Source organism: Sphingobacterium alkalisoli, assembly GCF_005049105.1.
Classification (GTDB): Bacteria; Bacteroidota; Bacteroidia; order Sphingobacteriales; family Sphingobacteriaceae; genus Sphingobacterium; species Sphingobacterium alkalisoli.
This window is the reverse complement of the sequence record NZ_SUKA01000013.1, coordinates 1-43,679: the sequence shown is the minus strand read 5'-3', so window position 1 is coordinate 43,679 and position 43,679 is coordinate 1. Positions and strand designations below refer to the sequence as shown.

Genomic DNA, 43,679 nt, shown 5'->3' with positions numbered 1-43,679 from the left:
ATGCACAGGCAGGGGAGCATGCACAGGCGAAGCTGGTACGTGTAATGGAGGGAACGGTTATTGACGTTGCGGTCGATGCGCGGCCCGGTTCGGAAACCTTTGGCCAGCATGTGGCGGTAGAACTATCTGCCGAAAACAACCTGCAGCTGTTCGTGCCCAGAGGTTTCCTGCACGGCTTTGTCGTTTTAAGCGACACGGCTACGTTTTTCTATAAATGCGACAATTTCTACAACAGGGAATCCGAGTGTGGCGTAAAATTCGACGATCCGGCTTTAGAGATAGATTGGGGTATTCCGGCAGCGGAACTGATCATCTCGGATAAGGACCAGATACTGCCCACATTTAAGGAAGTATTCGGTTAATCAGAATAGGTTCACTAAAAATAAATAATTATCGTCATTGCGAACCTGAAGAATGAAGGTGAAGCAATCTTAGCATCTAAGAGAAAATCAAATGAAAATATTAGTAACAGGCGCATTTGGACAGCTGGGTTCAGAACTAAGGGAGCTCAGTATAAACTATCCCAATGATAACTTCACTTTTGTGGACCGGGAGGAGATGCCACTGGACGATGTCAATAAGGTATTGGATGTACTGGAAGAGGTGCAGCCCGATGTTATCGTTAGCGGTGGTGCATATACAGCGGTGGATAAAGCTGAAGCGGAGCCTGAACTGGTGGATGTGATCAATCACCAGGCTGTTGCTGTAATGGCAAAATGGGCCAGATCGAACGATAGGAAGCTGATCCACATCTCGACAGACTACGTCTTTCAGGGAAACAGCAGTACCCCGTTGAAAGAGGACGAGCCTACCGATCCGATCAATGTCTACGGCTTAAGTAAACAAAAAGGAGAAGAAGCCATTGCACAATCTGGAGCAGACGCGGTCATTATCCGTACCGCCTGGGTGTACTCATCTCACGGTGCTAATTTTGTCAAGACAATGATCCGGCTGATGACGGAGCGGGACGAAATATCGGTCATTGCCGATCAGATCGGGTCACCTACCTACGCCAGAGATCTGGCGAAGGCAATCCTCGATATTATCCAGTCGGATAAGTGGAAAAAAGGTATCTATCACTTTAGTAACGAAGGGGAGATTTCCTGGTATGATTTCGCGGTAGCGATCCGGGAACTAAAAGGGCTGGACTGTAAGATCAATGCAATTCCTACCGAACAATACCCCACACCCGCTAAACGTCCCAAATATTCGTTATTGGACAAAACCAAGATCAGGACGCAATTTGGTGTAGTGGTACCCAACTGGAAGGACAGTTTGGAAGAGATGTTAATAAAAGTTTAAATAAGAAATCGAGTCACTAGTCACATATTACAAGTCACCAAAATGAAAGGAATTATATTAGCCGGAGGATCCGGTACACGTTTACATCCATTGACGCTAGCAGTTTCCAAACAATTGATGCCGGTGTATGACAAGCCAATGATCTATTATCCACTATCCACATTGATGTTAGCTGGAATTAATGAAATCCTGATTATTTCTACCCCTCAGGATCTGCCAAACTTTGAAAAGCTGCTTGGTGATGGATCACAGATAGGCTGTAAGTTTACATATAAAGTACAACCTTCTCCAGACGGTCTAGCACAGGCTTTTATATTGGGTGAGGAATTTATTGGTAATGACAAAGTCGCACTGATCTTGGGGGATAATATTTTCCATGGCTCGGGTATGTCGAAGCTTCTGCAATCCTGTGCGGATCCCGATGGCGGTTATGTATTCGCCTACCAGGTACAGGATCCGGAACGCTACGGTGTTGTGGAATTCGACAGTGACAATAAAGTGGTGTCCATTGAAGAAAAACCTAAGGAACCGAAATCAAATTATGCGGTACCGGGTCTTTACTTTTATGACAATGATGTCGTTGAGATCGCAAAGAATATCCAGCCATCGCACCGGGGAGAACTGGAAATTACGGATGTCAATAAAGTATATCTTGAACGCGGTAAATTGAAAGTTGGCGTATTTGATCGGGGAACAGCGTGGCTTGATACAGGAACTATCCAGTCCTTAATGCAGGCCGGCCAATTTGTACAGGTTATTGAGGAGCGGCAGGGTATGAAAATTGGATCTATCGAAGAGGTGGCCTATCGTATGGGCTATATCAATAAAGCGGAATTACATGCTATTGCTGAGCCATTACGAAAGAGTGGGTATGGAGAATATCTGTTGCACTTGTAGTATAATTAATATGAACTTATTTTATTGAACATCTAGGTATAAAAATTCGTTTTTAACATGAAAAACATGTCTGAAATCATTGTACAGAAAGAAAGAAAAGAATTTCCTAAAATAGGGATTACCTTTTCAGCCTTTGATCTGCTACACGCTGGTCATATTAAAATGCTCGAAGAAGCGAAAACGCAGTGTGATTATTTAATTTGCGGTTTGCAAACGGATCCCACCTTGGATCGACCGGAGAAAAACAAACCGGTGCAGACTGTTGTCGAGCGTTATATACAGCTTAAAGGCTGTAAATACGTAGATGAAATCGTGCCCTATGCCACAGAGCAGGATCTAGAAGATATTCTCCGCTCTTACAAATTGGATGTACGTATCGTAGGGGATGAATATATGACTAAGAATTTTACAGGACGCCAGTATTGTGAAGACAAGGGAATAGAATTGTATTTTAATGGCCGCGATCACCGTTTCTCCAGCTCTGGGCTTCGAAAATCTGTAGCTGAAAAGGAAAACGGAAAATAGCAATAAGCATGAAAATAGGTATAACTTTTGGTATATTTGACCTGCTACATGCAGGTCACATTATGATGTTGGAGGAGGCCAAGCGTTATTGCGATTATTTGATTGTAGGTCTGAATACCGATCCTTCCGCTGTGGCCCCAGCGAAAAGAAAGCCAATACAGTCTATAGTAGAACGCTATATACAGTTGGATGGATGCCGTTACGTGGACGAGATCATTCCTTATGAGACAGAGCAGGACCTGGTCGATATGATTAGGTCGTTGCCGATTGACCTGCGTATCATCGGCGAGGAGTACTGGGATGAGGATTTTTCCGATCGTAGATACTGTATGGAGGAGGGGATAGAGATTTATTTCAATAAACGAAGCCACCGCTTTTCAAGCCACGGTTTACGTAAAACGGTGGCAGAAAAAGAACGGGGAAGTAAATAACTCGAGGTGCAGTTCAGCATTGAGTTTATGATCAAGGAGCGTAGGGTATGGGGTTGTTTAATTTTGAAAAGGTAGAGCTTTGGAAGTTAGCCATAGAGTTAGCTAAAGAAATTGCGTATATTACTGCCAATTTTCCGGTAGAAGTACGATATGGCTTGACGGGAGATATTATGCGCGCCGTTTTAAGTATTACCGCTAATATAAAACGGGCAATGAACAGCGAAGAAAAAGCAGATAAACTGAGTTTTATCAACCTTGCCTATCAGGAAGTAAACCAGCTTACGGGTTTACTAAATACCGCTGTTGAAGCAGGTTTTTTAGAAGTAGATACCTGTCAGGATCTTAAAGCTAAAAGTGCGGAGATATCGATTCAACTAACCAGTCTCCATATTACAATCAAAGAAAATTAGCTTTTTTGCACTAGAATGTCTTTCGTAGTTGCAGGGCTAATCCCAGGCTATTATCCAACAATTTTCCTTGATCTAATCCTAATGTACCCCCTATATAGAGCCTTCGGGATAAGAGACGCTCACCTTGTACAATTGCAGAAAATTGTGAGACAGGAGTGAATATACCGTAGGCAGGAGGATTCCGTATTTGACCTAAAGACCCACCATACTCGCTCGTGCTGAACGTTCCGTAATGCTTGGCATAAGTCAGCTTGGTTAGCAAGTTCCATTTATGGATATGTCCCGAAAAACCAATATGTCCCGCGACCACTCGGTTGCTTATGAAGTATTCTTTAGGATAGCTTATCTGACCCTCACTAGCCGTATGGGCTGTGATAATTAATGGGCTTCCCATTCCTTTATTCAAATAGGACCACCCTTCGGTATAGAAAAAATTATTATAATAATCTTCATCGCCAGATTTAGTAGGCTTAGACCAAGGGTATCCCGCCTGATCTTTAGAATAAAATAATTCCACTAATACCTTATCCCAGTCCCATAAACGATCACTTTGCTTATACTGGTTATTTGTTAATGTGATCCCATTTAAACCATCTTTAATATTGGCTAACTTGGAAAGAGCACCTACATCGTAGAAATTTTGGCGATAAGCCATAATACTAATAGCTCCAAAATTATAGGAAGCTCCTAGATCAAGAGATCCCTGGTGATTGCCAACTTTTGATCGTGGAACCCCGCTTCCACCTCCACCATAGGCTTTACCAACAGCTACATGAAATAGGGACTCAATAAAACTCAATTCGTATTTACTGCCATATACCTCCCGTTCGCTTCCCCATTGTGCCTGGTGGTTAAATCCTCCATAAAGTTCCAGTTTCCAATGTGGTTTTGCCAAACGTCCATATAGCGATTTTTGGTGGAGAAAGGTTGGTTGCTGCGTATCTGAGTTTTGATCTGCAAATAGCGCTTTATCTATCTCCATCTTCCCCATGTATCCATTCGCAAAATTACCTTTAAAGGAGAATAAACCTCCGAACCAAGGTAAGCGATAGTATTCCGGGATGCTGATGTCAATCTTTGGTACACCCAGTGCATTGCCCGATACGGAAAAGTTTCCAGAAGTAAGCAGCGTATCTCCATTTAGCCCCATCACATCTTTACTGCGGCCGGCCTTCACTTCAAACATTGCAAAACGAACCTTGGCGTGTGCATCGATCAATTGCAGATTGATCTCGCGCCCTACGTTGGTGCGTGCTTCCAGTCCATATCCCCAATCCCATAACGATATGCTATCCGTTTTTCTGCCCTGCCATTCGCCTGGCTGCCGGTAGGTTTTGTTCGCCCGTACCACGAAGCTTCCTGATCCTCCATCCAATGGAACGGATCCATACTGGTTGGAGCGCATCCAAAATGGAACAACACCATTACTGGTATAGCCCCCATGTAATTCGAGCTCTAGATTTGTGTTTTTTTTGTCTTGTGCATGGCTAAATTGGATCGTCGATGCAAATAGTAGCACAAATAAGGTTAGGTAGGAAGATATTTTCATTGGGCGGTATTTTTCACTGTTTAAAGATACATTTTTTTGTAGTAATATGAGGCGAATTGAAGGAAATTTTAAAGGAACTGTGAAGCTTTTTTTGGTAAGAAGAGGCCCTCCGGTAATATCCTTAGCGCTGGATGATGTTTCCTTGGCCTTCAAGAATACTTTCTTAGCACTGGATGATGGGTGAAACTAAATTAATAAACAAATTTCAGATCCGTTTAAACTGTTGCTTCGTGTCCGTTAAAATAAGTTGCGTAACTTATTGCTTACTTCTTTCGAACCAGTTTTCAATTTTTAGGTCTTTTATGTATCTGAAATCTTTGACGTTGTCTGTAACCAACGTTAATTGATTAGCAAGCGCAGTTACCCCGATTATCAAATCGAATTCATCATGCATCGGAGTACCGTTTTTTCTAAGGAATACCTTAGTCTGGGCATATTGCTTTACAGAACCAAAAATTGGAATGATAGATAAACCTTTCACAAATCTATCTACAGCCTCATGCGATTTTTTCGAGTTATCGCTGTTTTCCGCTCCATATCGAAGTTCGAATACGGTAAGCTCAGAAATAAAGCAATTTTCAACTCCCTTTTCTCTTATAATTTCATCGAGATTGAGTTTCCCACGTAGAAAAAATATGCAAATATTTGTATCAAGTAAATATTGCATGGAGCTATAACTTTAAGTCTTTATCTCTAAACCTTCTACTTTCCTTAATCTCTTTCGCGATTTCTTCTGCCGACTTATCAGATGCAAAAGCCCCAAACGATTTGAAGAACTCTTTTTCTTTGGTTTTGTTATCTTTCCTGATGGATTTTGCGAGTTTTTCAAGCAATTCAAGCTTACTAATCGAACTCAAGCTTTCGAAAAGTCCCGAATATGTTTCAATAATATGTCTTTCAGCGTGTGTCATCTTAATCTCTTTAATTACGAATTTACGAAATAATCTTCAATTGTTTATTGGACAACACGATATATGGAAGGATTAATTGTTTCTGATTTAAAGAACTTCCTGCAATGTTCCCCAGCTAGCGCTGGAATGTTTCCGGTGCTTGATGTTTCTTCCCTCATTTCCAGCTGCCTCTTACTTTTAATTATCGTGCGTTTTTATTACTTTAGGTAAATGTCCAGAAAATACAAGTTTCATAATCCGGAAGGTATGTACTTTACGAGTTTTGCTACAGTACATTGGATAGATGTATTTGTGCGAGAGATCTACTGTGATGAGTTGGTAAACTCTTTGCGATACTGTATAAAGGAGAAAGGGATGTTGTTGTATGCATGGTACGTAGCTATTTTTAATAAATATATAGAAATTATTTTAGAACTAGCGGGCTGTGACCTATACTATGCAGGGGTTTTCATTTAGGGGAATATCTGGCTATCGAAACAGGTGTTCGATTTGAACGGATAACCTTAGTCGATTTATTGGCTCAACATACAGACAAAACTAGGGAAGTAAATTTAACCACGAATCTTTTCAAATACGGGGAAGAAATCAGTCTGTTGCAAAAGCCATCGAAAATTTATCTCGAAAACACGAATCTTATTTATTTGCTGGCAAAGGAAAATGCGAATCGCAGAAATCTTCGTGAAACGTTTTTTGCTAACCAAGTTGGGTATGCGCACGACCTCAGCTATGCCGAACAGGGAGATTTTACGGTGGACAATCAATATACCTTTGAAATTGGTGGTAAAGATAAAACAGAGAAACAGATTAAAGGAGTTGATAAGGCATATTTTGCTTCAGACGACATTACGCACGGTTTTCATCATAAGATCCCGTTATGGCTCTTTGGTTTTTTGTACTAATAGAGCTGAGGTGATCTTTCTTGGGAAAAAATTTACAAAGGGATTCCAAAAGATACAATTTCCTTTTTTATTATTAACGCTGATACACTGGCGAAGTATCCTCATGAAGTTGTAAACGAGCGGAATATGATTCTTAAACGTTATGATCTGAGTCTCTTTGACCTGCAAAAGCTCGATTACACATTGCGCTATCCGTCAACTGAAGCGATGCGTAACATGAAAATGCCAAAGTATGTCGAATAGTTAGCCTTCCTTGATCCCATGTTATTGTATTACTAATAAACAAATCATCGAAAGTAAACTGGATGATGTACCTTCCTAAAACCCTACCGTACCCTCAAACTCACAACATCGCTCCAGTCTCCGGTTCCGTAGCTGTTTATAGCACGTACCTTAATGAAAACTGTTGATCGGGACGGTATACCTTTAAGCACGTTATTCCGAGATCGGGTAGTAAATAGTGAATGCTCCCACTGAAGTTCTGGCGAATGGGGTTCAACTTCATTATATGACGTCCATACCGCATACTTGCACTCATAGGTCAGATCTCTGCCCAACGGATTGAAATCGAAACGGACTTCGTCGAATAGTTGCCCATCAGAAAGCCGACCGCCGGTAGGTACGCCGGGGACAGTTCCCTTCTTCCGTCCTGTAAATACGGGGAACCCCGATGTATATAGGATAGACAATTTCCCTTTGGCCACAAAATTGACATGAGCCGCCAGCTCGCCTAATAAAGTGGCTAAGCGTGCCTTACTCTCTCGTTTGAGCTCCCTGTCGACGCGTCCGTGCGTCCAGTTAACTTGTGCCAAGTTCCTCAAATATTCATTATAGGCACTTTCCACTTCTGAAAGCGATGGAGTGGGAGCGTGGAAGTGAATGACACTCATTTCGAGGAAATATGATGTAATTGTATACTAATATGCCGTTAATATTTTTTGAAGTTACGATATTATGAAATATAGGTACGTTGTAATTTTTTATATAAACGTTAATACAAATTAAAGTAACTTAAAAATAACTCCACTTAACGTAATTTTTGAATAAAATAACGGTATAACGTTTTGGAATATCGGTAATCTAGTAGATTACAACGTTAAATTAAACTATAATTACGTATATCTTATTTAAAGTACCGTTATTTTGCTATCTTCTTAGCACTGGAGACCATGCCACCATGTACTCGGGGGTGAGGAAGAGTTTTCTTTCGGCGATTTACCAACGTTGGCAGACCACACGGTGCGGTGCATCTTGACTTTTTTTGTACAGGCCGAAAATGCTCGCCTATTGGGCCGAAGAAAGGTAGAACAAAACCGGAAGAAGCTCAGTGTGTAGTGGTCAAAAACTTTCCATTAACAAAAACTCCCGTAGAGATAGCTGACGAATCCCCTTATACGTGTTTTGCGGTTTGATGGGATCCATCAATACAAATACAACTTTTCTTCTGTTATGATTGAATGTTTTGTAAAAACATTGGCTTTCTTCAATTATAATATAGGAAATTGCAACTGGCGTTGACCGGCGACTATCCGGATTATGCGCTGAATTATTCCAAAGTATGGATCAGTGATGGTTTTTTTCTGGCAGGTGGAGCACCGGCCGCACTGGTCGACGCGGGCAACCTGGAGGCGACCTGGGATCCGACACTGAGTTCAATGTATGATACATGACCACGCCCGAGCCACCGTTGCGTGGTGATGGCTCGGTGCTGCGGCACATGTTTGGATCTTTTGCAGACCTCTCTTTCCGTTGTTTCATTCTGTTGCTGTTATGGTAAAACATAACATCTTTTGGGTCTAAAGGCACAATTCTATCATGGTGGTCAACTCCCTAACTGCAGCTTCATCCGGCCAGGTCAGTCCGCTTGACTTAAACCGGATTTTTCCATTGCCGTCAATGACAAATTTTGCAGGAATCCCGTTTACACCAAATGAAGATACCGCAGGGTTCTTTTTCGTATCAGGATCTTTGAGGTCCATGTACAAAGGTAAATCCAGGTCATGAGTTAGCAAGTAGTTCACTGCATCCGATTTAGGATCTTTTACAGTCTCCCAAGTATGTATAAACAGGAACTTTACATTAGGGTCCTTTTTGTACTTGTTGACCAGCATTTGCATCGCCGGAAGAGATTTCTTACAAGGTCCGCACCAGGTCGCCCAAAAATCAAGAACAACTATTTTGTCCTTAAAATCTGACAGTGACACTTCGTTGCCTTTGATGTCTGTGACTTTAAAATTTGGCGCTTGCTCGTCAATCATTTTGGCTGCTATCGCTGTCTTGTATTTTTCTTCAAACTGATTGGTCAATGCAGCCAGGTACGCATTTGAATCTTTTCCCGGATTAACTTTTGCGTAGGCACTTTTTAACTCTGCCTTATACTCATCATTGGCCAAACCTGCTAGTACTGCTTTTTCCAGCTCTGGAAGCGCTTCCTTGTATCCGCCTGTTTTGCTCATCAGGTAGTAATACTCTGCAGTCAGAACAGCAGTCTTTCGTATGGCATTTTCATAGCATTCTTTGATAGCAGCGAAGGCTTTTTTGTAGTCTCCTTGCTTAGCCATCACCTGACTATACAGATGCAACAAGAACTGCCGGTCTTCCGGCGCATTTGTTGAATTTGCCAGTTCCTGCTCAATTAAAGTTTCCGCAGCTTTCAAATCGAAGGCCATGATTCCTGTCGCCACTGATCCTACGTACATGATCCTTGCGGTTTCTGCGATCTTGTTAAAATGGAACAAAGCTTTTTCCGGGTTTTTCGCAACAACAAAATTATCTACAAGTGCAGCTCTGTATTGGTCAAAACTATCGTCAGGGTGTTCTTTCACCAATCGTTCAAGAATCGCTTCCTTTTTTAAAGGATCAATGAAGATCTTCAGAGAATCAAGACTTGCCTGATAAGCTGGTTGTGCCTGCTGACTGTAGCCTGAGTATCCTGTTGACAGGATAGCGATGAGTAGGAGTATTTTTTTCATGTAGATTGGATGTTATTAATCTTCTTTAAATCTAGTAAGGAGCCTATAGGTTTTTTCTCGCAGGAGCAATTTGTACAATTTCACCAAAGCCCGTAAATTTCTTATCGTAAGTACTGTTGCTGAATTCTCCCTGACCATTGATGCTGAAATAATATACTTCACCCGCCGCACCATTATTCACACCGATTACCAATTGTTTGCTGGTGCTACGCAACATCTCGATATCCTTGATTACGTATCCAGCCGGGAAAGTGTAAATCAGGCGTGCTGATTTTGCAAGCATGTCGTACAAATACACCCTATTGCCAACAGTATAATAAAGTTGTTTTAAGATGGAGGAAGTCGCAAAATTAGTTGCGCTACCAATTTCAGGACTATTTACCATTTCTTGATTAACCCCAGGCTGGGTATTGCCAAAGGGATCATATGTCAAGGACATTAAGTAACGGCCATTATTATCTTCCATGATGAAATACCACTCAATTTCTTCTTCAAATAGCGTTGACATGCCACGATCGTACGCAATCATTTTTCTTCCCACATTTGCTATGTCAAACGAGCCTGTTGTATTAGGTGCATCTTCCAGAATTCTTGAAAAAATACCCATTCGCATAAAGCGCATGTTGGCATTATTATAAAAATAGGTTAGGTTATACGTGTTAGGAAACACACCCGGGAATAGGTCATAATCGCCAGGAATGCGTTGGCTGAAAGGGCTGATATCTTCTGAAGTCGAGCCTGAAATCCCGGCATATAAGCCACCATCCGCAACAATGAACTGGTCAAACCTTGAGGCGTTCAAGATAAATACCGGTGTACTTTTAAACGGAAGCGGTGTAGCCAAATTCGGAAGTATAGAACTTTTATCACCAAGCTCCAGCCAGTCGTTCATGTTAAACCGATATACATTCTCATCGGTGAAATAATAAAAGAAACCACCTTTTCCAAAATTATACAAGGCCAATGGCTTTCCTGGATAGGTCTTATTATTGGCCACTTCCATCGGATTGTCAAAAATCACATCATCGGTACGGATCAACGAAACCCTGCCTGTTCCATCTTTACTATTGACCACGTACCAGCCATTTGGATAGACTCCGTTTACCACGACGGTATAACGCTGTAGCGCATAAATGCCATTTTTATTACTGGTTACCTTATAAGTTATCAAATACGTACCTGGACTTAAGGTCACTTTTATGCGCAAATTTTTGGAATCAGCGATTACTTCGGAATCCATTGTCCAACTGTAGGTAAATGAATCACCTGCAGGCATTGTTTCTGTTAATGTTGGCGTAATGATCAGCGAATCCAGTTGAGGTATCGTAAAACTTGTTGTTGCATCGGTAATCTTAATGTCGTTAATTGGCTCGTATTTAGATAGATTATTATCTTTACTACAGGCAAATGTTAGCATGATTGCTGCAATCATGCTAAGCTTAAAAATATGTTTTAAATGCATAATATCTAAATTAAGGGAAAGAAATCTCGTTACCGTTCTCATCCAACAGTGGACCATTTGCAGCTTCATAATCGGCTAGTGCATTTCTCAGCGTCACGGGGAAGTTTAGATAACCGTCAAACCCGATATTTTCGTAAGAGAAATCAGTTATACCCAGTACTTTAACCATGAATTTGTATTTTTCGGCGCTAAATTCTCCGAAATCCGCATCTAGAATATCCCAATAAGCAGGCCTGGTGTACATACTGGATACCTCTATCGTCAGATATCTAAAGTTTTCCTCCGTACCCTGATTAACGCTATTGGCAGGTGTCTGGCCTAAAGTACCTAGCGTAAAGTCCTTGGTTTCTGCCGGCTCCAACACGATTTTATAAACATTGCTTGCCATTCCAACAGAGTTGATCAGCACAAGAGGATAATTAAACATGGAGACACCAGGCGGAATGGCCACTTCTTTTAGCTCAAAATCCATGCCCGCAGTTGCCGTTGTTCCTTCAGCTGTTTTTAGCAATACGGTACGGGGCTGATCAGACAACTTTCCGGTAAGCCTCAAAGGTATATACATGGTATCCCTTGTTTTTACAGTTTTTTGAAAAGCAAAAGAGTAACTTCTCGTCGCGGTGGTATGTAATTGTTGATAGGTGTAAGCAAAAAAGCTAACACCATCTTTTCCTTGATAAGTTTCTACCGCTTCTTTCTTACAAGAAAAAAGGGAGAAGACCATCGTCGCATATAATATGTATTTCATAATACGAGTGTGATTAATTTCCATAATTCGGATTAAATTGAAGTTCAGCATCTGGGATTGGGAGCACATACTGCTCTGGGGCCATACTTGGACCAAACTGCATTCTTGTAGAATTGATACGTTTATAATAAAAGAACAACTGCCCTTCCGCATAAAATTCCTTCTGGTACTCCTTGGTGATGGCTGCTGTAAGTGCGGTAGCCGTAATGTCTGTTGCCAGATTAGAAAGCCCCCTGTTTTGGCGCACCGTATTTAAATATTCAACACCCATGGCTGGAGTTGAAGCTGCTTCGGCCAGGATGTAATACATTTCGGCAAGGCGGATACCAGGTACATACTGATCCAGTAAGTTATCGGTAATCGGCGTTGTAGCAGTAGAGGCCTGCCAGAATTTAGAGGGAAACAAGTTTCCTCCATCCTGCTCAAGGCGGAAAAGGAACCTGATGTCTGTACCGCCCCCCGATGTGGTTTCATACAGCGCAGCAAAGTTAGCAGAAGTACGTGTAAGGGTTTGTCCTAAGGCACCCCTAAATCTAAAATATCGTTGTACGGTCGGCAATATATCCCTAACCCTGATCATAAACACCTGCTCGTTGAAATATAAACGGTCACGTACTACCAATCCGGTGCTGACCGCTCCGGCCGCTTCCGGAGTAACAAATGTATATTTGGTAGAATTAACCACTACATTTGCGGCAGCAGCAGCTCCGTCCATATCGCCACTGTACAATTTGATTCTTGCTTCAAGTGCTTTTACGCCATAGTAATTCAGCTTGTTCCTCCTGCTTCGTAAGTCACTGCTGACAATCGGATCAGCCTGCAACAGCAATTCTTCTGCCTGTTTCAGGTCTGCTAAAGCAAATTGGATTACATCTGCAGTTGTAGATGGGATTTCGGCATTTTCATTGACTTCCTTTTTGTAAGGGATGGCTTTTAAATTAGCACCCGCCGTATATTCAGGACCGAACATGCGCAATAGATCAAAATGTATAAATGCCCTTAAGGCCAAAGCCTCGCCGCGCAGCAGTGCATATGCATTATCGGTTAGCACAGACCGACTTGTTTCTGTATTTGCGATTATTTTATTTGCTGCGGCAATTGCACCGTAACTGGCAGACCAAATGGCATTGGTATACCCTGCGACTTCTGCTGAAGCATAGTTCAGGACTTGTGTTTGTTGCAGTGCAACGTCGGCGTTGCTATTAAGTGTCGAATAATTTTGTGCCAGCGCAGAAACGAAACCCATAGAAAGGTTGTCGCCGTATAGGTTGTTACTGGCCAGCTGGCCATATACGCCTGATAAAGCTTGCTGAAAACCAACTTCTGACGTAAACAGCTGTTCTTCAGATAAATTTGTTTTGGGCTCTACATCCAAAAATTTCTTACAACTGGAAAACACCACAACTATTGACAGAATTCCTATTATTAATATTGTTCTTTTCATTGGGATATGAATTTGTCTTTTGAATTTAAAATCTTGCACTCAGACCAAATGTATATTCTCTGGCAAAGGGATTGTCTGTACCACGTTCAATTTCAATGGTGCTGAAGTTGGCCAGGTTATTCGTTGTTGCGCTAACGGTCAGATTCTGCAAGCCCAATCTTTTAGTAAATGGGGTTTTGAACTGATAGCTTAAATTAACGGAGCTGAGCTGAATGTTGTTATCACGCTGAACAAACCTAGAGGTAAGTTGTGTTGGTGTTGGTACACCACCAGTAATCCGCCGATACGGACTGACACTACCGGGTCCGGTCCAGCCCAGATCATAAGCTCTTCTATCTACATTGTTGCGCGCATCAACAGCTTCCACCCGGTTTAACAACGTACTGTTATACAGATCGGCACCATAGTTATAACTGATGCTAAAGTTTAAACCAAAACCTGCGTACAGGAAATTTGAATTTACAGCTCCTGTCCACTTGGGTCGGCTGTCACCAACATAGGTCTTATCATTAACGTCCCAGACAAACGTTGGGGTACCATCTAATTTCAGATAAACTTCCTGACCGGTAACCGGATCAATACCCAATGACCTCACTGCATAAATAGCCGTTGTTGACCTGCCCTCAATAAACTGTGCATTTTCAACAGTCTGATCGGCATTATTGGCATTCAATGCAGCATTGAAAGCCTTAAGTTTCTCCGAAATTTGTTTTAACACAGATTTATTAGTTGCTGCGTTCACCGCAACATTCCATTTTAAGCCTTTACGAGGTTGAGATAGGATGGTATAACCCAGGTCGAACTGCAATCCCCTGTTCTGGATTTTACCCAAATTTTCAGTATACGAAGGAAAGCCAGTACTAGGTGCCAGAGAAACTGTGGTTAGGGCATTCTGGGTCACTTCATTATAAAACTCCGCATTGAAAGTCAAACGGCTGTTAAAAAATGCCGAAGCGATACCAACATTCGACTTCAAGACCTGCTGCCAGCTCAAATTTGGGTTTCCTAGTCCACCCGGGAAAGCACCCACTTCGCCAAAATAGCCTGTACTCGTGCCCAAATTATATCTGAATTGTGCTGCATAAGGATCCTGTACAGATGTGCCGGTAGAACCGTAGCTGCCACGAAGCCTCAACAGGTTGATAGTTTCGCTATCCCTCAGGAACTGTTCATTGTGGATGTTCCATCCTAAACCTGCAGACCAGAAATTACCAAATTTATTGTTTTCTCCATAAGCTGAAGAGCCATCTCTAGTATAGGTGAAATCTGTAAAATACCGGTTATCATAAGAGTAGTTGGCACTTCCGGTATAAGAAAGATTGTTAAGTGTACTTTCGGTTCCTGTAGGCCTGCTGTTTAAATATTGCGCGGCAAACAGGATGTTATCTAAACGATCAAAAGGAAAACCCTGTGTAGAGACGGCATAGGAATTAAACTGTGTACTTGCGAGCCTGAATCCTGCGTAGACTGTAACACCGTGCATCCCGAAATTTTTGTTGTAATTTACCGATCCTGTTCCGTCCATGGTAAAGGAGGTACTGTTGTCGATGGAATAGGTACCCCGTGCGCTTAAATCTGCGACCCCATTAAATCTGCTATCGAGAGCTGAATGGAAGTTGTCTATCGTCCCGTTCACTTTTGTGATGCCCAGGCTGCCATTAAACCACAATGATTTATCGACATCGTAACGTACAGTAGTGTTGTTCCTTAAATTAAAATTCTTATTTCTATTGTCAATGGTATTGTAAGTAATGTCCATCAATGGATTTAATACAACAGAGCTTACTCCTGTTGCGCCGAAGCCTGTATTGATATTTTCCAGGTATTTGTTTATATTCCCATTTTCATCGTAAGGTTTCCAGTAGGGATTCAAATCCAGGTACTGACTAAATGTGCCGTAAGGGGAATCGTTGGAATTAACCTGTGTTCCTATGGTATTATTTTGGAATGTCAGTTTATTCGTTCTGTAACTCAGCGTAAAACTTCCGGCATAATTTTTCCTGTCCTGTCCCTTCATCACGCCCTGTAACATATTTCCGCTAAAGCTTAGGTTAAAGGTCAGCGACTCGTCACCACCCCGTAAAGACAGGTTGGTTCTGTTGTTGATCCCTGTTTGGACTGGAATGGATTTCCAGTCGGTATTTACACCGCTTACCACCGCTTTATACCTTTCCGCATTGATGAAATCACCTCTATAGCTATCCGTGAATCCTACACGTCGCTCAAAATCCAATTTTTCTGTTGCATTAAGCATGTTATAAACAGACAGGTCAGGAGATGATAAAGTAAAATTGTTGCTTATCGACACCTCTACTTTTCCTCTTGGTGGCAGGATCGTTGTAACAACCATCACACCATTACCCCCACGGGAACCGTACATCGCCGTAGCCGAAGCATCCTTTAACAAAGTGACGGAGGCAATTTGATTCATGTCTAAGTCTACAATAGCCTGTAGTGTAACCTGAAATCCGTCTAGAATAAACAAAGGCATATTGGGATTGCCAGCGAGTTCTGCCCCAAGGGTGGGATAGGATGTTTGTCCACGCATGGTGACCTCTGGAAGCGCATTGATGTTCCCTCCGATTTTGTTGTCGGGAATAATTCTGAAGGATGGATCAAGGGCGGCAATACCGGCAAATACATTCACCGGATTTACAGCCTTAAGCTCAGCAGCAGTCATGGTTTTTGCTGCTCCTGTATAGGTACTAACCTTCTTGTCGACCATGCCGGTAATTACCATCTCATTCAGCGCTACCTGCTCCTTCGTCATATAAATGGTATAGTTAGAGTTGGCTGAGATGGGTACTTCCACGGTCTTATAACCTAAAAATTTGAATTCCAAAGATTCACCATCTGTAGAGATACTGATGGTGAATTTTCCGTTTCTATCAGTCTGGACAGCAGACTCCGTGCCTTTAATGGACACCGTAACTCCTGGAATTGGTTTACGGTCCTTGGCATCTCCCACAAAGCCAGAAATGATTTCCTGATTAACCAGGGGATTTGCTTGGCTGACCGGCGCGCCTGCTTTTATGACCACCGTATTGTTGCGAATGACGAAATCCAGGTTCTGCCTGTCAAAAATCTGCGTAAGGACAACGGATAAATCAGCGTCTTTAACGTTGATAGTTACTGGAGAGGAATTTTTCAATAAATTGTCCGTATAAAAAAAGTTGTAACCTGTTTGTTGGTTCAGCTCCTTAAATACAGTTTTAAGTAAAGCATTCGATTTGGTTAAGGTCACCTTTTGGGCGAAGCTCGACGCATTTACCTGCATAAAGCATACTATTGTTAGTACGGTAGTTAAGCGCATAGTAAGAAATAGTTTTAGGTACGGCCTTTTAGGCATACCAAATATCCTTGATTTTTGATACATTAGTTGTCAGTTTGGTTAAGCAGCCTCTTTTGCGTTGGACCGTAAGGAGGACTGCAGTTTAACGTTGATTTTTAATTGAATGTTCCAAACTTCTGCCAGGTCCTGATGGCAAGTCGGGGCCTGGTTTCGTTTCATTGCTCTTCAGCTAGTGTAGTTTTCTTTTCATCTGGTTGAATTTAAGGTTAGTATTCAGTTAATTCATATTTTAGTTTATTTTGATACATATACGGTTCGTCCTTTGATATCAAAATGTGCCTCACCTGTTGATTCTACGATTTCAAGCACTTTTGACAGATTATCAAACCTTGATACCTTGCCGCTGAATCGTTCCTTGGTTTTTTCGCCGATGTAGATGACCTCAACATTATACCAACGTTCGATCATTTTCATGATGGCTTCAATGTGCTCACTTTCAACGACAAACTCGTTGTTCTTCCAGGCAACTGCCAGATCAGCATCCGTTTCAACAATCGCTATTTTACCACCAGACAGCTTGGCCTGTTGCCCAGGTTTTAATAGTTTGGAATTACCCAATGCAGATAATTTCACACTTCCTTCTAATAGGGTAGTTTTTTCTACTTCATCATCTGTATAACTGCTGATGTTAAAATGTGTGCCCAATACTTCTATTTCCTGCTTATTTGTTTTTACAATAAATGGGTGTCGTTTATCCTTTGCTACTTCAAAATATCCCTCGCCAATCAGTTTAACCACACGTTTTCCGTTTTGAAGCAGGGAGGCTGAATAGGTGAGGCTTGAAGCGGCATTAAGATAAACACGAGAACCATCAGGCAAAGTCACCTGGTATGTTTCTCCACGAGCCGTCGACAAAGTGTTAATGGCATTTGGATCAGATAACTTTTCATCAATTTGGTACATCAGTCTACCATCATCTGTTTTTGTAATGACGATTCCCGATTCTCTGGCTATTTCTCCTTTGGATACACTGGCTAAGCTAATCTTCTTGCCATTTGCCATGGTAAGTGTAGCGCCAAAGTCGCCTGGATTAATTTCCTGTTCTTCAACCTTGACAATAGCCGAAGGAGTTACTGATCTGTGATTGAAAAAATAAATCCCTATAGATATTAAGACCAACGATGCAGCAACAGTGGCAATTTTAAACCAGAGTTTAAGTGTTTTATTTTTACGGTCCGGTATGGTTGACGGTGTTTCTTGAATCTGAATGAACAAATCCCGGTCAACCTTTGCTAATACTTCGGCAATGGCAGGATTGGTTTCATAGCGCTCGTCCTGAATTTCTAGAACGTCGATGATGAGGTCTTTTAACCGATCCTTATCTTCGTCTTGTTCAAAATAATCCATCAAACGCTGTGTTTCTTCAAGACTACACAAGTTTTGGAGGTATTTATTAAATAGAATACGAAGTTGATCAGATGATTCCACGGCTCAATTTTTACAGCTAATACGGAGCTAAGTAAAAAAATCCTTAGTCTGTTAATAAAAAATTAACAATTAATTTTTATTAACAACAGTCAAAATCATAGGCCTTTGAATAAAACACCTAGAACTACAGAAATGGTGAGAGCAGAAGAATCTCTAAAATAGGTCCTTAGAAATCTGTTTGCTTGCAGCATATGACTGCTAATGGTTTTAACATTGATCCCCATAATCTCCTCCACCTCTTTGTAAGATTTCCCTTCTAATTTACAAAGGGTAAAGACCATTTTGCGCTGAGGGGGCATCAGGTTTATGGCCTCATGCAATTTTTGAGCATCTTCTTTAGTCAGCATATCCTCCTCAATATGAAGATAGAGCTCTGAGCTCGAAGCGACTATTTTATTCAATAGACGTTTGTCTTTTGCTACTTTTCGAAAATAATCATGTACCAGGTTCTCCGCTATACGGAATAGATAAGATTTAAAAGATTTTTCGGGATCAATCTGTGTTCGCACTTCCCATATTTTGACAAAGAGTTCCTGCAGTATTTCTTTAACCAGATCGTCAGATTTCAGTAATTTAAACAAATTTCCTGCAATCCGAACTTTATAGTTATTGTATAGGATTTCAAATGCACGCTCATCACTGTTTTTCAATCGAAGCAGTAAAAACTTTTCATCAGTGTGATTATTGTTGACCATCCGTCTTACAAATATACAGTACAAACTTATGGTTTAAAAGCACGAAGGCAAGATATTTTGGCATCGCAAAAATGCATACCCACAAAAAACGCGTCATTGTAAGGAAGGATGACGACCTCGAGGCAGCTCCGAAGGAAGCCAATCTGTGTTTACCACCGTAGTACAATGGGCACCACGGTGGTATAATCCATACACCTAGGCAGGCGTACATTTTATTTTTGCTTACTTCATATAAGACGCAATCATCTTATTGACATTTTCGCCTCTAAGATCTTTGGCAATAATGACGCCTTCGGGATTGATCAGAAAATTCTGTGGGATAGCGGTAATACCGTATTTAACAGCGATATCAGTTTTAAACCCTTTAAGGTCGCTAACCTGTATCCATGGCATACCGTCCTGCTCTACAGCCTTAAGCCATGCAGCCTTACTTTCGTCAAGCGATACGCCCACAATTTCAAAATTCTTATCTTTCAACTCGTTGTAAGTCTTTAGTAAATGTGGGTTCTCGGCACGACAGGGCGCACACCAGCTTGCCCAGAAATCTACCAATACATATTTGCCCTTTAAAGAAGACAGTTTAAAGGTGTTGCCTTCAATATCGGGCTGTTCAAAGTCTACCGCTTTTCCGATAGCGATATTCTTCGCCTTATCATACTTCTGCGTTAGTTTCTGACCATTGAAGCTGGCCAATACCCGCTCACTGAGTAGATCGTAATATTTGCCAAATGTGGCAGGGTCTATTACAGCCGTTTTATTGTCAAGGATCAGGTCCAGTGTAACGTACGAATCGGGATGGCTGAAAATAAAAGAGTCTAAAACTGCCTCAATTCGTGCATGTACCGGGCGGGCTTCCGCCTGGATTGCCTTTATAGCGACCGTATCTTTTACTTTGGCATAATAAACTTTTGAGAACCGATCCGAAATATCCTTGAACTGTGCCAACAGATCCGCAGTGCGTAAATTATATGCATTGAAATCGGACTGTGCCTGTGTACCGGTGATACGTGCTTTCGTCAGACTATCAGTAGCCACCACCTTATACTTTCCTTTTTCAAGGTAAAATTGCTGATAGTCTGGCATAGTTCTTTTTTGCGTACTGTCTCGCTCTAGCGGCACTAATGCGAGCTGGGCTTTATTACCAAAAGCAGTGGTGCCTTTAAACATAAACTGACCATTTTTTAACAACGAACTATCCCTTGCACTTTTTCCTTGGCCGTCTACATACGTGAGAATTACTTTGCCCGCATTCTTCACCCCGGAAAGACGACCTTTTATTTCAAACTTGTCTTGCGCCATGCTGCTGGCGGCTATGAGCATCAATAATGCTGTAATGATATTTTTAATAGCGATCATTCTCTTTTATTTAATAAGTTCCTTCAATTTTTGCGATAGCGCCTCTCCTCTAAGGTTCTTGGCTATGATCATCCCGTTAGGATCGATTAATAGGTTCTGAGGTACCGAGTTGATGCCGTACATCACAGCGACTTCGTTTTTCCATCCCTTCAGGTCGCTCACGTGAATCCATGGCAGGCCGTCGTTTTCGATTGCCCCTTGCCATGCCGCTTCGCTGCCCGGATAGTCAAGCGATACGCCCACAATTTCGAAGTTCTTACCTTCTAGCTCATTGTATGCCTTCACAAGGAATGGATTTTCAGCCCGGCAGGGGGCACACCAGCTGGCCCAAAAGTCAACCAATACATACTTACCTCGTAACGAAGAAAGTGTAAAAGGCTTGCCATTTACGTCATTTTGAGTAAAGTCTGTTGCTTTCATGCCTGTCTGGCGTCGCTTGCCGACTTCTATTTTCTCTACGGTACGTAAGCCTAATGGCGAAGACTTCAGCTCATCCGAAAACCGATGGAATAACGGTTCCACGACCGCTGGGTCAAACTTGCTATCCAGTACAGACAGGTAGAATGTATGTAGCCCCATAAAGGAATCTAAATGACTTTCTGCAAAGGTCCAGTTGATCTCTTTGTTTTTTGCGACTAGCTTTTGGATGCTATCTGCCGCCATCTTACGTTCTTCCAGCGGCTTAATATATTCGCCTGCTGCATCTTTGGCTCCATATACATCTTGTAATTTAACGATTTGTGCGGTGACCGGTTTCATCAACGCTTCGCGCTGCCGATTCTGGATGTCGCTGATCGAACCCTTTACTTCTGCGGTACGGATGGAGTCCGTCCCTACGACGGTAATCGCAGAATTTTCTATAAAAAAATCTTTTGAATCGCGATGACGACTAGATCCCGCGGTACTATGCCGCTTTAACGTCAAAATGGCATTTTGGGGCTCTTCGACTGTACCGCTGAACTGGAACTTACCCTTGTTAACCACGACAGAATCTACTTCTGTCCATGCTCCGTTTTTCAATAAAACAAGGTACACCTTAGCCGCCTCTTTTAGCGCAGGTAACTTTCCCTTGATCGTATAACTTCCTTGTGCTGCCGCCATAAATGGCAGGAGCAGCAAGGCTACAATTAGTTTAATATTCATGACTTTCAAATTAATAGTTTAATTTCTTAACATAATTCCACTCACTAGCACAACGCTAAAAGTCAGCGTACCTGATACGTAAGGGGCTGCATCCAAAACGGTGACCCGTACATACCTTGCTGTGGTCTGGGAAGGTAAATTCATCGTGTGCTTTCTAGCCGTGTTTCTAATATCTACGCTATAGGTACCCTGATCTATCCATGTGCTGTTGTCGACACTTGTTTCTACCTTTACAGAAGTTGGGTCTCCTCCTAACGTAGCGTAATTTATATTGACACTCGTAGGGTAGAATATATCAACTCCCGAAAAGCTCACTTCCCGCGCATAATCTATGTTGAGGGACTGCGGGAAGACGCCGGATGTGGCACTCGCCCAATAGGTAGTACCCGTATTTGGATCAATTGCTCTGCTTGCCGTATTTGCTCCGGCCGTGGAACTGGCAGTAGCTGTCACCGTAAGCCCGGCATGGTCTACATAAAGGGCATCTCCCGTATTAAAGACATAATACACGACCTTCCGCGTACCGGGATCCTGTATGATTCCGTCCACAGCTGTTATCGCTAAAGGAAGCACATAGGTACTTTGCGGTCTCAACAGATTTTGGAAGCTAAGGTTTAATACGGCGGATTCTGACACGTTGCTACCCGCATTGATCGCTACCGTCGATTTGTAAAACAGATAATTCAACGATGGAAGTAGCAGCGCTGCGCTACCATACTTTTCCCTATAGGCAGCAATTTTAGTGGTATCCGGCGCGAAAGTAACGTAATGCGGATCTGCAGATGTGCCCCCTAATAGGGCTGCTTTCATTTCCATACTAAGCAAAGACACTTCTTTGATATCTAGGTTTTGCTGTACGACATCCGAAGATGTAGGCAGATCAAAAGTTATACGCCCTTCTGTAAGCATCTCGCGTCTGGACTCGTCTTTTTTACAAGCTGCAAGCAATAGTACAAAAAAACCTATTGCCAATATATTAAATGTGAGTTTCTTCATTTTTTTAAGGATTTTGTACGATGTCAGGATTATAAACGGTCACTTGTACAGGTATCTGCAACGTATATTTACTACTTTTTGGTTCCAATGTAGCAATCACCTCATTCTGTGCATTTGTACGCGTTACGGTAGGCATTCTGTCTTCCATATCCAGACGCCGCATATCAAACCAACGTAAGCCATGAAAAGGGAATTCACGTCGCCTCTCATTCAATACCTCATTCAAAACCACCTCCTGATCGGTTGAATCAAATGTGCGGCTATTACCGGTATACCGATTGGTACGTACGATGTTTAAATGCGAAAGGGCTTCTGTCAGATCGTTTGCTCTAACCGCGCCTTCGGCTGCAATTAGATGCATCTCCTGGACTGTCGTACCCGAATTGGTTAATTGGAATACCGGTGTTATGGCAGCTGCATAAAACAAGGTTCCTCCTCTGGCAGGACTGGCAAAATTATAATAGAATACCGTTCGTCTCGCATCGTTGCCCGCAAAGATGTCTTTTAGATCCTGCGATAACGCCAGGCCTAAAGCGATAGATGATCTTCCATAAATAACGTCGGGATGTGATACGACATTGGTGGTTGTTGGGAATGTAGCGGAGTTGGTGAAATCAATCATGTTTGCCTGCGTATTGTCTAGCGCCAACTCGGCATAACGGCGCGCTTCGTCGTACTCCCTTCGGTATAAATAAACTCTCGCCAATACACTATAGGCAGCAGCTTTAGAACCGCGGAAACGTGCATTACTGTTGTCCGTTGGTAGATCAGGAATGGCCGTAGTAATATCATCAATGATGTGCTGATAGATTTCGGCCACACTTGACCTAGGCGGTACCGTCTGGCTCACATCATCAGATGTAATGTAAGGTACAGCAGGATCGGATGATGCTGTTGCCGGGTTGAACGGCTTACCATACTCATTGACCAAATAGAAATAGGAGTGCGCACGCCCCAATAAAGCTTCTGCTCTTAGATTTCTTTTCTGTGTTGGAGTTCCGCCTTCTGCACCATCAATACCTAACAACACGGTATTAAAAAGATTGATACGTTGATAGTGCTCACCCCATAGGTATGTATTCTCATTCAAATCCGTTGTAAACTGCGGGGCCCAGGTGTAGATCAATTCTGCAAGTGTAGTCGGCGGATTACCAATATTAGGCAAATCGATGTTATCCGTCATAAAGTTCAGGATATTATCTGCTGGTGTTTCTGCAGTCAGTGTTTGGCTGTTCAACCACTGATCGAAATCATCGGTTGTTTTGAGTAATTGTCTACCCTTGGGTTCAATATCCAGGTATCTGTCGCAGCTGCTCAGAACCACAAAACAGAGTAACAGTACGGTAGCTATATATTTAAATTTCTTCATTAGGACAATTTTAAAAATTAGTGAACAAACCAAGAGTATAGGTAGGCGTGACATAAGACTTCGCATAACTTTTTGTCGCCATACTAAAATTATAGCGGTTGAAACCTACTGTATATAGGTTGGAAGCCTGCGCTTTGATTTCAAAGTTTCTAAAGCCTGCCTTTTTAATAAAATTAAGGTCATTTAGGCGATAGGAAACCGTAATGTCACCAATGGTCAGGTAATCACCGTTTACGACATAATTGCTGTTATAGCGATACGCCCAACTTGGATTTGTCGCAATCAAATCCAGTAGGTTCGGGATGTCTGTTTTCAGCTCGTCGCCAGGAACCCTCCAGTAATTCCCCGCGCCCTCCAAAGGACGGTTATCGGATGGGGTGGGTCTTGGAACTCTTACTTTAAATCCACCGTAGTAGTTAATCATCGCGAAAAAATAGAAGTTGCCTACATCGATTCGGTTGCTCAATCCAGCATTGATACTTGGCAGCGTTGTTCCGGAATACTGTACAAGACCGGAAGCTTCATTCGACATGGCAGTGGTCAGCGGTTGGCCTGTAGAACTGGTATTCACCACATACTCTGTTCCTTCTAGATCGACGATGATGGGGTGGCCCTCATTATTTAATCCTGTCATATTGTAGGAGAACATAGCGCCAACGGGATACCCGTTAACATATCCGAGTGCATCGAGCGCTTGCGGATCGTATCGGCCTGTTCTGAAAACATCTAACACCTTACTGTCGTTTTTGGCAACTACGATTCCCGTATTCCAGTTAAAATTACTTTTGGAAATCCAATCGGCCTTTACACTTAGTTCCAGACCGTTGTTTCGGATGGTGGCAAAATTAACGAGGGCTAAACCTGCACCCAACGTTGGTGAACCTGCTCCCAGTGTTGGATCAACCCGCGAGGACCCCATGACATCACTCGTTTTCTTGGTGTAATATTCAAAGCTACCGCTAACGTTCTTAAAAACAGTAAAATCAAGTCCCAGATTAAAATTCTCAGTCGTTTCCCAGCGCAGTCCACTATTGGCATTAGAAGATAACACCAACGAGGTTAGCGTAGGGGTATTTGAAAGGTTGTTCTGCGATGTAGCAATTACCTGAGGTAATGATAATTTGGCCACATTTCCGTTAAAGCCAAACGCTCCGCGCAATTTTAATTGGTTCAACCAATAAATATCATCCATAAAACTCTCTTTATGAATGTTCCATCCAGCGCCTAATGACCATAGCGGTTTGTATTTATATTTCGGATCTGTACCAAAGAGGTTAGACTGATCTATACGAATACTTCCGGATAAAGCATATTTATTTTTATACGAATAGACAAGATTTGAAAAGGCCGATAAATACCGGTCTTCGTTATACATCTGATCAAAGAAGCTGTTTAAAGAACCAAGCGTATTAGAGGTAACCAACGTACCCCTTACAGCAGAGGAACCCGTAAATATCGATGCATAATCCACCGGCTGTTGAAGTAAGCTTTGGTCATTATACCCAAAATAAGACGCTAAATTTCCTTTATCCAGAACGCTCCGTACCTCAAAACCTGCTATCCCGTTGAAAGAATGATTGCCAATCTGCTTGTCGTAGTTAAGCTGTGCACGTGCGGTATACCCCGTTGAACTGGCGTTTTGCTGGCGCAGAAAAGCTCCGTTTGGAAGATTTCTTTTAAATGTCCCCGCCGTAACGGTATAATTATTTACCCAGGCATTTACTTCTGCAGACCCCTCATTTGCGAGGTGTCTATACTCTGATCGGGAAGTTTCGTACACGCCACCAAATAGCAGATTAAAGCCCTTTCCAAGATTGTAGGTAAAATTGGCAATAGTCTTATAATTCAGTGTCTGCGTCTTATCACTCACAGAATTTGCCTCAGCCAGGGGATAATAATTTTGATCTAATAAGCCCCGTGACATAATATAACTATTATAGACCGGTGCAAAGCTTGCCGAGATGATGGCAGCAGGATTGCCGTTTTCATCTACATAACGCTCATAGCCAGCATATTCGGAAGGTCCTGGTATAGGGGCTGACTTGAAAGTTTGATTTTGGTATTCTGTGGTAAGCTCTAGGCTCAATTTTTTGGAGAGCCTAAGCGTAGTGCGACCAGTTAGTAATAATCTGCTATCGCCATTGTTAATTTCATTATTGCGATTACCGGTGTAGTTGGCCGTTATATAGTACAATGCACTAGGAGAGCCCCCCGATACGTTGAAGGTATGCGTTTGCGTAAGCGCTGTTCTTAAAAACAACCGATTATAGTCACTTAGGTTATCATAGGCGGCTAGTTCCGCAAATGAGTTTTCCGCTTGCTCTGGTGAAATAATACCTGCAGCAAGTTGTGCCTGTATATAGAAAGGAATAGAACGTCTGATATTACCTACACCAGGGTTAAATAAAGTTGCCCATGTGGAGGGAGCAATATTGAGATTCTGTCTTTCTCGTACATAATTTGCATTAAGCTCCGATGCATTCGGGGCCCAGCGATAGCGGCTATAATTTTCTTCCGGTCTCAATCCCCACGTCGTTCTAAAATTAAATCTCGGTGCGCCCACATCGGCTTGTTTTCTTTGAATAACCATGACGCCATTCGATGCCCGCACACCATATACGGTCGCCGCTGCAGCATCTTTTAATATGGTTACCGAAGCAATTTCATTCGGATCTATCATATCCAATGTGAGCTCAGTGGGGTAGCCATCAACTACAATAAGGGGGCTTTGGTTAGCCGACATGGTCGAAATCCCCCGGATATTGAATAACGGACGGCTCGACTGCCCCTGCCCAGGGACTGTACTGTTGAAGGTTACATCGTTATTGATCATCAGGCCGGGCATACGATTCACCAGTCCATCCAGAAAGTTGCTGCTTATTCTGGATTCAAACTCTTTGGTGGTAATCTGTGCAATAGCTCCCGTACTATGCTCAGGCTTTATTTTCTGATATCCTGTATTAACCGATACCATCACCTCTTCTAGATCGTCGACATCTATTTGCATCGTTATCATACCCAACGATTGGACAGCCTTTACCTCTTGTTTGGCATATCCTGTAAAAGTGATCACCAGTATAGCCCTTTCATCCACGTTCTGGATAACAAAGTCCCCTGTACTACTGGTCAATACCCTACGTTGCGTACCTTTGATCGTCACCGTCGCACCTAATAGCGGCGCTCCTTTGGAGTCTACTACACGACCCGAGACGGTAATATCCTGAGAAACTGGAACTACCATCGTGGGCACATCCTCGCGCAGCGCTACCTTCTTTCTGCTCACCACGACAAATTTATCTTCAACAACGTAATCAAGCTGCTGACCTTTAAAAATTGTCTTTAGCACATCATGGAGCTGCACGTTGTGCACTTCTATAGAAATGGGCTTAGTCGTTTTGAGCACGTCGGTAGAGACGATGAAATCTACACCAGCCTGTGCTTTGATTTTCTCAAAAATACGTGACAACGGTGCGTTTTTCTCTGATAAAGAAATATGCTGGGCCATGCTGGCAGCACTGACCTGCATCAATGATATTATAAATATTATGGTGGTGAGTCGCATAATTAGCAATAGTTTCCTATAAAATTTATACATTTAGTAGTTGGTTTGATTACACATAAAGCCATTGTTTCGAAGCTGAGGCTTTTTGTTGTTGTTTGTTGATTCAATTATTTAAATTAGGTTAAACTGACAGCCAATTCCCGCTTGCTAAAGGGAGTTGGCTTTTTTAGTATATGGTAGTTATTTTGTCACTATGATCTTCCTCCCTTCTATTTTAAAATGAACTTCCCCTGTTTTTTCCATCATGTTGAGTATTTGGCTTACATTCCTGCCCCTGGATATCGAGGCGTTAAGTTTTACGTCCGATACATCTCCCAGATAAACAATATCGACATCATACCATCTCGCTAACTGCTTCATAATATCCGGCACACTTTGGTCCACAAACCTAAAGTCACCTTCTTTCCACGCGATTACTTCGTTGATATTTGCCGTTCTTACGACTATCTCCTGTCCAGTTATTAGCGACTTTTGTCCCGGTTTTAATACTTTTTTAGCACCGTTAGCATTCGCTGTATGCAATGGTCTGACACGCACGGACCCTTCGATCAGTGTGGTCTGTGCGACAGTTTCGTCTGAATAATCGTTAACGTTGAAGTGTGTTCCCAAGACCTCGATCTCCTGTGTACCTGAAGCCACAATAAACGGATGCTCTTTGTCTTTAGCAACTTCAAGATATGCCTCTCCGGAAATTTCTATGCGCCGGTGCTTAGCGCCGGCAAAAGATGCCGGAAACTTTATGGATGAAGCGGCATTGAGCCAGACTTTAGTTCCATCAGACAGAATTACCTGATATTGTCCTCCTCGTGGAGTTGTGATCGTATGTAACGAAGTGCGCTCATAGGCTAGCGCATCCTTTGTGGTAGTGTTACTGATTTTTGTTCCATCGCCATAACTTAATGCCGAGGCATCGATAACTACGGCATCCTTTTTATCACTGAGCGAGACCACTTCACCATTGGGCAAGGTAAGGGTAGCGATATTTTTCCCTGGAGCTATGTCATGCACATAACTCATCGCTCGATCTGTTTTGTCAGGTAACGGCTCACCAAGGTTATGATAAATCCCTATACCTACTGCTGTCACAACAACTGCAGCTGCTGCCGCAATGGAGACACGGCGCCACAATCTTCTGGGGGTGTTATTAAAACCTACCCGATCCATCACCTTGGATCGCATGCGGGATTCCGCCTCCTCTAGCTGCACCTCGGTTAACAAGAGACGGTCCTCCATATTCCAACTGTCATACCAGGCGTCAAGCTGCCTCAATTCAGATTCTGAACAACGTCCCTCGCGATAACGTTGTAAAATTTCTTGTTCGTTCTTTCTATCCATAATATAAAGTCAATACGGACTTAATATTAACATAACAGTTCAGAGAAGTGAATCGGGGATATGAAATTAAAAAAAATTAAAAAGTAAGCGTGCAGGTGATAAGAATTCGGACACCGATCCTAAAGCGGAGTGTCTTCAGGGATTTCTTTATCTGGTCCGCTACCGTATGTTCAGATAGGCCCAGCCTAGCCGCGATTTCTTTATTACTGAGGTGTTTATACCGGCTTAACACAAATACCTCGCGCATACGTGGTGGTAGGGCATTGATTTCTGATTCGATAATAGCTGAGAGCTGTTTCTCCCGAATCAGTTCGTCTGTTTTAGGATAAGACGGCTGCTCATAGTTCTTGATAGTAGAGGCATAATCGGATACGATCTTACTATGGCTTAACATATTAAGGATACGATTGCGCGTCATGGTAAACAGATAGCCTGATAAGTTGATATTTTTAACAAGGCTACGCTTTTCCCATAAGACCACAAAGATATCCTGCACTAAATCCTCTGCCGCGTCCTCATCACGGATTTTATTTAATACATGACTATACAGCAACTTGTTATAGCGGTTGAATATCTCCGTAAATGCAGACCGGTCACCAGCTACAAGTAGCGCTATTAACTCACCATCATCCTTAAGGTCATAAGCCGCCATTGTCGTAAATTATTACGTTTCTATTAAATATCAAACAAATTTTGTTTAGTAGATGGCAAAAAAATTGCAAATAGTTAATAAAAAGTATTTTATTTTCGATTATACTTTAATACGTAACTAATATTCATTGTATTAGGTGATTGTTCATCGCGTAATGCCTTTAAAAAAGAACATTAGTCACAAGTATAAAGATACGGATCTATTCGCAGTATCCAAAGGGCATCTGGCAAAGATCTGTCTCATCGGACCATTTCCCAATAGGGTGGCACGTGAGCGAAGATTTTTTTACCATGGAGAGCTTATAGAGTAGCTGGATTACCAACACTAATACGCATTTCGAATTTTCCAGTACCACTACAGGATTTTAGACCGCTATGAAGTTCCCGTAGAGAGTATTGCTGTATTTACGGCAGTCATCGGCAGGGGCGTGCGTCGTTTGTTCCATACACGTATAGCTTCTGGTTGCCCGAGTACTTTCGTTATTTTCTCCTGTAAAACGGTAGTCTTCAAGTAAAGAAGGATAAGATAACTTTTACAGATTTTAGCCCATATCTTGTAACATTAATACAAAAACCCGAACAGCCATAACGGCACCTTTGTACCGAAGCCTGTCTCAATATCGTCGGCGGCTATGAGGTAAGTGTCTGTATTCCGTACCTGTTTTGAAGTCTTGTTTTTACCGCCCACTTCAACATGAATATCATTAACGAGAAAATCACCTGTCTCCGGTTCGGATACCTGCAATTCGGCATTGATTAGCTGATTCAGCATAAAAGTTTCCCGTATATTTCCTGGGTCAGGCTGTGTATGTATAGCGTAAGAGAGATTGGTGTTTTCGAGGAATATTTTATCCGGTTTCTGCAACCTCGATACACCTTTTCCTTGTACGGAAAGTACATTCAATAAACGGGCGTCAGAAAGCTGATATACGTACTCTAAAATTCGATCTCTGGAAATATCAAGTTTTCCCGCTAGGGCTGAGATGTTAGGTTTGAAAGGAGCCGATTCAGCTATGACGCCCAACAGCTTTTTTACCTTCGCTGCTGTTCCCGAATTATAAGAGGCAATATAAGCTAAGTCCGTATCCACCACAGCATTTATTACTTGCTCCAACTTTGGTAAATATTCATTTTCCCCTTCTGTGAAAATAGGGAGGTATCCTATCTGGAGATATTTGGCAAAAAGAGGAAGAGGTCTTATTTTCGAGGTAATGTCCACTGCGATTTCACGATGATGATTCTTTATATCTTGAAGCGATATAGTCGGAAAATTAGCAGTACCGGTAAACATCAGATACTCTCTCAAAGAAAGACCTGCGAGTGTGTAGCTAATTACCCGGCGGCTAAGATCTGCCTGCCCACGATAAATATCCAATGCCGAAGAAGCGGAGAATATTACCTTCAGCTGAGGGATGCCATCATAAATGTTTTTTAGTTCTCTCGACCAGTTTGGGTATTTATGTACTTCATCGATCAGGAGTACCAACCCTCCCTGTTGATACCACTCCATTGCCGTATCAAGCAATGTGTGGTTGTAAAACCAAGTATGATCCGCCGTAATATACAAAGCATTTTCTTTGAGGGGGCCTAGGCCGTATTTGAGATGCTGCAATAACAGCGTTGTCTTACCGGCGCCCCTAGGGCCTTTAATGCCAATCATATGCTGATTCCAGTTGATTTTATCATGGAGGTACCTTCTGAACTCGTTAGTTACACTTTGTAATAAAATATCTTGGAAATGGAGTAATGTTTGCATATTGTTGTTTGTATACTGCAAATATAGGTAAAAATTGCAGTTTCAATACTGCAATTTTTACTCTATTTTAAGGTTTATAAACTGCAAAATAAGCTTCATCGTCTTTTGATGCTCATCCCTACAATTGTAGATAATTCTGGAGTAGATTCTTGGATTTACCAAACTATTGCAATCATGTGCTAATCCGGAAGCAATTGATAGATTCCGCCGAACCCCAGGTGTGACTTGAGTACAAGTCAGAAATAAAACTGCCTTCCGCGGTCGTTTGGTTAGTGTAACGGTGCTCGTGCTTTAATAATTTCTGGGCTTACAGTTTTTAGGCTAGTCACGGGCGCTGCTTTATTCTTATGACGTAGCTTCATTTTTTTGTGATTGTCTATCACGATAAACGATTTTTATAATATTTGTTTAGTGTAGTGAACAATATTCGTTATATTTGTTTATTGCAATGAACAATATTTGTTATATTTGTTTATTACGGCAAACGAAATGGAAGCGCTAATAGAATTATTTCAACGAAAACTCAGGCATGTAAGTGTTGATTTCAAGCGCAGTCTAATGCAAGAAGTCAACTGGAATGCGAGGTTAATCGGTATAAAAGGAGCTCGGGGCATCGGCAAAACAACCTTGCTCCTGCAACATATCAAGCTGCACTTGTCTGATCGATTAGACGAAGTGTTGTATGTAAGTTTGGATACGATATGGTTCAACACCAATTCATTAGTTGGGCTGGTTAAAGAATTCGAACAAAAGGGAGGGAAATACATATTCCTGGATGAAGTGCACAAATATGATGGCTGGGCGCAGGAATTGAAGAATATATACGATGACTATCCTGAACTGAAAATCGTTTTTACGGGGTCGTCCTTATTAGAAATCTTAAATGCACGGGCAGATCTTAGTAGAAGGGCTGTGATCTATACTATGCAGGGGTTTTCATTTAGGGAATATCTGGCTATCGAAACAGGTGTTCGATTTGAACGGATAACCTTAGTCGATTTATTGGCTCAACATACAGACAAAGCTAGGGAAGTAAATGAGCGGATCAAGCCTTTCCAGCATTTTTCGAACTATCTTCAACAGGGTTATTACCCCTACTATAAAGAACAGCCCGATCTCTATTTTATGCGTTTAGGAGAGGTATTAAATATGATGCTGGAGATTGAATTGCCGCTATTACGGCAGATAGACCTCGCTTATGTGGCTAAAATTAAACAGCTGCTAACGATCATTGCGGAATCCGTACCGTTCATCCCCAACGTAAGTAAAATAAGTGAAAAGATAGGAATTAACCGAAGTACCTTGTTGTCCTATCTGCACTATCTGGATGAAATAGATTTAACCACGAATCTTTTCAAATACGGGGAAGGAATCAGTCTGTTGCAAAAGCCATCGAAAATTTATCTCGAAAACACGAATCTTGTTTATTTGCTGGCAAAGGAAAATGCGAATCGCGGAAATCTTCGTGAAACGTTTTTTGCTAACCAAGTTGGTTATGCGCACGACCTTAGCTATGCCGAACAGGGAGATTTTACGGTGGACAATCAATATACCTTTGAAATTGGTGGTAAAGATAAAACAGAAAAACAGATTAAAGGAGTTGATAGGGCATATGTTGCTTCAGACGACATTACGCACGGTTTTCATCATAAGATCCCGTTATGGCTCTTTGGTTTTTTGTACTAATAGAGCTGGATGCCTTCCTATGATCATCTTTTTATAATTGCAGATAAAAATGAATTACGAATAGTGTTTTTTCTATTCGACTTCCGTGGATACAAAGCACTTTAACTACATTTGTATATAGTCTTTACAAAGAAAGAATTATGAAAGCAATCACAATACATCCGGAATCTATAGAACAATTAAAGACCGTTAAGGCTGTGTTAAAAGCTTTGAAAGTTCCTTTTGAACCCCAATCAGTTAGTTTGCCGGATCATGTAACAAAGAGTATTCATAAAGGACTTGATCAACATAACCGTGGTGAGTCAATTTCCTTAAAAGCGTTTAAACCTTTTGGTTGCAGACATATTTTAGTTCCTTTAGTTAAGGCTATACGGCTTTTCACTTGGTTGATTTTTTTTTGGAAATCCTAAGAATGTGCAAACTCTTTCTACACCAAAAACTCTTCAGACTTTTCCCAAACATTCTATCCTCTATATTAATAGGCACGGGACAGAGTCCATGCGCCGGCGATTTGCATATACCGGCGGGAGCGGAGATTTATGCAGGTGCAGATCGTAGAGAAGTATAGAAAGAAAAAAGAGGCTATCAGCCAAAAGTGTTGCACGACGTACACTCAATTTCCAGGTGAAGCCAAATGTCAAGAGTTCTTTATTTGGAATGAAGTTATCATGGTGTCAATCAATAATTTCCCAATAGCCTCTTTTAGTAGAACCTACACGTCGTATAATATTGTTATCTGTCATTTTTTTGATGTTTCTCGCTATATTCGTAGGAGCAATGCCTACGATTTCTGCCAGTTCCGAATAGGTCACTCTGCTATTCGATCTTATTGCGGATAAAATCTTCAACTGATTAGGCGTTAATCTATCACTCACGTTGGGTAGTTCTGTAGATGTCTTCTGCTCTGTATAACTCAGCGTAACAAGAAAGCCCGTAGCTTTTTCTTCAAAATCAAACTTCATCGTGGGGTAAGTTGAGAGTTCATTACGTACCCTTAGAAAGCCACTTCCGTACTTCTCAATATCTCCGGTAAGGTAAAACGCCTCGGCAATTAGTTTGTTCCTAGCTTGAGCTTGGTAATCATCACCCTTAAGTTCGGATAACGTAAGTCCGCCGTAGAGACTACCAGGATTGTAAAACGTTATTTTATTATCAAATATCTTGACCTGTATATCAACAGGGCTCATGTAATCTCTATGGATCAGCGAATTGAGTAAAATTTCACGTAAGGCAGGTAGAGGATATTCAAAAATCTCTGTACGTTGGGTAGGCATACCCTTGATCTCAAATGCCACTTTTATTTGGGAGATCACATAACGCATAGCATCTTCGATCGTGTCAAACAGAGATCCATTAAACATGCGATCATCAATTATAAAGGAGGGGGGGTCAGTCTTCCCATATGTACATTATAACCGATGTTCCCCTTGCCGAACAGCAGCCACGCGGCATTTGTAATCCGGTTTTCCTTATTGATCAGTTTAGGCTTCTTTAAGTTTTCTATTGGGTCGCCGGCTACCGCCCTTAGTATTGGCAAAGGCCGAAAGCGATTCAATGGCGGAGTCATTGAATGAAGTTTTAAATTCCGTGCGTGAATCTTCTATAAGCGGTTTAATCATTGGATAACACAACTAATTCCTTACAAATATAACTATCTTATCTCTATTTCATAGGAATGTTAATGGAGATGTTTAATTTCTTCTGCCGGCTTATCAGATGCAAAAGCCCCAAACGATTTGAAGAACTCTTTTTCTTTGGTTTTGTTATCTTTCCTGATGGATTTTGCGAGTTTTTCAAGCAATTCGAGCTTACTAATCGAACTCAAGCTTTCGAAAAGTCCCGAATATGTTTCAATAATATGTCTTTCAGCGTGGGTCATCTTAATCTCTTTAATAACGAATTAACGAAATAATCTTCAATTATTTATTGGACAATAACGAAAACAGCGGTAGCTGACACGTTATGTTATCCGTTTACAAACGTTTATAATCGACTATAAGCGTTTACCGTACGGCTAATATTTTTAGTTTTATGGAGGTTTGCATTAACAATTTTTATTCATGTTAAAGCAAACAATGTTTATTATGAAAGACTCAGTACATCCAGTATTTATCGACCCTACCACTGACGAGGGTTTCAAGAGATTATTTGGCGATAAGACCAACCTTATCAATTTTCTCAACATCATCTTCCGCGGGCGCAAGGTCATCGTAGATCTTATCTACCGCGACACCGAGCGTGTCGGATCAGCCGAAGATATCGGTACCGTAATCTTCGATCTGGTAGTAGAGACCAGCACGGGCCAGGAGATCATTATTGAGATGCAGACCAGTCATCATTCCAACCTCAAGAAGCGTATGTTATACTATGCCAGCAAAGTTATCTCCGACAAGGCTCCCCATGGCGGGCGTAGGAGCTGGGCATACGCTCTTCCAGAGGTATATACCATTATCCTCATGGATGGCTTCCATATGCCCGATAGCACCAATGATGCCCATTTTCACGATATCTGTCTGTGCGATAGAGACTCGGGGGAAATATTTTACGAAGGATTGGGGTTTATTTACATGGAACTGATTAACTTTGTAAAAGGCGAGGGCGAACTGGAGAGCGATTTGGATAAGGTATTCTTTATGCTTAAGAATATGTCTAGGTTAAAGACGTTGCCGCGGATACTGAATTCAGATGTATTCCAGCGGTTTTTCCAGTTGGCGCGTTACGCGAAATTGACAAAGGAGGAGCGACATATGTACGATATCAGTTTAAAGCGCAAATGGGATGCGGAAGCGGTGCGTCAGGCGCAGGAGGAACAGCGTCAGGCATTAGAGGAAGACCGGCAGGCACTGGAGGAACAAAGGCAAGCGTTATTGGTGAAGCAAGAGGCGTTAGAGCAGAGTAAGCAGGCACTGGAGGATAAGCAGCAAGTAGTGGATAAGAAGCAGCAAATAGTGGATAAGAAGGAGCGAGCATTAGAGGAGGCGCTTGTTGAAGCCGAGTCAAAAGCCTATGCTGAAAGATTAGAAACAGCACGCAAGATGTTGAGCAAAGGCTATGACAAATTCGATATCTGTGAACTTCTAGGCCTTTCAGCTGAAGAAGTCGAGGCGCTCACATAGCCTGACAAAATTTATAAATTATTACAGCCATCCAATTCTGGGTGGCTTTTTTTTAGCCGCCCGTTCCCCGTCGCAGTAGTTACACCCTCTCTTTCCTAACTACTTTATCTTCCGATACGTCTGTACGCTCCGCTTGGATACGCTGCCGTCAGCATTAAGACCTTCCAAAATATATATTATGCATGATGGCGACATGCGGGATGAGACATTGAGGCCGCAGCTTGTGGCTTCAACGATATTTTCGCTGTAGCATTTTATATCCAGGCTTCGTTTTAGCATGATAACTATACACGATTATGAACAGGAAAACCACTTTATGGATAATTTTCGCGACACTTGTGCTTTTCTCATCCTGTGAGAAGAAAGATATACCTTTTGACGAGCGAAACCTCGAATTGACCGCCGCCGAAAAGCAGCTTGTCGATTTAAATAATGAATTTGCTTTTGATATGATGGCCCAACTCTCCGGGAATATCACGGCAAATGAAAACCTGTTCTTTTCACCATTGAGTGTGGGGGCAGCACTTACCATGACCAGTAACGGCGCGAAAGGCGAAACTTTAAGTCAAATGCAGAAAGCATTGAATATGGACGGAATAGATGCAGAGTTGGTCAATGCATACTACAAAAAGCTTATTACGGATTTGCCGTATCTGAATGCGAAGACTAACATGGAGATAGCCAATTCAATTTGGTACACGAACGAATTTAGCGTACGTAATAGTTTTCTGGATATGAACAGAAACTATTTCAATGCCGAAATATCACCTTTGGACTTTTCAAATCCGCAGGCCCTAAATAGAATAAATGGATGGGTGAACGAGAAGACAAAGACAAAAATTCCAAGTATCCTAGATCAGATTCCTGGCGACGTCGTTATGTACCTCATCAATGCCATCTATTTCAAAGGAGCTTGGGACTATAAATTCGACAAGAGCAAGACCAAGAAGGAAGATTTTAAAAAGTCCGATGGAGAGGTGATCCAAACTGATTTCATGGAGACCGAACACACCTTCAATACGGCTTCCACAACGGATTATGAGGCCATTCAATTACCCTATACAGACCGAAAATTTGATATGGTCCTTGTCAAATCCAAACCGGGGAAATCATTGGGCAATCTGAAGGCTACTTTTCAAGATCCAGCAGCGATCAAATCGTTGGTGGAGGGTTTCCGGGGAACCAAGGCCAAGGTGCATCTGCCAAAATTCAAGACCAGTTATGAGAGTTCATTAGCACCGATGCTGGTCAGCTTCGGTATGGTTAAACCTTTTAATGTCGGGGCCGATTTTACAGGAATCACAGAAAATGGCGGAGTGTATATCAGCGATGTAAAGCACAAAGCCTTTGTAGAGGTTAGTGAAGAAGGAACCGAGGCGGCCGCTGTTACGATCGTTGGCATTGAGCTAACCTCCATGCCGCAACCGCAGGAGCCTATTGTCATCCGCTTTGACGAACCTTTTTTATTTTTTATCCGGGAGGCATCTTCCGGGCTGGTGCTTTTTGCAGGCCAGATCAATGACCCAACTAGAGACGCGACTAAGAAATAACAGGTATACGAATTTTTCTATTCGACTTCCGTGGATACAAAGCACGTTAACTACATTTGTATATAGACCGGGTAAAAAAGATAAGATATGAAATACAAATTATTATTTAAATCTGCTTTGGTCTGTCTGTCGTGTTTACTATTAGCCAGTAAATGTGCGATGGACTACTACTACCCACTTTCTCGGCAAAATAACTCGGATGAAAATATTTACTTTCACATGAATAGGAATACAGTGCATTCCTATCCAGATTCAATTATCTACTTCGAGGAACAGAACAAACTGATCATATACCCCGATCAAAAGAAAGAAGTAGCCGGAGGTGGTCTTTCTTGGGAAAAAATTTACAAGGGGATTCCAAAAGATACAATTTCCTTTTTTATTATTAACGCTGATACACTGGCGAAGTATCCTCGTGAAGTTGTAAATGAGCGGTATATGATTCTTAGACGTTATGATCTAAGTATCTTTGACCTGCAAAAGCTCGATTACACATTGCGGTATCCGCCAACTGAAGCGATGCGTGACATGAAAATGTATCCAAAGTATGTCGAATAGTTAGAAATGAAAATTGCGAGTTAGTGGTCCTCCACCCCCAACAATATGCCTACGGGAACCTTTCCCGTTATGCCATTCAAGATATATTTTTGAAAAAATCAGTCATTGATAATGTGGTGTTAAAACCCCTATGTTATTTTTAATTCATAAGTGGCGAGTTCGGTTTCCAAAGTAAGACGATAATTTGAGACGACGAATTCATTATGCTCCATTAGGAGCCCAACCAATTATACTTAATAAGTATCTTATAACGGAGAGGAAGGACTGGACGAGGAGTTAAAGGCATAAGAATTCACTTTTGCATGGTAACCACAAACAAATACTCCAACGTGGAATCAAGAGGTGTAAAGCGGTAAATATTCTGCAATATGCAATTGTAGTAGCCGCGTTGTTAACAGTATAGACATATTGTAATAATAATCATGATTCCTTTGTTAACTCTGAATCAAGTTTTTTTTAAATCCATTTGGAACCATTGGTAATGCTAAGTCAAATGTTTACCATTGCTCTGTATAAAAAACCAACTATGAAAGTATTAACCTCATGTCTAGGGGCTATTTTTAATAATAGATATAGCATAAGACAACGTCGAATGGAATTCCTAAAGTTGTTTGCTTTACCAAAGCAATCGAGCTTGATCATTCTGCTTTATTGGACCTTGTTCAGCAACTTATTATTTGCTCAGCAGGAAGTTCCGTTGACCAAAGCACCCGACCTTCCGTCACCGACAGCCAGTTCACTGGGTATATATGGTGATATACCGGTATCTCATTACACGGGCATTCCCAATATAATAATCCCATTTACCTCTTTTGTTGGCGGAGACCTCAATTTGGATATTTCGTTGAGTTATCATGGTCGTGGGGTGAAAGTCGAAGATGAGGCAGGATGGGCTGGTATATCCTGGTCATTAAATGCTGGCGGTATTATAACAAGGACCATTAGAGGAGAGGATGATTTTCCGGAGGTAAAGAAGACTTATCCGAATTCTATATATAGTAGGAGTAAAGGTTATTTCAAAGAGGCTAGTTTTCCCAATTTTAATATGCCCCATATTCTGGATATTTACGATCGGTATGTACAAGGGCAATATGAAATGATACATAGCTATGGTAACCAGTATCCGTTAATTAAAACATTTCAGGAGTCGATTGCCTTACGTGGTATCGATGGACAGGCTGATATTTTCAATTTCAATTTTAATGGCAGATCGGGTAAATTTATTATCGATAAACCTCGTCATTCAGGTGAGACCTACAATATCGTACTACTAACGAAAGACGACCTCAAGGTTGAATTAATTAATAACGATGTGACTGGTATGCAAGGGTTTAAGGTGACCGACGAAAAGGGCGTCGAATACTGGTTTGATAAGGTAGAGAAATCAAGAAGCCGATCAGGTAAAGCTTTAGCGGGCAAGCTACATTATGAAGAAGGTGTTCCATATGATGCCACTTGCAAACTTTCGGAAAAGGGAAAACGTAATATCAGGAATAAGTATGGTGAGTATGATGTTTCTCCACAAGCATATCGCTATGCTCTATCATCATGGTACCTTACAAAGATGGTAAGCCCAACGGGCTCAACCATTAACTTTGTTTATAGCGAGGCAGCAGAGTACCTCTTACTATTACCTTCGAGAGTTCAAACTCTTGTAGTTCCAGTAAGTCAACCTATTTCGTGTATAGAAAATGTGTTTTCGTACTCTTTTACAATTAGCGAATCGAAAAATCTTTATCTAAAAGAGATAGTACACAAAGATGCGAAAGTCACTTTCAATACGTCAAATAGGTCGGACATGCAGCAGACTAATGGTGTTTACCAGCAAAAGATCGACAATATTATTTATACCTCTCGCGGGAAACAGCAATTTAGGTGGAATTTTTCTTATTCGTATTTTGATAGTGGAAGTATGCATCCTGATTATATCAGGAAGAGACTTAAATTGTCTTCGGTTTCACGGGTAGATGATAATAATAACACATCCTCTTATTCATTTGAATATTTGGACACAGGTACAGGAAAACTTCCTGATAAAGATTCTTTTGCACAGGATTTATTTGGTTTCTATAATGGGCAGCTTGACAACGATCCAAAAAACGTTTTTTTACCATATTTTCCATACTATGCTAGAGTTGGTTCGGTAAATGCTTTTTTGACAGGCGGTAGGGGAGTGTACGGTGACCGGGATGTACATGAGCAATATGTGACGGCGGGAATGCTAAAAAAAATAAAATATCCTACGGGGGGGTATACGGCTTTTGAATTTGAAAGTAACGATTATGCAAATTACGAAGCGATACACTATGCTGCGGGAAATAATCATTTGTTAGAAGGTACAGGAGGAAGCATAACCGTAGCTGCTGACTGGATTAATTTAAGTGATCCCGAGCTGCGAAAAGGCCTGGGATGTCGAATCAAAAGCATTACTGACTATGCAGCTACGGGTGCGCTGGCAACAAAAAAATCGTATTCCTACGGTTGGAGTGGCAAGCTTATGTATGCCATGAAGCATTTGAGCTATTATAACTTTGATTTTAATAACTCATTTTATAAATTGAGTTCTTATAGCCAAAACTCATATAGTTCGTCTGCGGCAGGTACTGCACTTGGGTACAGTGAAGTGGAGGAGCGTAAGACTGGTTCGAATGGGCAGAGTCTTGGCTTCGAACGGTTCAAATTTGAAAATAAGACCGAGTCAAATAACGGTCTGTTTATCTTTAGGCTGGGCACGCCGTGTGAAGCCTGGAGGCGGGATATACAGTATACTTACGATTATCAGACTCCATATGTTTTTTTCTGCAATCAATATCCTTTTAGTAGCCGTAAAGATTTGTTTGCGGAGGATGCGCCCAATATTACGCACGCTTCAAATGGAAATCTTCTTGAACATGAGATATATAATGCGAGCTATAAGTTGGTATATAAAAAAAGTAATACCTATCAGGAATTAGGTACTGTTAATATCAGAGGGGCTGCACCAAGCTATTTACCTATTAACGCTTCAGTCTTTACCGTGTTGTTTACCGAAAAATCAGTCTTTAAGGCTCTTAAAGAGGTCAGGGTTTTTGAAAATGGGAAAGAGCAGTTAACAGAATATGAGTATGATCCAGCTTCTCGAAATAACCAAGTGTATTCCGTGCGGACAACTGAGAGTGATGGTAGTTTGCGGTCTAAGTATTTTACTTATTTTTCTGATTATGGTGTCGGTGCCTCCTCCGATCCCGTAATGGTCGGCATCAACTCCTTAAGGGCCAAGCATATTTATAGCCCAATAGAAATTGTAGACGAAGTAGAACGAGGTAGCGATAAACGTGTGGTTCAGGCTCAGTTATTTACCTATCTTCCTGCTAATGGAAAAGTAATACGTAGATATTTGTTGAATACAGAATCTCCTGTTGTTCGCTCAAATTTTACGCGAAGTTATGTCAGTTCCAATGGTGTCTTTCAAAAGGACTTTCGGTACGAATTGCGCGAAGCTATCACGCGCGACAATTTATATGGGAATCCCATTGAAGTTGTCTCTAATACGTCCAATAAAGCCGCATTTGTTTGGGATTACAACGGTCAATATCCTATAGGAAAGGCTGTCAATGCACTTTCTGGAGAATTTACCATTATGGATGTCGATCAGGATGGTAGATTTTTGTGTAACCATTACGATAATATGCCGTTGGACTTCGAGATAGAAACCGATCCGGTTTTTGGATATGCGATAGCCATTTATTCGGGTATCGGTTTCATGCACTTTAGCAATCAGCTTGATGCGAATAAGGTATATGAGATGACGTTCTGGGAACTCGAATCCGATTTCGGGGAAGATATGAATTATGCAACAGTTCTATCTAGCGAGATTGTTGCCGAGAGGGGGAATTGGAACCAGCGTAGGATACGGTTTACCTCTGTCAATGGAGGTCTGTTAGTAAACACCAATTACGGGCATATCAAAAATCTTGTCATTAAACCTGCCGATGCCCAGGTAAGCATCTATACCTACAGACCGCTTGTAGGGATGACGAGTATGACAGATCCGCGTGGCATTACGGAGTATTACAAATACGACGGCTTCCAGCGACTGAAGGATGTGCTGGATTTCGAGAGCAATGTATTGAAAAATTATCAGTACCACTATAAACCCGGCACTAACTAAAAAACACGACCCCTTATTGATCAGGATATGAAGCTATCATCCATTAAACTATATAGTTACCTGTCGCTGCTGTTTGCAGTGCAGTTCTTAAGCGCCGGAGCGCAGACAGATACCCTGAACGCACATTTGCAGTCTGTCGTCCCGGCTTCCATGATGAACATGTCGCAGGTCTTACCTGAGGGTGGCATGGTGCAGCCCCTATCCACGGGTGCACCTGTCATCAGTTACGGAGCGGCACGTACCTTTGCGGTGAACGAGCAGATCAGCTGGTCACCAACAAACAGCGGCGACGCTGCTACTTTCTCGGTCACGGTTGAACAGACACTGCTATCAGGTTATTACAATCCGCTGAATACGGCGAGCGCTGCTGACGGATCGCTCTATATCACCAATACGGGCTACCATTCCATTTTGAAGCGTACAGCCGCAGGCGTGCAGACGGTTTTTGCGGGTGGCAACAGTACGGTCTATGGCTATGTTAACGGTACGGGTACGGCAGCACGTTTCCGCCATCCGAGCTTTCTGGCCATAGATGCCTCGGGCAATATCTTTGTCGCCGACCAGCAGAACCACCGCATCCGTAAGATTACACCTTCGGGTGTGGTAACAACCTTTGCAGGAAGCGGAAGTATCGGCTCTGCCAACGGCACGGGTACGGCGGCCTCGTTCCATTATCCCATGGGGCTTGCATTCGACGGATCGGGCAACCTTTATGTTGCGGATGCCTATAATAACAAGATACGAAAGATCACACCTTCGGGAGTTGTTAGTGACTACGCCGGAAGTGGGGTTCAGGGGCAGCAGGATGGAACGGTGCTTACCGCGCGCTTCTATCAGCCCAAATCGCTGTATTTCGATAGCAACGGAGATCTGTATGTAGCCGATCGTCTTAATAATATCTTACGTAAGGTGAGCGGTGGTAACGTCACCACGGTTGCGGGCAATGGCACGACTGGCTTTGTCGATGGACAGGGGAGCGCAGCACGGTTCAACGGTTTCAGTGATTTTGTAATCAGGCGTGGCAATATCTACTCGGTGGATATGCTCAACAATGCCCTGCGTTATATCTCTCCATCGGGCAATGTCATCACAATATCTACCAGTGGCCAGATCACCAATCCGTTCAGCATCTCAGAAGATGCCGCCGGTAAATTATATATTGCCGAGAATACGTCCCATCGGATTAAGAAGGTGAGTGTACAGCAGGCCTATAGTATCAGCCCGGCACTTCCCATCGGTCTGACATTTGACCATTCCACGGGGAAGATCAGCGGGAAGCTATCTGCTGTTACGGTCAGCCAGAGCTATACGGTGACTGCGCGAAATACCAGCGGGACAGCCACTTCGATCCTCACTTTTTCAGTGGGCGGTTCTTCTGGAGGTGCCAATTTCGGCAGCAGCGACCAGAACTATATCCTGGAGACCG

General features: G+C 42.0%; 38 protein-coding genes. 16 read left to right on the top strand and 22 right to left on the bottom strand.

Annotation, left to right across the window (positions count from 1 at the left end; translation table 11 throughout):
* The 6 genes from FAZ19_RS23465 to FAZ19_RS23440 all read left to right on the top strand — a co-directional run.
* A partial coding sequence (locus FAZ19_RS23465; protein ID WP_136823218.1) for a dTDP-4-dehydrorhamnose 3,5-epimerase family protein occupies positions 1–362 on the top strand: 362 nt, incomplete at its 5' end.
* Between the two features lie 91 nt (positions 363–453).
* Positions 454–1,302 (top strand): dTDP-4-dehydrorhamnose reductase, encoded by an 849-nt coding sequence (gene rfbD / locus FAZ19_RS23460; protein ID WP_136823217.1) that lies wholly within the window; start codon positions 454–456, stop codon positions 1,300–1,302.
* 42 nt (positions 1,303–1,344) lie between these two features.
* Positions 1,345–2,199, top strand: a complete 855-nt coding sequence (rfbA, locus tag FAZ19_RS23455) for a glucose-1-phosphate thymidylyltransferase RfbA (protein ID WP_136823216.1) — start codon at positions 1,345–1,347, stop codon at positions 2,197–2,199.
* Positions 2,200–2,265: 66 nt separating this feature from the next.
* On the top strand, positions 2,266–2,724 hold the full coding sequence (locus FAZ19_RS23450; protein ID WP_136823215.1) for an adenylyltransferase/cytidyltransferase family protein: 459 nt from the start codon (positions 2,266–2,268) through the stop codon (positions 2,722–2,724).
* Between the two features lie 8 nt (positions 2,725–2,732).
* Positions 2,733–3,155, top strand: a complete 423-nt coding sequence (locus FAZ19_RS23445) for an adenylyltransferase/cytidyltransferase family protein (RefSeq protein ID WP_136823214.1) — start codon at positions 2,733–2,735, stop codon at positions 3,153–3,155.
* 47 nt (positions 3,156–3,202) lie between these two features.
* A complete protein-coding gene (locus FAZ19_RS23440; protein WP_136823213.1) occupies positions 3,203–3,565 on the top strand; it encodes a four helix bundle protein in 363 nt (120 codons plus the stop codon).
* A gap of 10 nt (positions 3,566–3,575) precedes the next feature.
* Here the strand turns inward: FAZ19_RS23440 and FAZ19_RS23435 are convergent, their stop codons facing one another.
* Complete coding sequence (locus tag FAZ19_RS23435) at positions 3,576–5,114, bottom strand: capsule assembly Wzi family protein (RefSeq protein ID WP_136823212.1); 1,539 nt, start codon at positions 5,112–5,114, stop codon at positions 3,576–3,578.
* A gap of 46 nt (positions 5,115–5,160) precedes the next feature.
* Between FAZ19_RS23435 and FAZ19_RS24035 the strand changes: the two genes are divergently transcribed.
* Positions 5,161–5,298 carry a hypothetical protein gene (locus tag FAZ19_RS24035; protein ID WP_169305768.1) on the top strand — a complete coding sequence of 46 codons (138 nt, stop codon included), beginning with the start codon at positions 5,161–5,163 and terminating at the stop codon, positions 5,296–5,298.
* 72 nt (positions 5,299–5,370) lie between these two features.
* Here the strand turns inward: FAZ19_RS24035 and FAZ19_RS23430 are convergent, their stop codons facing one another.
* On the bottom strand, positions 5,371–5,781 hold the full coding sequence (locus FAZ19_RS23430) for a type II toxin-antitoxin system VapC family toxin (protein WP_136823211.1): 411 nt from the start codon (positions 5,779–5,781) through the stop codon (positions 5,371–5,373).
* Positions 5,782–5,785: 4 nt separating this feature from the next.
* Positions 5,786–6,025, bottom strand: coding sequence for a hypothetical protein (locus FAZ19_RS23425; RefSeq protein ID WP_136823210.1), 240 nt, complete (start codon positions 6,023–6,025; stop codon positions 5,786–5,788).
* Positions 6,026–6,235: 210 nt separating this feature from the next.
* Between FAZ19_RS23425 and FAZ19_RS23420 the strand changes: the two genes are divergently transcribed.
* The gene (locus FAZ19_RS23420) at positions 6,236–6,481 is read left to right on the top strand and encodes a hypothetical protein (RefSeq protein ID WP_136823209.1); all 246 of its coding nucleotides are present in this window, start codon (positions 6,236–6,238) and stop codon (positions 6,479–6,481) included.
* A 59-nt stretch (positions 6,482–6,540) separates the two neighbouring features.
* Positions 6,541–6,924 (top strand): hypothetical protein, encoded by a 384-nt coding sequence (locus FAZ19_RS23415; RefSeq protein WP_136823208.1) that lies wholly within the window; start codon positions 6,541–6,543, stop codon positions 6,922–6,924.
* Positions 6,925–7,250: 326 nt separating this feature from the next.
* Here the strand turns inward: FAZ19_RS23415 and FAZ19_RS23410 are convergent, their stop codons facing one another.
* From FAZ19_RS23410 to FAZ19_RS23335, 16 genes are all read right to left on the bottom strand, one after another.
* Positions 7,251–7,814: a hypothetical protein gene (locus FAZ19_RS23410; RefSeq protein ID WP_136823207.1), complete on the bottom strand. Its 564-nt coding sequence runs from the start codon at positions 7,812–7,814 to the stop codon at positions 7,251–7,253.
* A 906-nt stretch (positions 7,815–8,720) separates the two neighbouring features.
* On the bottom strand, positions 8,721–9,896 hold the full coding sequence (locus FAZ19_RS23405; protein WP_136823206.1) for a redoxin domain-containing protein: 1,176 nt from the start codon (positions 9,894–9,896) through the stop codon (positions 8,721–8,723).
* 43 nt (positions 9,897–9,939) lie between these two features.
* A complete protein-coding gene (locus tag FAZ19_RS23400) occupies positions 9,940–11,358 on the bottom strand; it encodes a PKD-like family lipoprotein (RefSeq protein ID WP_169305767.1) in 1,419 nt (472 codons plus the stop codon).
* A gap of 10 nt (positions 11,359–11,368) precedes the next feature.
* Positions 11,369–12,106 (bottom strand): DUF4843 domain-containing protein, encoded by a 738-nt coding sequence (locus tag FAZ19_RS23395; RefSeq protein ID WP_169305766.1) that lies wholly within the window; start codon positions 12,104–12,106, stop codon positions 11,369–11,371.
* A 13-nt stretch (positions 12,107–12,119) separates the two neighbouring features.
* Positions 12,120–13,550 carry a RagB/SusD family nutrient uptake outer membrane protein gene (locus FAZ19_RS23390; RefSeq protein ID WP_136823203.1) on the bottom strand — a complete coding sequence of 477 codons (1,431 nt, stop codon included), beginning with the start codon at positions 13,548–13,550 and terminating at the stop codon, positions 12,120–12,122.
* Positions 13,551–13,575: 25 nt separating this feature from the next.
* A complete protein-coding gene (locus FAZ19_RS23385) occupies positions 13,576–16,863 on the bottom strand; it encodes a SusC/RagA family TonB-linked outer membrane protein (protein ID WP_169305765.1) in 3,288 nt (1,095 codons plus the stop codon).
* Positions 16,864–17,136: 273 nt separating this feature from the next.
* Complete coding sequence (locus tag FAZ19_RS23380) at positions 17,137–18,330, bottom strand: FecR family protein (protein WP_136823201.1); 1,194 nt, start codon at positions 18,328–18,330, stop codon at positions 17,137–17,139.
* A 95-nt stretch (positions 18,331–18,425) separates the two neighbouring features.
* Complete coding sequence (locus FAZ19_RS23375; RefSeq protein ID WP_136823200.1) at positions 18,426–19,025, bottom strand: RNA polymerase sigma factor; 600 nt, start codon at positions 19,023–19,025, stop codon at positions 18,426–18,428.
* Between the two features lie 222 nt (positions 19,026–19,247).
* Entirely contained in the window at positions 19,248–20,381 is a 1,134-nt protein-coding gene (locus FAZ19_RS23370; RefSeq protein WP_229707693.1) for a TlpA disulfide reductase family protein, read from the bottom strand.
* A 6-nt stretch (positions 20,382–20,387) separates the two neighbouring features.
* Positions 20,388–21,524 (bottom strand): TlpA disulfide reductase family protein, encoded by a 1,137-nt coding sequence (locus FAZ19_RS23365; RefSeq protein ID WP_136823199.1) that lies wholly within the window; start codon positions 21,522–21,524, stop codon positions 20,388–20,390.
* 18 nt (positions 21,525–21,542) lie between these two features.
* Entirely contained in the window at positions 21,543–22,520 is a 978-nt protein-coding gene (locus FAZ19_RS23360; RefSeq protein ID WP_136823198.1) for a discoidin domain-containing protein, read from the bottom strand.
* A 4-nt stretch (positions 22,521–22,524) separates the two neighbouring features.
* Positions 22,525–23,889 (bottom strand): RagB/SusD family nutrient uptake outer membrane protein, encoded by a 1,365-nt coding sequence (locus FAZ19_RS23355; protein WP_136823197.1) that lies wholly within the window; start codon positions 23,887–23,889, stop codon positions 22,525–22,527.
* Between the two features lie 10 nt (positions 23,890–23,899).
* Entirely contained in the window at positions 23,900–27,415 is a 3,516-nt protein-coding gene (locus tag FAZ19_RS23350; RefSeq protein ID WP_229707692.1) for a SusC/RagA family TonB-linked outer membrane protein, read from the bottom strand.
* A 216-nt stretch (positions 27,416–27,631) separates the two neighbouring features.
* Entirely contained in the window at positions 27,632–28,786 is a 1,155-nt protein-coding gene (locus FAZ19_RS23345) for a FecR family protein (protein WP_136823195.1), read from the bottom strand.
* Between the two features lie 76 nt (positions 28,787–28,862).
* Positions 28,863–29,438, bottom strand: a complete 576-nt coding sequence (locus tag FAZ19_RS23340) for an RNA polymerase sigma-70 factor (RefSeq protein WP_136823194.1) — start codon at positions 29,436–29,438, stop codon at positions 28,863–28,865.
* A 561-nt stretch (positions 29,439–29,999) separates the two neighbouring features.
* A complete protein-coding gene (locus tag FAZ19_RS23335; RefSeq protein ID WP_136823193.1) occupies positions 30,000–31,193 on the bottom strand; it encodes an ATP-binding protein in 1,194 nt (397 codons plus the stop codon).
* 489 nt (positions 31,194–31,682) lie between these two features.
* On the opposite strand from FAZ19_RS23335, the gene FAZ19_RS23330 reads away from it, so the two are divergent.
* Together FAZ19_RS23330 and FAZ19_RS23325 are read left to right on the top strand one after the other, a co-directional pair.
* Positions 31,683–32,879: an ATP-binding protein gene (locus FAZ19_RS23330; protein WP_136823192.1), complete on the top strand. Its 1,197-nt coding sequence runs from the start codon at positions 31,683–31,685 to the stop codon at positions 32,877–32,879.
* Positions 32,880–33,019: 140 nt separating this feature from the next.
* Positions 33,020–33,289, top strand: coding sequence for a DUF2683 family protein (locus FAZ19_RS23325; protein WP_136823191.1), 270 nt, complete (start codon positions 33,020–33,022; stop codon positions 33,287–33,289).
* Positions 33,290–33,553: 264 nt separating this feature from the next.
* Here FAZ19_RS23325 and FAZ19_RS23320 read toward each other — a convergent pair whose 3' ends face one another.
* From FAZ19_RS23320 to FAZ19_RS23310, 3 genes are all read right to left on the bottom strand, one after another.
* Positions 33,554–34,240, bottom strand: a complete 687-nt coding sequence (locus FAZ19_RS23320) for an ATP-binding protein (RefSeq protein WP_136823190.1) — start codon at positions 34,238–34,240, stop codon at positions 33,554–33,556.
* Positions 34,241–34,251: 11 nt separating this feature from the next.
* On the bottom strand, positions 34,252–34,446 hold the full coding sequence (locus FAZ19_RS23315) for a hypothetical protein (RefSeq protein ID WP_136823189.1): 195 nt from the start codon (positions 34,444–34,446) through the stop codon (positions 34,252–34,254).
* A gap of 111 nt (positions 34,447–34,557) precedes the next feature.
* Positions 34,558–34,758 (bottom strand): hypothetical protein, encoded by a 201-nt coding sequence (locus FAZ19_RS23310; RefSeq protein WP_136823188.1) that lies wholly within the window; start codon positions 34,756–34,758, stop codon positions 34,558–34,560.
* Positions 34,759–34,963: 205 nt separating this feature from the next.
* On the opposite strand from FAZ19_RS23310, the gene FAZ19_RS23305 reads away from it, so the two are divergent.
* From FAZ19_RS23305 to FAZ19_RS23285, 5 genes are all read left to right on the top strand, one after another.
* Positions 34,964–35,995, top strand: coding sequence for an Rpn family recombination-promoting nuclease/putative transposase (locus FAZ19_RS23305; protein WP_169305764.1), 1,032 nt, complete (start codon positions 34,964–34,966; stop codon positions 35,993–35,995).
* 296 nt (positions 35,996–36,291) lie between these two features.
* Positions 36,292–37,545 (top strand): serpin family protein, encoded by a 1,254-nt coding sequence (locus FAZ19_RS23300; protein ID WP_136823186.1) that lies wholly within the window; start codon positions 36,292–36,294, stop codon positions 37,543–37,545.
* An 87-nt stretch (positions 37,546–37,632) separates the two neighbouring features.
* Positions 37,633–38,103: a hypothetical protein gene (locus FAZ19_RS23295; protein ID WP_136823185.1), complete on the top strand. Its 471-nt coding sequence runs from the start codon at positions 37,633–37,635 to the stop codon at positions 38,101–38,103.
* Between the two features lie 526 nt (positions 38,104–38,629).
* Complete coding sequence (locus FAZ19_RS23290; RefSeq protein WP_136823184.1) at positions 38,630–42,253, top strand: hypothetical protein; 3,624 nt, start codon at positions 38,630–38,632, stop codon at positions 42,251–42,253.
* Between the two features lie 189 nt (positions 42,254–42,442).
* Positions 42,443–43,679, top strand: a 1,237-nt coding sequence (locus tag FAZ19_RS23285) for a putative Ig domain-containing protein (protein ID WP_188876238.1), incomplete at its 3' end; no start/stop codon positions are given.

Coding starts and splice junctions, on each gene's coding strand:
- FAZ19_RS23450 (WP_136823215.1), top strand. CDS start 2,266: ATGTCTGAAATCATTGTACAGAAAGAAAGAAAAGAATTTCCTAAAATA.
- FAZ19_RS23310 (WP_136823188.1), bottom strand. CDS start 34,758: ATGACCCACGCTGAAAGACATATTATTGAAACATATTCGGGACTTTTC.
- FAZ19_RS23375 (WP_136823200.1), bottom strand. CDS start 19,025: ATGGTCAACAATAATCACACTGATGAAAAGTTTTTACTGCTTCGATTG.
- FAZ19_RS23370 (WP_229707693.1), bottom strand. CDS start 20,381: ATGATCGCTATTAAAAATATCATTACAGCATTATTGATGCTCATAGCC.
- FAZ19_RS23345 (WP_136823195.1), bottom strand. CDS start 28,786: ATGGATAGAAAGAACGAACAAGAAATTTTACAACGTTATCGCGAGGGA.
- FAZ19_RS23430 (WP_136823211.1), bottom strand. CDS start 5,781: ATGCAATATTTACTTGATACAAATATTTGCATATTTTTTCTACGTGGG.
- rfbA (WP_136823216.1), top strand. CDS start 1,345: ATGAAAGGAATTATATTAGCCGGAGGATCCGGTACACGTTTACATCCA.
- FAZ19_RS23350 (WP_229707692.1), bottom strand. CDS start 27,415: ATGCAGGTCAGTGCTGCCAGCATGGCCCAGCATATTTCTTTATCAGAG.
- rfbD (WP_136823217.1), top strand. CDS start 454: ATGAAAATATTAGTAACAGGCGCATTTGGACAGCTGGGTTCAGAACTA.
- FAZ19_RS23445 (WP_136823214.1), top strand. CDS start 2,733: ATGAAAATAGGTATAACTTTTGGTATATTTGACCTGCTACATGCAGGT.
- FAZ19_RS23290 (WP_136823184.1), top strand. CDS start 38,630: ATGAAAGTATTAACCTCATGTCTAGGGGCTATTTTTAATAATAGATAT.
- FAZ19_RS23320 (WP_136823190.1), bottom strand. CDS start 34,240: ATGTTTAATGGATCTCTGTTTGACACGATCGAAGATGCTATGCGTTAT.
- FAZ19_RS23300 (WP_136823186.1), top strand. CDS start 36,292: ATGAACAGGAAAACCACTTTATGGATAATTTTCGCGACACTTGTGCTT.
- FAZ19_RS23340 (WP_136823194.1), bottom strand. CDS start 29,438: ATGGCGGCTTATGACCTTAAGGATGATGGTGAGTTAATAGCGCTACTT.
- FAZ19_RS23305 (WP_169305764.1), top strand. CDS start 34,964: ATGAAAGACTCAGTACATCCAGTATTTATCGACCCTACCACTGACGAG.
- FAZ19_RS23335 (WP_136823193.1), bottom strand. CDS start 31,193: ATGCAAACATTACTCCATTTCCAAGATATTTTATTACAAAGTGTAACT.
- FAZ19_RS24035 (WP_169305768.1), top strand. CDS start 5,161: ATGAGGCGAATTGAAGGAAATTTTAAAGGAACTGTGAAGCTTTTTTTG.
- FAZ19_RS23385 (WP_169305765.1), bottom strand. CDS start 16,863: ATGCGCTTAACTACCGTACTAACAATAGTATGCTTTATGCAGGTAAAT.
- FAZ19_RS23330 (WP_136823192.1), top strand. CDS start 31,683: ATGGAAGCGCTAATAGAATTATTTCAACGAAAACTCAGGCATGTAAGT.
- FAZ19_RS23365 (WP_136823199.1), bottom strand. CDS start 21,524: ATGAATATTAAACTAATTGTAGCCTTGCTGCTCCTGCCATTTATGGCG.
- FAZ19_RS23425 (WP_136823210.1), bottom strand. CDS start 6,025: ATGACACACGCTGAAAGACATATTATTGAAACATATTCGGGACTTTTC.
- FAZ19_RS23315 (WP_136823189.1), bottom strand. CDS start 34,446: ATGACTCCGCCATTGAATCGCTTTCGGCCTTTGCCAATACTAAGGGCG.
- FAZ19_RS23395 (WP_169305766.1), bottom strand. CDS start 12,106: ATGAAATACATATTATATGCGACGATGGTCTTCTCCCTTTTTTCTTGT.
- FAZ19_RS23400 (WP_169305767.1), bottom strand. CDS start 11,358: ATGCATTTAAAACATATTTTTAAGCTTAGCATGATTGCAGCAATCATG.
- FAZ19_RS23440 (WP_136823213.1), top strand. CDS start 3,203: ATGGGGTTGTTTAATTTTGAAAAGGTAGAGCTTTGGAAGTTAGCCATA.
- FAZ19_RS23435 (WP_136823212.1), bottom strand. CDS start 5,114: ATGAAAATATCTTCCTACCTAACCTTATTTGTGCTACTATTTGCATCG.
- FAZ19_RS23295 (WP_136823185.1), top strand. CDS start 37,633: ATGAAATACAAATTATTATTTAAATCTGCTTTGGTCTGTCTGTCGTGT.
- FAZ19_RS23405 (WP_136823206.1), bottom strand. CDS start 9,896: ATGAAAAAAATACTCCTACTCATCGCTATCCTGTCAACAGGATACTCA.
- FAZ19_RS23355 (WP_136823197.1), bottom strand. CDS start 23,889: ATGAAGAAATTTAAATATATAGCTACCGTACTGTTACTCTGTTTTGTG.
- FAZ19_RS23360 (WP_136823198.1), bottom strand. CDS start 22,520: ATGAAGAAACTCACATTTAATATATTGGCAATAGGTTTTTTTGTACTA.
- FAZ19_RS23390 (WP_136823203.1), bottom strand. CDS start 13,550: ATGAAAAGAACAATATTAATAATAGGAATTCTGTCAATAGTTGTGGTG.
- FAZ19_RS23325 (WP_136823191.1), top strand. CDS start 33,020: ATGAAAGCAATCACAATACATCCGGAATCTATAGAACAATTAAAGACC.
- FAZ19_RS23420 (WP_136823209.1), top strand. CDS start 6,236: ATGTCCAGAAAATACAAGTTTCATAATCCGGAAGGTATGTACTTTACG.
- FAZ19_RS23410 (WP_136823207.1), bottom strand. CDS start 7,814: ATGAGTGTCATTCACTTCCACGCTCCCACTCCATCGCTTTCAGAAGTG.